Raw genomic sequence first — 53,419 nt, 5'->3', positions numbered from 1 at the left:
GGCAACTGGACGTGGACGCCGTCCGCGCTGGCGAAAGGCAGCTGGACCTTTGAGGTACAGAAGGCCGGCCAGAGCGGCTGGAGCAGCTTCTCGCTGACCATCGATCCGGACCTGGATCGCTACCCGATCATTGAAAGCGCCTGGGACAACGCCGGCACGGTGACCGGCAGCCTGGCGAGCGGCGCCAGCACCGACGACACCACGCCGACCCTGCGCGGCACCGGCCCGGCGAACAGCACGATTTCGCTGCGCTACAAGCTGGGCAGCGGCAACTACACCACCGTAGACCTGAACGTGGACAGCAGCGGCAACTGGACGTGGACGCCGTCCGCGCTGGCGAAAGGCAGCTGGACCTTTGAGGTACAGAAGGCCGGCCAGAGCGGCTGGAGCAGCTTCTCGCTGACCATCGATCCGGACCTGGATCGCTACCCGATCATTGAAAGCGCCTGGGACAACGCCGGCACGGTGACGGGCAGCCTGGCGAGCGGCGCCAGCACCGACGACACCACGCCGACCCTGCGCGGCACCGGCCCGGCGAACAGCACGATTTCGCTGCGCTACAAGCTGGGCAGCGGCAACTACACCACCGTAAACCTGAACGTGGACAGCAGCGGCAACTGGACGTGGACGCCGTCCGCGCTGGCGAAAGGCAGCTGGACCTTTGAGGTGCAGAATGCTGGTCAGAGCGACTGGAACAGCTTCACGCTGACCATTGGTGTAGCACCGGAGATCCCGGTACTGGTTGATTTTTACGATAACGTCGGTACACCGGGCGCAGTTATTCCGGACGGCGAAAAAGCCAAAACCGACGATACCACTCCGACCCTGCGCGGTACGGGAACACCAAACAGCATCGTGCATATCCAGTCAGCCAAAACGGGCGACAGCTGGGGCGATCTGGGTACTGCCCGCGTTGATAACAACGGCAACTGGGAATACACCCCCCCTTCAGCGCTGGATTATGCGACCTGGCAGTTCCGCGTAAAAGCCAGTAACGCATTAGGAGACACCGCCTGGGCGCAAAAGGTGTATTTGAATATTGTCAAAGGTGATGATTTCTCAGGTTTTGTGGATTTAGAAAATTTAAATATTGGATATATATATGGTATAGATATTGCGCTTAATAAGGATGTCTCTGTAACTGCTCATCACAAATATTCCCACTATGTAAAAAATTCAGGCATTCCCGAATTTGGATCCGCAATAAGGGTAGGTACATATGACCCACAAGGCAACTCGACAGTTTCAACATTGTTTTTGAAATTTTCAAAAAATAAAGGAACTGGTGAACCATATGAAAAACCAAGTGTAAACCATGCGCATTATGTTGACTTCCAGATAGCCAACCCAACTAACAGCGCCATGACTTCAGTCATGTCCCTTAGCACCTATTCAGACAACAACAGCCATCCACCGATGGAAATTACATTAAATGTACCACTAGGTCCCAATGAGATTAAGACAATATCCTCAGATGATTTTATAGGTTATATATCTGGCACATATTTCATTGGTGCTGTTCGTTTTTACAGCGATGTGTATTTTGACAACATCAATTATACGTTCAAAAATGCCAGTACGTCCTCCAGTACTCTGAGTGAAGTTAATAGTGATGCCATTCATTTATTAGAGGGTATCGAAGAGATTAATCAATCTCCAATCACTGGAAAAGAATCCCAGATCGACACGCTGCAACTGACAGGAAAAGATCAAATCCTCGATCTGAAAAAATTAAGCAGCAAGATTGAATCGATTGAAGTGTTTGATATTACTGGACGTGGTGACAATACGCTGAAACTGGATCTCACCACCCTGCTTCAGCACGGTGAAAAAGGTCTGTTTATCGAGGACGGTAAAACCCAGTTGATGGTGAAAGGTAACGAAGGTGATGTGGTTGAGCTCAAAGATATTCTGCCGGAAGGCAGCGATATCAGCGAATGGCAACATCAGGAAGGTACTGTTACCATTGCTGGCGTGAAATATAACGTCTACAGCCACGACGATGCAGAACTGCTGGTGCAGCAAGGAGTGAGAACGGAGCTGGTTTAACAGGAATTAGTCCATCGATAAAAACGGTTAAATAAAAGCCATCGCAGATATTGCGATGGCTTTTTATTGCCAAGAATAGATCCGAAGCGGCGCGATTTATCGCACATTGTTTATTTTAAAGACTGCCAATATCAAACCCCTTCTGTTCTCGATATTCTTCGATACCTTAACGCGACCCTTCGCGACCTAACCCGGATAATTTAGTTCCGCCGAACGGTGCGGCGTCGAATGAAATTTGTGTCGGTGTCTGTTTTGCGATGGGAAAAGAAATTTTATGCTGTGCGGGAAAAGGTCGCCATGAATAGCGACCGGAATAAACATTAAATCTGGAAGTCGATAGCCGGTTCGTTTTCTGTCTCTTCGGAAAGCGCCTGACGTTTGATCTCCTCCAGCGACAGATTGGCATTACAGCGTTCAAGGAACTGCCAGCCATAATTACGCTGTAGCTGACCACGCTTGAGACCGAGCCACACCGTATTCGCATCGAACAGATGATGCGTATCGATTTTTACCCGGTCTGCACCTTCTTGAATATCACACGCCTGATCGGCCGCATTCCCACACCAGGACCAGGTTCAACATAGGTTTTCACCACGTCAGAATCATGTGCGTTGGTTCGTTGTACTCGGGCGCCTGCAGCGGCTGATCCTGTTGGACGGCAACGGCCTGATAAACAGTGGTCGGATGTCTGGATATCCCCATCGCGCTCAATACTTCATCTGGTTGAGGAACGCAGCGATCTTGCTGCGGGATGGCGATTACATTGCGCATGTCAGATGACAGCGCCGTGACGGCTCAATGACGGGCGGATGAATTTGTTTTAGGGCAGCAGAATTGCAGCGAAACGGACGGCGTTTTTAATAAATTATTTTTAACTGTTCTGTTTGTGACAGCATTCAAAAAATTAACGCTAATTTACATCACGCTTTCAGTCCCCTTACAGAACACAGCCTGCGGATGTTCTGCTAGGTTAAAGGATGAACCCTTCTTGTCAGGCCAACTTTAAAATGATTAACGCAATAAAACTATCGGATGGTTTTCGCCGCAACTTTGTGCGTGAAGTTATTTTGCCGCTGCTGGCAATTTTGCTTCTTTCCTTTGTCGGCGCGGGCGTGGGTCTGTTCTGGGGCACAGCGTTAAGCAATAACGAAGCGCGCGATCAGCAACAGCGCATGATCCAGGCTTCGTTTACCCAGAGCCTGACGGAACATCTGCGCCAGCTGCGCAGCCTGACGCGCTGGTCTCCGCTGGCCGACCAGCTGGCGTCGTCGCATCCCGATCAACGCTGGCTGACGCAAAATGTCGGCGGCTGGCTGTATGACATGTTTGATCACCAGTTGGTGGTGCTGCTGGACCGCGACAACCAGCTGATTAACGTGTGGCGCAATGGCCAGCCGGTGCCGGACAAGCGCATCGGCCCTTATCTGCAGGACATGCTGAACAGTCCGCTGGTGCAAAACAGCGATGTGGTAGCGGGCCCCACCGATCACGCCGATTTCGTGCGCATCGGTCAACGCGCCGCCGCGCTGGCGGTGGGCGATATCAGCAGTACCAAACAGGCCGGGCGCTATCGTCTGGTGAGCATTAAGTTTCTCGACGATGGCTATCTGCGCAACCTCGCCGATCGCAGCCAGCTGCGTCAGTTGCATTTCAGCGACAGCGAGCCAGCGGGAAAAACCAAAGCGCGCTATCTGCTGAATTCACAACAGGGCGAACCGGTCGGTTATCTCAGCTGGAATCCCGATAAACCCGGCGCGCAGATGTTACGCACCCTCGGCCCGTCTACCTTGCTGTCGGTGATCCTGATTACCGTGCTGTGTCTGGTAATGGTGCGCCGCATCTGGACCTCGTCGCTCAAGCTGTCGCAGTCGCTGCTGAAACTCGGAGCCAGTGAAGCGCAGGCGCAGCATCTGGCCTTTCATGATGTGTTAACCGGTTTGCCCAATCGTTCCCTGGTGGAAGATCGCTTAACCCAGGCGCTGGCACTGGCCGGACGCCACGATCAGCGCGTGGCGCTGCTGCTGCTGGATCTTGATCGCTTCAAAAATATCAACGATACCTACGGCCATCACGCCGGCGATGAGTTGATTATTGAGGTGGCGCGCCGACTCAATGAGATTGTTCGCACCAGCGACACCGTGGGCCGCATCGGCGGCGACGAGTTCATCATCGTGATGCCGGATGTAGAGAATATTGGTCAGGTGCAATCGCTGGCGAAACGCATTATCAGCCGCCTGAGCGAACCTTATCAGCTGGTGGGCAGCGAGTTGTGGGTTGGCGTCAGCGTGGGTTTGGCGCTGGCACCGAAGGATGGCATCGATCGGATGGAGCTAATGCGCAAAGCGGATATCGCGCTTTATGATGCCAAAAACCATGGACGCGGCCAGTATCGCCAGTTCGAAAAAGTGATGGATGAATCGCTGCGCACCCGCCAGCAGATGGCATCTGACTTGCGTCAGGCGCTGGTGAAGTTTGAAGGATTAGCGGTGTGGTATCAGCCGTTAATGGATATCCGCGGCCAGCAGGTGGTGGGTCTGGAAGCGCTGCTGCGTTGGCATCACGCTATGCGCGGCGACGTTTCGCCGGGCGATTTTATCGCCATCGCCGAAGAGACCGGCATGATCATCCCGCTCGGCGAATGGGTGCTGCGCGAAGCCTGTAAAACCTCGCTGAAGCTGCCGGATATTGTGGTGGCGGTGAATGTCTCGCCGGTGCAGTTCCGCGCGGTGAATTTTGTTGAACGCATCATCCATATCGTGCAGGAAGAAGGTGCCGATCCGCAGCGTATGGAGCTGGAGATTACCGAAGGCGTGCTAATTGAAGATGAACACGAGGCGCGCAACAGCATCATTGCGCTGCGCGAAGCCGGTTTCCGTATTGCGTTAGATGATTTTGGTACTGGCTATTCAAGCCTTAATTACCTCAGCAGCTTCCCGGTGGACAAAATCAAAATCGACCGATCGTTTACTCAGTCGCTGGGCGTGGCGCAGAACTCTACCGCGATTATTGAATCGGTAGTGCGGTTGGGTCACGCGATGGGTTTAACGGTGACCGCTGAAGGCGTAGAAACCGAAGGCCAGAAAAACGCGCTGGCCGACGCAGGCTGCAATCAGCTGCAAGGCTATTTGTTTAGCCATGCGGTGCCGTTTAGTGAGATTGAGAAGATGATGTGAGTGGCATTTGACCAGGTCGCCATAAATGGCGACCCTACGGAAAATATTCTGAATACGCCCCTCAGGTTTTACATCCCGTCATCGCCCTCTCGCCGGATAATTTGCAAAATCATTCCGGCAAGGAGGCCATGATGAAAAACCGCAAATACCTGCGTTTGAAACACCATGATTATCGCGCCAATGGCGCGTATTTCATCACGCTGGTTTGCTATCGCCGCTCACCTTTATTTGGTCAATTTATCGCAGCGGAATTCTGCCTCACGCCGCTTGGGGACTACGTCATCAAAACCTGGCGGGCTTTACCTCAGCGCGATTCCTCGATCACTCTCGATGCCTTTGTCCTGATGCCGAATCACCTGCATGGCATTATTTGGCTGAATGAAAGCGCGCAGAGAACCCTGCTAAATATTGTTAATTGGTTCAAAGCCGAGATAACGCGTGAAACAGGAATAAAGGTGTGGCAACGCAGTTTTTATGATCGGGTGATTCGGGATGAGAAGGAGTTATTGGCGTTACGAAAATATATTGCAGACAACCCGCAGCAGTGGCAATGGGATCGGTTGTATGTGGATCGTTGAGGTTGTGCGGTTATCGGCAAGGTCGCCATGAATGGCGACCCTACGGAGCTTTTGTAGGGTCGCCATTCATGGCGACCTTGCAGAAACTTCACACCGAATAATGCTGTTTGAGATCCCCAAAAATAACATCGATCGCCGCACCGTGATCGAAATGCTGCGCCGCAACGGATGGCATTTCCGCCCGCTGCCGCGCGGTTTCCACCTCGTCAATATCACCGTTGCGCAGCACCACGCCGTAGCTATCGCGCGCCACTTGCTCAGAGACAAATCCACAACGCACATCCTGCAAGACCTGCTGTACATCGCGCTCCACCGGCAAACCGTAACCGCCCGCGCCGGGTCCGCGCACTTCGACGATATCGCCGGGCTGGCAGTGAATGACGTCGGTGTTGCCATGTTCAATCGCCGTGCCGTTACGCAGCGTGCGGAAGTGCGAAAGGCCGCCGGATTCGCCGCCCAGCACGCCCGCAGAGGCGAACACCGAACGGTTGCGGTTGCGAGCCGTCACCGTGGTATTCGGCGCAAAAACATCAAATGCCATTTCGGTGGCTAAACCGCCGCGATAACGCCCGGCTCCGGCGCTATCGGTGGTGCGGATGTTCATGATCGAGTTGCCGCCGGCGAATTGGCCGGTAAGCGATTGGGAATCGCCTGCGAAAATACGCCGAGCGTGGCAATTTGCGACAGCGCACAAGTCAGCGACCGCATGCCGACAGCCGCCGGGGCTTCGCAGTTCATCACCGTGCCCGGCGGCAAAATGGCGCGCGTCGGACGTAAGGTGCCAGCGTTGAGCTGCAGATTACGATCCAGCGTCGAGAGCACATACGTCACGCCAACCAATGCCAGCGGATGACGCTCGCGTCCGCCGGTTGGCATGTTCAGCGACGAAGCCCGCTGCGGATCGCTGCCGGTGTAATCGAGTTCCAGCGTGTCACCGCTGACGCGCAAGGTGATCGCCACGCGGCACGGGAAACCGCCTTCACCATCTTCATCGGCGAAATCGGCATAGAAGTATTCACCATCAGGAATGGTCTTGATGATGCTGCGCGCCTGCGCTTCGGCGTAATCGAGAATCCCTTCGATCCCTTGCAGAAAATCGGTAACGCCAAAACGCGCGATGATGTCGTGGATTTTGCGTTCGCCGACGTTGACCGAGGCAATCTGCGCTTTGAAGTCGCCCCAGTTCTGCTCCGGCGCGCGCACGTTGAGGCGCATGATGCGCGCCACCTCTTCATTCAGTTCACCGTTGCGCACAATTTTCAGCGGTGGAATGCGAATCCCTTCCTGCACGATATCGGTGAGCGAGCGCGATAGCGAAGTCGGCACCGCGCCGCCGACATCGGTGTTGTGAATGTGCCCCACCACAAAACAGACAATTTCGCCGCCATGAAACACCGGTTTCCAGATATGGATATCCGGCGAGTGCGTGGCGACGTTACCGGCGTAGGAATCGTTGGTGATGCAGATATCGCCTTCTTCGTAGCTGTCGGTCAGCCCCAAAACCGGGCCGTAATCAATGCCGCTGTACCAGGGCGCGCCGAAGCTGCGCGGTGAGGCGAACGCCAGGCCGTCGCGGCTGACGATCTGGCAGGAAAAATCTTCCGTCTCTTTGACGAAAGTAGAGTGAGCAGTGCGCATCAGCGTAAAGGCCATCGCATCGGCGGCGACATCCACCTGCACCGCGTTGTAGCCGAGATCGCCGTGACCAATCATGCCGCAGGCGGCAAAGGCATCGGTGGCGGTCGGTTGCGTGCTGCCGCGCTGGAAGCACACCGGACCCGGCAGCGATCCGGCGCTGTCCGGCCCCATTTGCAGCACGCCCTGATTATCAATCCACGCCAGCGATCCGCCGCCCTGCCCAACGGACGTCACCGCCACGTCGGCGCTGGTGCCGCCAATATCGACGCCAACGCGGTAACCCATGTGAAACTCCAGTGTCAGGAGGGAGGAAATTCCATCAGTTTGTTTGCATCCTGCACCACGCGCCAGCCGAGGCGCTGATAGAGCGGATGGGCATCATTGGTCGAGAGCATCCAGCGATGTACCGTTGCCAGCTCTGGATGCGCCCGCACGCACGTCGCCAGCCAGCTGCCTAATCCGTGACCGCGCCAGTTTTCATCAATCATCACATCGCACAGCCAGCCGAAACGGGTGTAATCCGTTACTAATCTTGCAAAGCCGATCTGCTGGTTTTGGTGATACAGGCCGAACGGCAACGAACCGGCAAAGGCGCGCTCGGTTTTGGCGCGCGACTGGTCTTTCGCCCAGTAGGACTTCTCCGTCAGCTGTTGATGGATGTAATCGAAATCCAGCCTGACGCGCTCGGTGGAGAGCGTGAAGGCATCGCGCTGCCAGATGTGATCGGGAATGGTAAGTGTGCTCATAACAACTCCTTGTATCGGTGGGAATCAGTGTAAGAGAGTTGGTTTAACCGTGAAAACCTAAGCACGGCCGCTAACGCGCAGGATGCAGCGATTTTGCCACCGGAATGAAATTTTATGCTGTGGTGCTGGCGCAATAACAAGCTGCATACACCGTTATTCCCATGACTCATTCCCGGCACTTTCTTTGCAGACCTTTCTTGAAAGCCCCTATTACCCGTTGCTTTAACATCCTTCAGCACTGTGTTGTGGAGGGCTACGTTACCGCACCGCCAGGACACAGACAGTACTGTTAAAAAAATATAATGGAATATTCTTATGATTGAGCTCTTTGCACGCACTGAAACCACCTATATCGAAAAAGCCAACGGCAATTTAGTCTTTGGCAACACTAAACCACTCGCCGAGAAAGGCACAATCGAGCTGGTTATCGGCACCGACCGCTTCCTGATCCCGATTGATGAAAATGGCTTCTGGCGCTGGGAGGCGACCACGCCGTATGCCGATGGCAACTACAGCCTCTCGCTGCGTCAGTACGACCAGGCCGGAAACCTTTCCGAACCCACACTCGCCACGATTGTTGTTGATTCCACGCCGCCTGAAGCACCGCTGCTGATCAAACTCTATGATGATTTCGGCGCAGAGAAGCACGGATTTGAACCGGGCGATACAACCGATGACAAACGCCCGACGCTGACCGGCGTTGCTCAGAAAGGCACCACGGTTTACCTGCTCAATGACAAAAATGAGAAAATCGGCAGCGCCGTTGCGGATAAAGACACCGGCGTGTGGAAGATGGAGCCATCGCAGGACCTTGCAGACGGTACGAATAATCTGCGACTGGTTGCTGAAGAGACGTTTGCTAACGTGCCCCGTACGGGCTCACCTTCTGCGCCGTTTACCATTGTGATTGGTGAAGACGCGTCCGTTCTGCCGCCAAACACCATCACCATTAAAGAAGCCATCGACGACGTTGGCACCTACATGGGCAAACTCAGCAGCGGTGCCCTGACCGACGACACCACGCCAACCCTGCGCGGTGACGTTTCTGCCGGCAACGCAGTCACCGTTTATTATCGTCTGGCGGGCAGCAGCACCTGGACCGGCCGCGCCACCGCGACGGTGAACGGCACTGAGTGGAGCTGGACGCCGGGCAGCGCGCTGGCTTACGGCGAATATGAGTTCCAGGCCAGCATCGGCGGCTTCAGCAGCAGCCTGTTCACGCTGGATATCGCCACCGCCGCTGACATTGCCAGCAAAACCCGTATCGAAATGGTGAAGGATGATTTTGGTGCCTGGCAGGGCGAGCTGAGCAGCGGTGCGATAACCGACGACGCCACGCCATCGTTCAGCGGTCGCGGCGAAGCCAACGGCAAAGTGGTGCTGCGATTCACACAGGTCGGGCAGTTGGCGAATACCGTTGTTGTGGATGTCGATAGCAGCGGTAAATGGACGTGGACGCCAGCCTCTGGCCTGCCAGCCGGCAACTGGAGCTTTGAGGTTCAGCCGCAGGGTCACAATGCCTGGTCGAACACCTTCTCGCTGAGCATCACCAGCAGCGACGGTTTTAACCCGGTTATCACCGACGGTTATGACGATATGGGCACGCCCAAGGCGCTGGCAAATGGTGATACCACCGACGACACCACGCCGACACTGAACGGCCAGGCCGAAGCTAACAGCATCGTTTATCTGCGTGCGACCAACGGCACAAACGCCACCGTTTACAGCGTCACCACCGATACAGCTGGCAACTGGACCTGGACGCCACCAGCAGTTCTGCCCCAGGGCAAGTGGGATTTTCAGGCAAGTAAGAGCTCAACAGGTGGCTGGGGTAATGCGTTCCATCTGAATATTAATGTTATATCTGCATCAAATGGCAATGAGCAATTTCATTATAACCCGCTTCATTTTGTAGAGGGCCAAACATACTATTTGGACTCCGGTGCAAAGATCGTAATGAATGAACTCGGCTGGACTGGGCAAGTAGGAAACTCATCTGGATTCTATTACGGTGAGAATTTAAGCATAAATAAAGACAGTAGAGTTACATTAGAAATCCCAGCACCTACCAATGTCGTTAATATAGCAGTTCGTCAGAAAGGAGAAGGATTTAGCATTTCTAAAATCAATTTCTACAGCTCAACTAAATCTATCATTGGTTCATTAACAGTACATAATAAAGAATCTAGCAATTACAATCACGTCTATAAGTTCATCTCGAAAAATGTGGACATCACGCAAATAGAAATAAAAACAACGTCAGGATTGTCCAATGCATTTGACTGGATTGAATGGGGCGATGGAAATTATCCAACAAGCAATGGAATTTTATCGCTGGAGGAATCGCAAGTTACCCCTCATTTTTGGGAATCTACTGACGACCCTTCATTCATTATCCCTAGTGAATATGTAGCCATTGGGGAAGAAATGACATTAGATGCCTCATACATTATATCCCAGCAATCAGATGTTAAAGTTTTCGATCTGACCGGCAGCGGCGATAATATTCTAAAGCTCGATCTCAACGCCCTGCTCCAGCACGGCGAGAAAGATCTGTTTATCGAAGACGGTAAAACGCAGTTGCTGGTTAAAGGCAATGAAGGTGATGTGGTTCAGCTCAAAGATATTCTGCCGGAAGGCAGCGATATCAGCGAATGGCAGCATCAGGATGGCACAGTTACGGTTGCGGGCGTTGAATATAACGTTTATAGCCACGGCGATGATGCTGAACTGCTGGTGCAGCAAGGAGTGAAAACTGAACTGGTTTGATGTTTAATCATTAATTCGTTCTGTGATTTAAATTCAAGCCACCGTGTTATTGCGGTGGCTTTTTTGGGTCCAATATTAAAAACCGCACATTTCGTAGCAGCGCGATTAATCGCGCTGCTTTTGAATTTCTGCAAAATTTACATCGCGCCCATCCTGGCATTGCGCAATAAATTGCGCCGTTACGGGATTTGCGGGGGAATAGTTCAGTGCTGCTCTTACGCCAGGTCGCCATAAATGGCGACCCTACAAAACGCGCAGATAACATTCGTAGGGTCGCCATTTATGGCGACCGCTTTCAAAATAAAAAGAAATTACTCAACCAAACTCCACCGAATTCTGTTTTGAAATTAACGATCTCAACGGCACGCTGCTTTTCATAATCGGTGATTTAATCACGATATAACTGAAATATTTATCGATGCCGATCTGCGCATCCAGCATCTTCTCAATCACTTCCTGGGAATGTTCAATGCTGCGGGTAATAAAGCGCAGCAATTAGGTTTAACCCCCCGAAGATACAACACGCTTTAAGGTAAATGTGCTATCTCGTTAACTGGTTATACCAGCGGAAGGTTTTCAAATTACTGCAATAATTTCAATGAGGAAGCGCTTTTTAACCCAGTCGACCGCTGGCACGCGCCAGCGCGATATCAAAGATATGCAGCGCTTCTTCCGGTTGCGAATCGGTGGTGACCAGCGGCGCGAGGAAGCGCACGGTGTTGCGATGAATGCCGCACTTAATCAGCAGCAAACCTTCCTGACAGGCGCAGTCGAGGATTTTCTGCGTCATCGCCGCATCCGGCTTTTTGGTCTCGAAATCAACGATCTCAACCGCCTGCATAAAGCCAATCCCGCGCACATCGCCGATGCAAGCATACTTCTCGGCCAGCTGTTGCAGGCGCGCGTTTAGCTGCTCGCCGAGTTGATTGGATCGCGCCAGCATCTACCGCTTCCGCGCCGCTGGTGAAGAACACGCTTATGAAATCTTCTCCGCCACCGACCAGTGCATTGAGGCGCTTAGCCAGCTCGATGTAGCCCGGATACGCCCCCACCTGGAAACAAGCGTGCGACACTAAACCGAGTTGTTTGGTGACCGCGTTGACCACCGCCGGATAATTGTGCCCGACGTTGAGCACGCCGATGCCACCGACGAAATCCAGATAGCGATTGCCCTCAACGTCCCATACTTCGCTGCCTTTCGCCCGCTCGATCACCAACTGATGCGCCGTGATGACGCCACGTGGCACATGCTGCTCACGCGCGTCCAATAACAAGCAGTTATCGGAATATGTTTGCTGCTCCGCCATGACATTCTGTATTCTAAAAACCCCTTTCCACGTAACGTTCGGATGGCTCAAGTATCGCAACCTGTTGGTTTCTCACGCTGCCGTAATCCGCTGGACAGCGGCATTTCCTGTCAAAATCCTCAGCGAATCAGCAGGGAAATTTGGCGTTCAGCGCAGTCAATATCCCCGCTTACGATCGATCAGCCCGACCATCGGTTCGCCGCGCTGATAGCGGCGCAGATTGTCGAGCAGCGCGGCGACGGCGCTGTCGGTTTGTGTTGCGCTGGCGATGTGCGGCGTCAACCAAATGGCCGGATGCTGCCAGAACGGATGCCCGACGGGCAGCGGCTCGGGATCGGTGACATCAATCACCGCCGCGCTGAGTTTGCCGCTCGCCAGCGCCGCCAGTAAATCCGTTTCATTGAGCTGTGGACCGCGTCCCACCTGTACCAGCGCGGCGCCGTCGGGCAACTGCGCAAACAGCTGCGCATTGAGCAACCCGCGCGTGCTGTCGGTGAGCGGCAGCAGGCACACCAGAATGTCGCTATGCGCGAGGAAATCCCCCAGCTGATCGCTGCCGTGCCAGCAACGCACGCCAGCAAACTCGCGGGGCGTGCGGCTCCAGCCAGCGCAATCAAAACCCAGCGACACAAGTTGTTTTAAACAAGCCTGGCCGAGTTCGCCGAGGCCCATCACGCCAATACGACGCTGGCTGGCGGTGCGAATCGGATGGGTTTGCCACTGCTCAGCGCGCTGCTGCTGAAAGTAGCGCGGCATATCGCGATGCAAACCGAGCACCGCGAAGGTGACGTATTCGACCATGCCTTGCGTCAGGCCGGGTTCGATCATGCGTACTACCGGCAAATCCGGCGGTAGCTGCGTGAGATCGAACTGATCCGCGCCCGCGCCCACCGATAACAGCGCTTTGAGATTGGGAAAGGTGCTCATCAGGTTTTCCGGCGGTTGCCACGCCACCAGCAGTTCAACCTGCCCGGCATCACCGATATCCGGCCAGATGTGCAGCTGAATATCCGGCGCATGTTGCGCCAGCCAGCGCTGCCAGTGCGCGCCGCGCGTGGCTTCTGATTTGTAGACGATATGCATCAGGCCATCGCCTGGGTCATCAACCCGAATGCCTGCATCTCACCTTGTTGCGGTGACCACGGCGTTCCCCGAATCATGGTAGTGGGCGCATCGACCTGCGCCAGGCCCAATGTTTCCAGCCAGGCCGCCAGCGGCAGCGCGCCATCGGTATCAATACGCACGAACTCGCCGCGCAGGCCTTGCATCAAGGCGGAAATCAGCGTTTGCGCGATGTCGAGATTCAGCGCGATCACCGGGCCAATCGCCCAGCCGTGACCGAAGCGGCGCAGGCTGGCAAAACCGTGCACGCGCTGTTTGGCATCCTGCAACAGCACGGTTTGAAAATCGGTGATCAGGCTGTTGATCAGAGCGGGACGCCACATGCCGTGCGCCTGGTGATCGCGTTCGATCAGCAGATCGGCGTCTGCGGCTTGCGCGTTACGCAGCGTTAAACCGGCTGGAATGTTGACGGCTGGCACCGACGCCAGCTCGCGCGTTTGATGCTGCTGAATGTGGCCGGTGACCTCAAAGCCGAACTTCTGGTACAGCCCTTTGCCCATTTCGGTGGCGTGCAGGCGAATGGTGTAATCGGGGAATTTTTCCAGCAGCGCCAGCATCAGCTGCTTGCCGGTGCCGCGGCCCTGAAACTGCGGATTCACCACTACCAAACCGATGGTTGCCGCCTGCTCGCCCCAGCGCCAGCCAAAGGCGCTGCCGACGAATTCGCCGTTTTCTTCAGCGACCACGCCTTCACCCAGCGCCAGCGCTTGCTGCCAGTCTTCCCGGCGGTGCGGCCATTTGAGCTGCTGGGTGATGGCGTAGCCGTGTTCGATGTCGCTCTGTGTCATTGCGCGTAGTGTGATCATGGTTTTCCTTGCTAGTGAGGTCGCCATAAATGGCGACCCTTAAGACCCGATCTTTCATCGTAGCTTCAAGCCCTCCGTTTCTCCTTTCACGCCAGCAACTACTCTGAACGGTAACCAGAAGCTCTGACTTCGTATGTACAAGGCTAGATGGCGTGATGGTTTATGTGAAAGGGAGTCCGCAGATAATTTATCTCGGTATTGATGTCAGCAAAAATAAAATAGACCTCTGCCTGTTGCCCGGCAACGGCAAAAAGAAAAGCAAAACCCTTAAAAATGACGATGTCGCAGAACGCAGTATCTGCGACTGGCTGTACAAACAAAAATGTCCCCCCGGGCAGGTGACGGCTGTCATGGAAGCGACCAGCGTCTATCACGAAAATGTGGCTTACGGGCTGCATGAAAACACGGCGGTGACGGTTTGCATCAGCAATCCTCAGCGCGTCCGGGAGTTCGCCCGGGGAATGGGTATTCTGACTAAAAACGACGCGGTTGATGCCTGGGTTCTGTCCCGATACGGCGAGCTGAAACAGCCCAACGCCCGGATACCGCCTTCGCCTGAAGTGCGGAAGCTGAAGGAGCTGCTGCGGCTGCGGGACGCCATACAGGCGGATATCGTGCGCGCGACGAACCGTCTGGAAAAGTCAGAGTCCACCCGAACGGCCAGCGAAATTATCGACTCGCTTAACAGAACAAAAAAAGCGCATGAGGATGGGCTGAAGCGCATTTAAGCGCTGATATCCAGCCACTTCGATGACTATGATGATCTGGATGAGGACAGGGAACTGCTGGAATCAATAAAAGGCATCGGCCGCGTGGTGGGCACGACGATGTTGTCAGTGCTGCGCTCATGCCGGTTCCGGAACGCCGGACAGGTGGCAGCGTGGCTGGGCGTGGTGCCGGTAGAAAAAACGTCGGGAAGCTCGGTAAGGGGGCTGTCCAGAATGTCAAAAACGGGCCCGGCCGCGGTGAGAGCGAAGCTGTATATGGCGGCGGTGGTTGCATCAAGATGGAACCCGCCGGTAAAAGCGATGTATGAGCGACTAATCGCCAGAGGAAAACCGAACAAAGTTGCGCTGGGCGCGGTGATGCGCAAGCTGGTGCATCTGTGCTTCGGAGTACTGAAAACACGAAAGCCGTGGAGTGAAAACTATGCAGCTACCGCTTGACGGGCAAGACGGTAGCTACGAAGGATGGTTTTGTAGGGTCGCCATTTATGGCGACCGATAACATTAAATCTGAAAGTCGATAGCCGGTTCGTTTTCTGTCTCGTAGGAAAGTGCCTGACGCTTAATTTCCTCCAACGAAAGATTCGCATTACAGAGTTCAAGGAACTGCCAAACGTAATTGCGCTGCAACTGACCGCGCTTGAGACCGAGCCACACGGTATTGGCATCGAACAGATGATGCGTGTCGATTTTTACCAGGTCTTCGCCTTCATAAATATCACATGCCTGATCGGCCAGAATGCCTACCCCAAGACCGAGTTCGACGTAGGTTTTCACCACGTCAGAATCCTGCGCGCTCAGCACGATATCCGGCCTCAGTCCTGCCGCCTGGAAAGCACGATCGACCCGCGAACGGCCGGTAATGCCCTGACGATAGGTGATCAACGGATAACGACTGAGGCTGGCGAGCGTTACCGGCTGATGCTGCAACAGCTCATGATCGTGCGGCACTAAAAGTGAGTGATGCCAGCTGAACCACGGAAATGCCGCGAGGCTACTGTTATTCACTAACTGCTCGGAGGCGATGCCGATGTCGGCTTCACCCGCCAGCAGCATGGCGACGATCTCCTGCGGCGATCCCTGATTCAGTTCAAGACGCACATTAGGATAGAGCTGACGAAACGCTTTAATCACGCGAGGCAGGCTGTAACGCGCCTGAGTGTGCGTGGTGGCGATAGTCAGCACGCCGCTGGTTTCATTGGTAAACACATCCGCTAAGCGGCGAACTTTGCCCGCTTCATCAAGGATGCGCTCAGCAATGGTCAACAGCGCCTTGCCCGGTTCGGTCATGCCTAAGAGTCGCTTGCCACGACGAATAAAAATTTCCACGCCCAGTTCATCTTCCAGATCGCGGATATGGCGGCTCACTCCTGATTGGGAGGTAAACAGCGTATTCGCTACTTCGGTCAGGTTGAACTCGCAACGGGCCGCTTCACGTATAATTTTAAGTTGCTGGAAATTCACACCCTTTTCTCCTGGTTCCTGCCCCTGTTTCGTCCATGTTATGAAGTTGGTGTCATTGCAACAAATAATAAAAAACGGTGTGTTATGCGGAATAGTAATAAGGGAGGTTTTGCGAGGAAGATAAAAAAATAAAGGTCACCATGAATGGCGACCCTACGGGATTACTGCGGGATTAACCCACCAACATCAATTCACGATCCTCTACCGCTGGCTTATTCAGTAGCGACAGCAGAATATTTTTCACAGCCTGCGCCGATGGCGACAGCGGCAGACGCGCAGAGATGTTCAGCGACAGCGGCAGATTCAGCGATGGGCTATTAATTCGCGCCATCCACGCATGGGTTGAACTCACCAGCGCACGCGCCGCAGATTCTGGCAGCACTGTGACGCCCATGCCGCTGGACACCGCCGCAGTCAGCGTGGAGATCGATTCGATTTCGCCGATGATGCGCGCGCTCAGACGACGCAGCGAGAACGCTTCATCAACACGTTTACGTACCGCGCTGTAGTCGCGTGGCAGGAAAAGACTCATCTGCGCCACTTCCGCCAGATCGACAGTCGCCCCCGGACACGCCGTTGCGCCCACCAGATAGAGCTCTTCTTTCATTAATGGAATGCTGTTGATGCCCGCTGTTGGCGCACGATCGTACAGCACCGCCATGTCCAGTTGGCCGTTCATCACTTTTTCGTTTAGCGAGGTGCCGCTGTTTTCATGCAGATACACCAGCACATCCGGGAACTGCTCACGCACCGTCTGCAGCAGCGGCATGGTGAGCGAGGATGCGGCGGTGCCCGGCGCTAGACCGATAGAAACCTGGCCGTTCAATGCCTGACCGGCGTTGATTACTGCCGTTTGCGCCTGTTCACACTGACGCAGAATGGTGCGAGCGTGGGCATACAGAATTTTACCGGCTTCAGTTGGCGTCACGCCGCGCTTGGTGCGGATCAGCAATTGCTGATCGAGTTCATTTTCCAGCGTAGCGACCTGCTGGCTAAGCGCAGGCTGCGCGATGTGCAGCACTTCTGCTGCCTGAGTCAGGCTGCCGATATCGACGATTTTTACAAAATACTTGAGTCGTCTTAAATTCATGTTGCCTCCGTCAATCCCCGAATACCCAGGTTGGGCGTCTCAGCCTGCTGGCTTGTGGAGATGAATTTGCAATATGCAGGCCAGGTTTGTTTGCGACGCAAAATTGCATCGCCAGATTTTTCCTAAAGGCACGGAAAATAAGCGTTTGTGATTACCTCGAAGGAGTTAATAAGCGCGGACGATGACGTGATTTGCGTAAGCGTTGAACAACATGCACCGCGATGGGGCAGAAAATGCGAGTCAGGCGTGCAAAAAAGTGATGACCGGATGAGCTGGTTTGGTGCAGAAAACACAGAAAGTGAACAGAAACGGCGGGAATGGAACAAAACGAGCGGGAAAGAAGGGGGTTAGCCAGTTGGAAAACTTATGTGGCGGGCGGTGCGCGTTGTCCCTCACCCTAACCCTCTCCCGCGCGCGGGAGAGGGAACCGACCGTGCACAATGTCACTACGCAAAATAATTCGCGCTGTAGCAAGGCGGCAAGAAAATTCAGCCCCGGGAGCATAGTTAACTATGTGACCGGGGGGAATTTTCGCAGCCAACGCCGCTACAGCGTGAAGTATGAAGCGTATTAGCGTTTTTTACGGTTGCGATGCATATCTATTGAAACCGCTGCGACGATGATGATGCCTTTGATGATGTCCTGCACGTAAGCATCGACACCGACAAAGGTGAAGCCGCTCTTGATCAGGCCAAGAATCACCGCACCAATCAGCGTACCGGTGATGCGCCCCACGCCGCCCATCAGGCTGCTGCCGCCGATAACCGCTGCGGCGATGGCATCCAGTTCGTACGCCATCCCCATACTGGACTGGCCACTACTGACGCGCGCCGCCAGCACCACACCCGCCAGGCCAGAGAGCGCACCGGCGATGGTGTAGACGATGATCAGGTACTTATTAACGTTGATACCGGACACTTTGGCGGAGGTCATGTTGCCGCCAATCGCGTAGACATATTTGCCGTAGCGGGTGTGTTTCAGTGCGATGTGGAACAGGAACGCCACCACCAGGAAGATAATGACCGGCATCGCGCCCTGGCCGATGGAGGTGAAGCCATCTGACAGGAAGCTAATCGGGTTACCCTGCGTGTAGTACTGCGCCAGACCGCGTGCCGACACCATCATGCCGAGCGTGGCGATGAACGGCGGAATACCGGTTTTGGTGATCAGCACGCCATTCATTACGCCGCACAGCAGCCCGACGCCAATCCCGGCGACGATGGGAATCACCGCAGGCAGGTTCACCAGCGAGGGATACATCGGCGACAGGCTGTCTGAGGTTTGCGCCAGACTGGCCGCCACCACCGCGGTGAGGGCAATAACCGAACCGGATGACAGGTCAATACCGGTGGTGATGATGACCTGGGTCACGCCCACCGCGATGATACCGATGATCGCCACCTGCAGAATAATCAGCACTAAGCGGTTGGTGTTCATCAGGAAAGATTGGTCACGTACGTACCAACCGGCAATTTCAAAAATCAGGGCAATGCCCACCATCACGACAAAAATACCGGTGTCTTTTGGCAGCTTGTGACGCAGGTTGCCAAAGAAAGAACTCTGTTCTGCGGCCTGCGGGGCCGTAATTTTTACGTTACTCATAGGTGTCTCACGCCTCACTCGGATGCCAACGACAAAATGGATTCCTGATTGGCCTCTTCTTTATCGAGGATGCCGGTTATACGTCCGCCGTGCATAACCATCACGCGGTCGCTCATGCCGAGAATTTCTGGCAGTTCGGACGACACCATAATGATGGCCACGCCGCGATTCGCCAGTTCACTGATCAAGCGATAAATCTCTGCTTTTGCCCCCACGTCGATACCGCGCGTGGGTTCGTCGAGAATCAGGATCTTCGGTTGCGCCAGCAGCCAGCGGGCAATCAGCACCTTCTGCTGGTTACCGCCGCTGAGGTTATTGATGATCTGATCCATAGTGGGAGTTTTGATGTTCAGCTTGCGAATCTGATCCATGCAGTCCTGCGCCATTTTGATGTGGCTGACAAAACCGCTTTTATGGGTGTAATCGGGCATGTTGACGATGCTCATGTTCTCCATCACCGACAACACCAGGAACAGCCCCGACTTTTTACGGTCTTCGGTCAGGAACGCCATGCCCTTCTCAATCGCCGTTGACGGCGAATCGATCTTGACCGGCACGCCATCAATCAGGATTTCACCGCTGTCGAAACTCTCCATGCCGAACAGGCTTTCCATCACTTCGCTGCGTCCGGCACCCACCAATCCCGCTACGCCGAGGATTTCGCCCTTGCGCACCGTGAAGTTGATGTCGGTGAAGCGATCTTTGCAGGTGAGATTGCGCACCGTCAGCACATCCCCACCGATTTCACCGTTGAATTTCGGGAACAGCTGGGTTAATTCACGGCCCACCATCTGTGTAATTAGCGACTGACGCGTGTATTCGCTGGTGCTGTTGCTGCCTACCCACGATCCGTCACGGAAAATACTGATCTCATCGGTAATGGTGAAAATCTCATCCATCTTATGGCTGATATAGATGATGGCTTTGCCCTGCTCACGCAGGTCGCGGATGATGGTGAACAGGTGCGCCACTTCGGTTTCCGTCAGTGCCGAGGTCGGTTCATCCATAATCACGATGTCCGAATTCCAGGAAACCGCTTTAGCGATTTCCACCATCTGCTGCGAGGCGATGCTGAGCTCGCCGACCATACGATCGGCTTTCAAGCGGATATTCAGTTTGTTCAGCAGTTCCTGTGTTTGTTTATTTAGCTTGCCGTGGTCAACAAAGCCGTACTTCATCGGTTCGCGACCGAGCCAGATGTTCTCGGCCACGGTCATGTAAGGCACCAGATTGAGTTCCTGGTGAATCATGGAGATGCCGGAACGTAGCGCATCCATGGTGTCCTGAAACTGCACCGGCTCCCCTTTAATGCGAATGGTGCCCTTATCGGGACGATACATCCCGATAAGGCATTTCATTAAAGTGGATTTGCCCGCGCCATTTTCACCCATCAGGGCATGTACCGACCCCGGTTTAATACGCAGTGAGACATTGTCGAGTGCCTTCACTCCGGGGAAGAACTTGCTGATGCCTTCGGCTTCAAGCGCAAAAGCGGTCATACATCACCTCCGTACGGCTGAGTCGGTTACGGTTTATTTCTGATTACGTGATTCGAACTGCGCCATGTTGTCTTTGGTGATCAGCTGGTAAGGAATGTTGATGACCTTTTCCACTTTCTCGCCGTTTGCCAGTTTCACTGCCGCCTGCACCGCACCTTCGCCCTGACCTTTCGCGTCCTGGAATACGGTGGCAACCATTTTGCCGTTCTTCAGCATCTGCAACGCATCTGGCGTTCCATCAACACCGGCAATCAGGATGTGGTTCGGGTTTTTACCCAGCGCCTGCAGCGCACCAATCGCCATTTCATCGTTGTTGGAGGCAATCGCCTGGATATCGTCACCGGCGGTCAGCCAGTTGCTCACCACGTCTACCGCATCGTTACGCATGAATTTAGCGGTCTGTTTCTGTACCACTTTGATGCCCGGATATTTTGCTACCACCGCTTCCACGCCTTTGGTGCGGTCACGGGTCGATTCGTTAGCGAGGTCGCCCATCAGAATGGCGACGTTGCCTTTACCGTTCAGCGCTTTCGCCAGGGCTTCCATCTGCAGACGGCCGGCCAGTTCGGAATCCGAACCGACGTAAGCCATTTTGTCTTTCAATTCGCCCGCCGGTTTACGGTTAACGAACACCAGCGGCACGCCGGCTTTCGCAGCGGCATCCACCAGCGGTTTCACCGCGTTGGTATCCACCGGGTTAACGATGATGGCGTCAACGCCCTGACCAATGAAGTTCTGTACCTGCTGCAGCTGCTGTGAAACGTCACCTTTGGCATCTTCGACCTGGCCTTTAACGCCATCTTTGGTCATCTCTTTTTGCATCGCGGTGCGCAGAATGGTGAGGAAGTTGTCATCAAACAGCGCCATAGAAACGCCCACCTGAAGATCTTTTGCCATGACAGCGGCAGGTAACATGCAAACTAACAGGGAAGTTAATAACGCTTTTTTGAATTTCATAGGTAACCCTTCTTATTCGTTAACATGCTCAGGTTGGCTGAGACCGCGAATGAAAAATATCTTTTACATTCACCCAACGTCGCTGGCGTTTTTTTTGTGGTTGTAGAGGTAAGGCTTCTGGTCTAACGCTATCGGTTTACTGCATCTTTTCGGTGTAACTTACTACTTATCAGCCAGTTATTTTCAAAATGCCGTTTCAGATGAGTGAAGTCGTTTCGCCGGTGATGATAAGCAGTTCATTTATTTCATCTTATTGACATTTGAAACTTTCATCATAAAAGCACTGAAATGATTGTTTTAAAATCGGCAAATAACAAAACTTTGACATGCCTCTAACATCTCAAAGGAATTGCGTTTAAAGTGAGATCTTGCTGGCAGTTTATAATCTGATCATTCAAGTCAGAAAAGCAGCATTCCGCTGCTTTTACGCGCACTTAAATCAAAAGTGTGCAGTCGGGCTTTGACAACGGGGATCGGCATCGCTAATATGCGCCTCGTTCACACGATTCCTCTGTAGTTCAGTCGGTAGAACGGCGGACTGTTAATCCGTATGTCACTGGTTCGAGTCCAGTCAGAGGAGCCAAATTCAAAAACCCCGCTCAGGGAAACCTGAGCGGGGTTTTGTGTTTTTGAGGATTTGCCAGGTTACCACGAGCAACTACGCCAGCGGAGCCAGCTCCAAACTGCTGCGGAAATCGTTGCCGACATAATCTGTATCGATCAGCTGGCGGCGACGCAGTTCTGGCAGCAGGCCGTTGAGCAGCAAATCCTGCTGATCGGGCTGGCCGAGTCCATGCAGCGAAATCACATCCAGCACGCCAGCGCGGTAGCGCTGTTCGATGGCATCGGCCAGGGTTGCTGGCGTTCCGGCGACAAACCAGTGGCCGGTCTCTTCAGCTTTAATGATCAGCTCGCGCAGGGTTAATCCTTCCAACGCATAGCCACGGAAAATGGCGGCGCGCCCCTGACGACGATGCACCTGCGCCAGTTCGGGAATCAACGCGGCGGGCAGCGGTTGGTCGAGCGGCAAATCGCGTAGATCCACCTCGCCGCCCAGCATGTCGGCCACGCGCAATCTGCCCTGTTCATAGTTGATGCGTTCATGCTTATCGCGCAAACGGCGCGCCACATCGGCGTCGCTGTCGCCAATGATGGCGTGGAACGAGTTCATGATCAGCGGCGGATTGTGTTCGCGGCCAAAACGTCGCGCCCGCTGCTGCACATCAGCCACGAAGGTTTGCGCGGCATCGAAGGTGGGCTGCGAGGTGTAAATCACTTCGGCATAACGTGCGCCGAGGGTTACGCCCGCTTCGGATTGTCCCGCCTGGAATTGTACCGGACGACGCTGTGGCGGCGGCGGTACGTTAAGCGGACCCGCCACCTGGAAATAGTCGCCGCGATAGTTAATCGGGTGCAGTTTGCTGTGATCGAGACGAATGCCGCCGCTGGCCGTGCGCTGCACTGCCGCGCGTTCGTTGGCGTCATACAGCGCGTTCATCACTTCGATAAACTCGGTGGCGCGCGCGTAGCGCTCCTGCGGTGGCGGCAGCTGGCTTTCACCAAAGTTCTCCTCGCCAACTGATGAAGTCACGGCGTTCCAACCCGCGCGGCCGCCGCTGATGTGATCGAGCGTGCCAACCTGACGTGCCAGATTATACGGATGCAGCCAGCTGGTGCTGACGGTGGCGATTAAACCGATGTGCGAAGTCACCTGGCTCAATGCCGCCAGCGCAATCAGCGGATCTTGCGTGCCGGTGGTGCCGGCTAATCCGGCCGGATCGGCCTGCAGCAAATCGGCGGTAAACAGCCCGGTGATCTTTTCGCGCTCGGCAATCTTCGCCAGTTCAATGGCGCGCGTGATGCCCACGCCTGGCTGGCTGTCATTGGCGGCGGAAATCACACTGCTGGCGCCGACCAGCGTTTTCAGTTTTCTGCGATACGTTTGCGACACAACACTCTCCTTTATGGTTGTCGCGCGAAATCCGCTTTGACGTTGTTTAAGGCGTCCGCATCGATCAGCAGACGTAAGCCGGTGCGGGCCAGCACGCGCGCGCCAATCAGCAGCGCCTGATAGCCGCGCTCAGAGTTGGCCGCTTCACGGAAGGGCACGGTGTGGAAAATCAGATCGTCGGAGCCGATTTTCAGCCACGGATGCGCCGTCGGCACCGCGTGGCTGATGTCGCCGGCATCGGTCGAGACTTTGTTCTTCTGCGGCGAGAGATCAACCTGCTCGCCAGCCGCGCTGAACTCCTCCAGCAGCAAGGCATCCAGCGCTGAGTTGAGTTTGAAATCGCGCGGGCCAATCTGATGGTCAATCTCGACGCGCGCGCCGGTCGCCAGCGCCACGCCTTCGGCAATGGCGCGCAGACGCGGCTCAAGGGATTCCACCACTTCGCGGCTGTCCGCGCGGATGTAGTAGTGCGCCGACGCGTATTCCGGGATCACGTTTGGGGCCTGGCCGCCGTTGGTGATAATGCCATGCACGCGCACGCCATCTGGCAACTGCTGACGCAGCACGCTGATGCCGTTGTAGAGCAGCACCAGCGCATCCAGCGCGTTAATCCCTTCATGCGGCGCGCTGGCAGCGTGTGACGGCTTGCCATAGAAGTGGAAATAGAGATGATTATTGGCGAGCGTGGATTCAGTCAGGCGGGTTTTGCCCGAAGGATGCACCATCAGCGCCACGTCGACATCTTTGAGGTAGCCGGCTTCGACAAAGCGCTTTTTCACGTTGCCTTTGGGTCCGCCCGGTCCGGCTAATCCGCCCTCTTCCGCGGGCGTGCCTAACACCACCACGCGTCCACCGGTTTGATCCAGCACCTGCGATAGCGTGATGGCCGCCGCCACGCTGGTGGTGCCAATCAGGTTATGACCGCAGGCGTGACCGATGCCGATCAGCGCGTCATATTCTGCGAGAAAAGCGATGGTGGGGCCCGGTTTGTCGCTGGCCTTGACCGCGTAGAACGCGGTTTCATGCCCCGCGACGTTAAGTGTGACGTCAAAACCCTGCGCCCTGAGTAACTGTGTTAGCTGCTCGCTGGCGAAATATTCGTTGTTGCCGGTTTCAGGATTTTGAAATATCGCCTGCGATACCTTGAGGTAAGCGGCGCTGTGTTGTTCGAGGCTGTTTTCGAGCGTGAGCTGAAGGGCGTTCAGCGACATGAGTATTTTCCTTGTTGCGTTTAGGTCGCCATAAATGGCGACTCTACAAAGGCCACCACCGTTTACATGGCCACGGTAGATCAATGACGCTTATCGATACGCTGCACCAACCGGTCGCCGACCCACTGAATGCCGCACACCAGCACAATCAGCACCGCGATCACCGCGATCATCACTGAGGTTTCAAAGCGCTGATAGCCGTAACGGATCGCCAGATCGCCCAGTCCGCCTGCGCCAATCGCGCCGGCCATGGCCGAAGCACCAATTAGCGCCACCAGCGTAACCACAAACCCCGACAAGATGCCGGGCAGCGCTTCCGGGATCAGCACGTCCCAGACGATACGCAGCTTGCTGGCGCCCATGGCGCGCACCGCATCAATCAGGCCGCGATCGACATCACGCAGCGACACTTCGGCCACGCGCGCGAAGTACGGCGTTGCGGTGATCGACAGCGGCACAATCGCGGCCCAGGTGCCGAGCGAGGTGCCGACCAGAAAACGGGTAAAGGGAATCAGCGCCACCAGCAGAATGATGAACGGCAGCGAGCGGAAGCTGTTGATGATCAGGCCCAGCACGCGATTAATGCCGCGATGTTCGGCAATGCCGCCGGGGCTGGTCATCACCAGAATCAGGCCGAGCGGCAAGCCGGCCACCAGCGAAAACAGACCGGAGATCACCGTCATTAAAACCGTTTCGCCTAACGCATTGAGTAAAAGATCAATCATGACTGGCGACATAACCCACCAACTCCACTTGAGCCTGCTGCGCGTGCAGCCAGCTGAGAATCTGTTGCTCGTCGGCCGCGTTCGCCGCCGGGAGCGCAATAAAGAAACGCACCACCGCGTAGTGCTGGATGTGATCGATGCCGCCCTGCAGCAGGCGGAATTTGCCCGGCAGCGCGCCGGCAAAGCGGGTTAGCAGATCGCCCTGCGCATCGTCACCGGCAAAATGCACGCTGTAGATGGCGTCGCCCTGTATCTCATCGCTGAGGCGCGCGGCAATATTTTCCGGCAGCTGCGGCAGCAAACCGCGCAGCAGCGTGCGCGTCAATTGCGAGTTGGGATGCGCAAACACCTGCCAAACCGGACCTTGTTCAATAATTTCACCGGAATCAATTACCGCCACGCGATGCGCCACAGATTTGATGACTTCCATCTCATGGGTAATCAGCAGAATGGTGATGCCGAGTTTTTGATTCAGGGATTTGAGCAGCGCCAGAATCGAGCGCGTAGTTTCCGGATCGAGCGCCGAGGTGGCTTCGTCGCACAGCAGCAGCGCCGGGCTGGCCGCCAGCGCACGGGCAATACCAACGCGCTGTTTTTGGCCGCCGGATAACGCCGCCGGATAGCTTTGCGCCTTGTCCGCCAGCCCTACCAGCTCCAGCAGTTCCGCCACGCGCTGCTGGCGTTGCGCTTTATCCATGCCGGCAATTTTCAGCGGCAGCGCAACGTTCTGCGCCACCGTTTTTGCTGATAACAGATTGAAGTGCTGGAACACCATGCCAACGCGGCTGCGCACCGTTTGCAGCTGTTTTTCCGACAGGCCGGTGATGTTCCGGCCTTCGATTTCAATGACGCCTTCATCAGGTTGTTCCAGCCCGTTGAGACAGCGGATCAGCGTGGATTTCCCCGCGCCGCTGCGTCCAATCAGGCCAAGAATTTCGCCTTTCTGCACCGTCAACGAGATATCGCGCAGCGCCTGGGTTTGTCCAAAGCGACGTGACACGCCTTGCAGGCGCACCACGCTGCCGCTGTCGCGAAACTTCACCTGCGCCTCGTCGTGGGCACTTTCCACCACGCCGCGTTTGACGGCGGTAAAGGGCGTTTCGGCTGCTGAGAATAACGTCATCTTATTCGTTCCTTACCAGGCCGTTTCGCCCGTGCCTTTGTAGACCTTGTCAAACACGGTCTTCACGGCATCGTTCTGATAAGAAGCCACCAGCGTTTTCACCCACGGCGCGCTGACGTTCTCTTTCTTCACCGCAATAAAGTTGTTGTACGGATTATCTTTTACCGGCTCCTGCGCAATGCGGTCTTCTGCGGTCAGGCCACTTTTCAGCGCCCAATCGGTGTTGACGACGGCGGCATCCAGATCAGGAACGGAGCGGCCGATGATGCCGGAATCCAGCTCTTTGATTTTCAGATGATGCGGATTCGAGGTGATATCGGCGGTGGTGGCCGCGATGCCGACGCCCGGCTTCAGCTTGATCAGGCCTTGTTGCTCAAGCAGCACCAGACCGCGCGCTTCGTTAGAGGGATCGTTTGGCACGCCAATCACCGCGCCCTCTTTCAGCGCTTTGGCGCTTTTCACTTTCTTCGAGTAGAGACCAATCGGCCACACGGCGGTATCGCCGACGCGCACGATGTCGTAGTGATTGACCTTGATTTGGTTATTAAGGAACGGCTGATGCTGGAAGGCGTTGGCATCCACTTCGCCGTTTTGCAGCGCTTCGTTCGGCTGGTTGTAATCGTTGAAGATCACGGTTTTCACCGTTAAGCCTTTTGCCGCCGCCTGTTTGATCACTTCGCGCCAGACATCTTCATCCTCGCCGCTCATAATGCCGACTTTTACCGAGGTTTTATCCGCCGCGTGGGCGATGGACAGCGGCGACAGCGCCGCGCTGGCCAGCAGTAAGGCGCCAGCCGTTAACAGGAATTTATTTTTTACTGATGACAGACGTGTGTGCATAAAATGCTTCCTAATCGTTATAATTGCGCGAGTCAAAATAAGCTGTCGTAACGACAGATGACCGCAGTATACGCAGTTGCTTATTCCTGCATTATGATTTATTCAGAAATGCTATTCCTGAAAAGCATAAAGCCGCAGCGCCGCTCGCATCGCCACAAGCGAGAAAATGGCTGTGTTATCCTCTCCCTTTTGATGGACTTGTTACTGAGCGCTATGTCGGACAACACACCTAAACGAAAAAATGACCCTGAAGGGCTGAAGAAACGCATCCTCGCCGGTGCGCTGAAAATGTTCGCCGAGTTTGGTATGCAGGGCGCAAGGCTGGAGCAGATCGCTGAGCACGCGCAAACCACTAAACGCATGGTGGTGTATCACTTTGGCAATAAAGAGCAGCTCTATATTGAGGTGCTGGAGCAGGTGTATCAGGCGATTCGCCAGCATGAAACCGGCCTTAATCTCGCCGAGATGGCACCGGAACTGGCGATGACAAAACTGGTGGAAGCCAGCTTTGATTACCACGTTTCGCACCCGGATTTTATGCGGCTGGTGTGTACCGAAAACCTGCTGCGCGGGCGCTACATCATGCAATCCGAACGCATCAAGGCGCTGAACAAAAGTGCACTCGATGTGCTGGATGACATTCTGACGCGCGGCCAGCAGCAAGGGCTGTTTATGGATGGGCTGGATACCGTGGATGTGCACCGCTTGCTCAGCAGCATTTGTGTGCATCACGTCTCCAATCGCTACACCTTTCACACGCTGTTCACGCCGAACGATAGCGAGGAAGACAGCATCCGTCGCAACCGCCAATTAGCCGTCACCGCCACGCTGCGTTATGTGCGCAAAGCCCCGTAGGCTGCGGCTGCGCGCTGATGGTCTACGCTTTTAAATTTGGGACCGTCACAGACCACAGACTAAGGAACGCCGTAGTGAACAAAGATCCCCACCTTTATCCCTTACGCCATACGCAGAATACCGATCAGGACAGCGCACTGTGGAACTGGGCGCAAAACACGGTGGTTGGTCAGCGTAGTCAGTTACATCAGCCGCAAACTGAAGCGGAGTTGCAACAACTGCTGCGCACCGCCAGCGGCAAAGTGCGCGTGCTGGGCAACCGCTTGTCGCCGGGCCGCATGCTCGGCGTTGATGAGCAGGATTTGCTGCTGGATCTCAGCGCGTTCAACGGCATGCTTGCGCAAGACGAAGACAGCGTCACCTTTGCCGCCGGCACGCCGCTGGAACAGGTTTACAGCACCTTAACCGAGATGGATCGCATGCTGGCCTCGTCGCCGGGCGTGATTGCGGTGCAGACGCTGGCGGGCGCAATGGCCACCGGCACGCACGGCCAGGGTTTAGCACAAAGCTCCATCGCCGATGAAGCGCTGCGCATCCGCATGGTGTTGGCTGACGGCAGCGTGCGTGAATTTGTACGCGGTGAGCCCGATTTCGCTGCCGCACAGGTTTCGCTCGGCACCCTGGGCATTGTGACGGCCGTAACGCTGCGCACCCGCCCTTTCCGCCTGTTCACCTGCCACAAATTCGCCGTCTCTGCCGATACGCTGGAGAACGATCTGATCGAATGGAATCAGCAGTATGAGATGAGCAAAGCCTGGTGGTTTGTCGATGACAACCTGATGCACGTGTGGAACGCGCATGAAGCCAGCGCTGAAGAGTCGCAAGCGTGGCACGCCAATCAGCGCGAGGTGATTGAGCATGGCGATGACACCGACAGCAGCCTGAATGACACCATCGACCAGACGCTGGCGCAGATGCATCGCGATACGCAGATTCACGGCAAAGGCGGCAAACAGTTCCGCACCGTGACGCGCTTCCGCGATTTCACCGACATCAGCGGCGATATCTATCAGCTGTTTTGTCGCGGCATTGCCGTGCCGCAGATCAATGTCGAGATCGGCGTGCCGCTGGAGAAAACGCCGCAGATTATCAGCAAGATCAAAGCCTGGTACGCCGAGAATCATCCGCATATGCACTATCCGATTATTCTGCGCTGTACCGGTGCGTCTGAAGCCTGGCTCAGCCCGGCATATCAGCACGCCACCTGCTTCTTTGGCTTTGTGGTCTATTACGCCGATGACGGTTCGCTGTCGCAGGATGGCCTGCATTTTCTCACCGAAGTCGAGAAGCTGCTGGCGGCCGAAGGCGGTCGTCCGCACTGGGGCAAATATTACGATCCGCAGCGCTATCAGTGGCGCGATATCTATCCGCAGTGGGACGCTTTCCGCGCGGTGCGCAACCAGCTCGATCCACAACGCCGTTTTAGCAATGACTATGTCACTGCTTTGTTTGATTAAGTTTGAAGGGGAGAAACCATGTTTGCATGGGTAACGCTGTTAACGCAGCCGGACTATTTTATTGGCGTGAAGGCGCTGCACCGCTCGCTGAAACGCAGTGAAACCCGCTGGCCGCTGATTGTGATGGTCACCGACGCCATCGATCTGGAGACGCGTGAAGCGTTGCAGGCGCTGGGCTGCGTGATCCATCCGGTGGAGCCGCTGATGCCGAATGCCGAACTGGAGCAGCATTACGCTTCGGCGCAGTTCGGTGAAGTGTGGAGCAAGCTGCGCGCGTGGGAGCTGGTTGATTGTGAGCGCGTGGTATTTCTCGATGCCGATATGCTGGTGCTGCGCAATATGGATGAGCTGTTTACGCTCGATCTGGGCGAGCATGCGCTGGCAGCATGCCACGCCTGCCGCTGCAACCCCAACAAGATCGCCAGTTATCCTGTCAGCTGGCAGCCAGAGAATTGCCACTATACCTGGCAGGATCGCGGCGAATCGGCACCGTCTACGCTCGATCGCTACCTGAACGGCGGCTTCCTGGTGTTGAAGCCGGATTTGGCGGTGTTTGCGTGGCTGCAGGAGAAAGTGGCGGGCATTACCGATCTGCGCCGCTATCCGTTCTCCGAGCAGGATTTGCTTAATGAAGTGTTCGAGGATCGCTGGCTGCCGCTTTCGTACAAATACAATGCGCTAAAAACCTTGCCGTTCCAGCACAGTAAAATGTGGCGCGAAGATGAAGTGAAGAATCTGCACTTTATTCTGGCGAAACCGTGGAAACGCGACTTGAATCAGCCCGAGTCCGAACGCGACCGCTACTACGCGCTGGATAAGCTGTGGTGGGAGTTGGCGGCGGAATAAAAAAACAGCGCGATTCGTCGCGCTGTTTCATATGGATTGCGCATTGCTGCGCGCCTGGTCGCCATTATTGGCGACCCTACGATTTAATGCGCTTTTGGCTCGCCCATCGCTTTCAACTTCTTCGACAGCTCGCGACGCTCTTTGGAGAGGTCAGCGTTTTTGATGATGTACTCATCAACGCGGTCTTCATAGTCCACACGCATGCTGGCGATAATTTCCTGCACCGCCTCGATGCTCATGCCGGGTTTGATGTATTCACTCAGGTTGTCCAGCAGCAGCACACGTTTCTGGTTATCACGGACTTTCTTCTCGTTATCCACGATTTCGCGCTGCAGTTTGTTTTTACGACGGAACATACGCACAAACTCCAGTACGTCCTGAAATGATTGCTTGGCATTTTCCATGTTGGCACCTTTCTTGAGGCCTGCGTCGGCAGGCGGAATAGTCATAACGTTTAGCTTAGCGGTTTGGCCGCCAGGGTTGCAATTCTCACCGCTAAATTCGGACTGGCGCTTATCTTAGCGCAAAGAAAGGGTGATTCACATTAAGTCCTTGCCTGAGAAAACTATTTACGCAGCGCCAGACGCACTAAATCGGTCATACGCTCCAGCTGACGCGCCTGTTCGAGGCTCAACCAGACGTAGCCGTAAATCGCCGTGGTTTCGGAACGTCCGCTGCGATTAGCAATCAGCTGCTCCAGTTCCTGGGTGATCTCTTCCAGCGCGTGGCTGTTGGCGGTGATCTGCTCGGTTTCGCCTTTCACCATCAGCGTTGCCAGCGCATTCAACGTGTCTTCCGTCATCTGCTGGGTGCGGCGCAGCGTGGGCGCGTTAAGCATAATCAAGTGGCTTTCACGCGACGACCACCATGCATCAATCTGCATCTGCATGGTGTTGACCAGATTGCGATTGATGGTTTGGATCGCCTCAAACACCGATTTCGGAATGCGCGTCTCTTTACTCGCCGGCTCCAGCAACGCGCGCATTTTGATCACGCTACTCAGCAATTTCTGAAAAGGTTTATTCAGCCGCGGTTTCTCCAGCAAATTGGCGGAGAAGCCGGTGTGATGCAGTTTGGCCATGGCGATAAACGCATCCGATAACTGGATGCGCCAATGCGTATAGGCTCGCTGCGCCCAGATGGCGCTAAACAGCAGCGCCATCAGTGAACCGAGAATCACATCGCCACCGCGCCACATGGCGATGGTGAAATCCCCGGCCGGTGCGCCAACCACCACGCCGAGCGTGATGCCAATCAGCAGCGCCATGTAGGGATGTTTTCCCAGCGTCAGATAGCCGCAGACCACCATCACTACGGCGCACCACACCAGCATCACCGGCAGTGAAAACAGCTCAAGCTTGAGCGCGATCAGACCAGAAATCAGTCCGGCAAAGGTGCCGCTTATACGCTGCACCACGCGCGGCAGCACGTTGCCCCAAGTGGAAATCGGCCCCATCACCACCACCAGCGTAATCAGCGGCCAGGTGCCTTCGGGAATGTCGGTGAGCCGCACAAACAGGAAACACAGCACAAAAGCGATAGCGATGCGCACGCCGTGCACGGCGCGATAGTGGCGGTAGAACCAGAACTCAATCTGCGAGATGGGCTTGTCAGCGCGTAACATGGTTGTCCGGGAACGCTAAAAATTTGCGCGCTATGTTACCCTGGCGACGACTGCATCATTAGGGTAGAACGCAATTTTTTTTCGTCTTTTGCTGAAATACAACATGGGCGCTACATCTGATTTTCCCAATGGAAACATTGATGTAACGCATACAGTTTTGTGCGGGCATTGAAAAAGGTCGCCATGAATGGCGACCCTACGGATGCGGAGCTGTATGTTCGTCATTCATGGTGAATCGACGGGTGCGGTTTTGTAGGGTCGCCATTTATGGTGACCGCGAAATTTATTCAGCCGCACGTACCGGGATATACATATCCACCAGCCAGTTACCGCTCTCGGATCCATCAGAAAGGTAATGCTCAAAGCACGGACGATTGTCGACTTGCCAGCCGCCCTGCGCGTTTAAGCTATCAAACAAACTGTGCCACGCGCCGAAGAAATCGTTGTTGAGCACTTCAACGCGCGCATGAAAATAGCGGCCGCCCGGCAATAACCCTTTTTCGATATCGTCGCCCGCCGCTGGAATCACATCCTCTGGCGCGGTAATCACCGTTTCCACGCGCAGCTCTTCAGGCGGCAGCTCCTGCGGATTGCCGTAATAGATCGCCAGCCATTCACCTCCAGCGTGGTGCTCGCTCACCCAGCGTTTCAGCTGGTTAAAGCCGCGCGGCACGGTTTCCTGCCACGGACCTTGCAAATGGTAACCGAGCCAGCTTTGCGGATTACGTTCAACAATCGATGCTTTCATACCTTGCCTCTTGTCAGTAGCAGAAACAGCGATTGTGCCATCACCGCCGCATAACGGCGACGATGATGACGCTGAAATACGCGGCGGATTACAGTTTCTGTTTTACGTAATCGCTGATGCGCGTAATGATGCCTGCCTCTTCCACCGCTTGCAGCGCGTAGAGCGGATAGCTGGCCAGCTGCTTATCTTTGTCCATCACCTGAATTTCGCCAATCTGCTCGCCCGCTTTCAGCGGCGCTTCCAGATCTTTGCGATCGATAACGTATTTCGCCATCACGTTGGCCACTTCGGTGCGCGGCAGCGACAGATAGATATCCTGCGTGGTGCCGACATCGACCTTATGCGGATTGCCGTACCAGACGTTTTCGCTACCGATTTTTTTGCCTGCGTGGAACAGTTGCACGGTATCAAAGCTGTTTTGGCCCCACACCAGCAGCTTGCGCGCCTGATCTTCACGCCCTTTCGGGCTCTTGCCGCCCATGATCACCGCAATCAAGCGATGACGTCCGACGACGTTAGAGGCGATGATGTTAAAACCGGCGCTTTCGGTGTGGCCGGTTTTCAGACCATCGACGTGCAGATTTTGATCCCACAGCAAGCCGTTGCGGTTGTTCTGGGTGATGCCATTCCACGTCAGGGTTTTCTCACCGTACATGGCGTAGAAATCGGGCTCGCCGCTGATGATGGCGCGCGACAGCACCGCCAGATCGCGTGCGGTGGTGTGCTGGCCCGGCGCGTCGAGGCCGTGCACGGTTTCAAAATGGGTGTGCGACAGGCCGAGTTTCTGCACGTAGCTGTTCATCATGGTGACGAAGCTGCTTTCGCTGCCGGCCACGTGATCCGCCAGCGCTACGCAGGCATCGTTACCGGAATCGATGATCACGCCGCGCATAAGGTCGCGCACCGTGACCTGATCGCCCGGCTTGAGGAACATCAGCGACGAGCCTTTGAACACCGGATTTCCCGCGCCCCACGCATCTTTGCCGATGGTGACTTTGTCATCGCGGCTGATTTTATTCTGATCGATAGCGCGATCAACAACATAGCCGGTCATCAGTTTGGTCAGGCTGGCCGGGTTACGCTCTTCATCCGGATTGCCGGCAGTGAGAATTTGTCCGGTGGTGGCGTCCATCAACACCCACGAAGCCGCATCAATCGGCGGGGGCGTCAGGGGAAACGGCATGCTGTCGTCAGCCTGCGCCAGCGATGCCCAAACAATCATTCCAGATACAGTTACCAGCAGACGCCTTTTCAACACTTTTCCTCAAAATCAAAAAATGAATTTACCGCCGCACGTTTTACGGCAAATAGCGCTTACAGATCTGAATAAATTGAAAAAAAGTATGAACTGCGCATAAATGCTGCGCGCCCGCTCGCAGTGAGGATGATCGAGGTTGTACTGCTACCAAGGGACGACTATCCTGTGCGTTGATTCTCCATTGCCAGGATAACGCCGTGCCCGCCTCTGAGTTCACCTTCTTATTCCACGATTATGAAACCTTCGGTAAAAGCCCGTCGCTGGACCGTCCGGCGCAGTTCGCGGGCCTGCGCACCGATAAAGAATTCAATGCAGTAGGTGAACCGCAGGTATTTTATTGCCAGCCAGCCGACGATTATCTGCCGCAGCCGGAAGCGGTGATGATCACCGGCATTACGCCGCAAACCGCCAAAGCGCGCGGCGTGACCGAGGCAGCGTTTGCCGAACGCATTCACGGCCTGTTTAGCGAGCCGCAAACCTGTGTGATTGGTTACAACAATGTGCGTTTTGATGATGAAGTGACGCGCAATATCTTCTATCGCAACTTCTTCGATCCGTATGGCTGGAGCTGGCAGAACGGCAATTCGCGCTGGGATTTACTCGATGTGATGCGCGCCTGCTACGCGCTGCGTCCGGAAGGCATTGAGTGGCCGGAGAATGACGATGGCTTCCCCAGCTTCAAGCTGGAGCATCTCACTAAGGCCAACGGCGTGGCGCACGAACAGGCGCACGATGCGATGTCCGACGTTTATGCCACGCTGGCGATGGCGAAACTGGTGCAAGAGAAGCAGCCGAAGCTGTTTGAGTTTCTGTTTACCCATCGCAACAAACAGAAACTGATGACGCTGATTGATATCCCGCAGATGAAACCGCTGGTGCACGTCTCCGGCATGTTCGGCGCGGCGCGCGGTAACACCAGCTGGATTGTGCCGCTGGCGTGGCATCCGGATAACCGTAACGCGCTGATTGTCGCCGATTTGGCCGGTGATATGTCGCCGCTGCTGACGCTGGAATCTGACGAACTGCGCGAGCGTTTATATACCCGCCACAGCGATTTGGGCGATCTGCCTGCGGTGCCGATCAAGCTGGTGCACATTAATAAGTGTCCCGTGCTGGCGCCCGCCAGCACGCTGCGTCCGGAAGATGCCGCGCGCCTAAACATCGATCGTCAGCAGTGCCTCGCTAATCTCAAGCTGCTGCGTGACCACGCGGAAGTGCGTGAGAAAGTGGTGGCGCTGTTTGCCGACGCCGAGCCGTTTACCCCGTCAGATGATGTTGACGCGCAGTTGTATGACGGTTTCTTTAGCGATGCCGATCGCGCTGGCATGAATATCATCCGCCAGACGCCGCCGCAAAATTTACCGGCGCTGGATTTGACCTTCGACGATAAGCGCATTGCTAAACTGCTGTTCCGCTACCGTGCGCGCAACTTCCCTGGCACCCTGGATGACGCCGAACAGCAGCGCTGGTTGCAGCATCGCCGCGAAGCGCTGAATGCCGAGCGCGTGCAGGCGTTCTTGCTGGAGCTGGAGTCGCTGGCGAGTTTGCATGAGGGGAATACGGAGAAGATGGCGCAGCTGAAGGCGCTGTATTTGTATGCGCAGGAGTTGGTGTCTTAGTCCTCTGCGGATGTTGATTGAGGTCGCCATGAATGGCGACCCTACGGATTGAGAGAGTTGGTTTTTGTAGGGTCGCCATTTATGGCGACCTGAAAACCTAAATCATCCCCCACACCAGCCACGTCAGTGCAAAACCACTCAGCCCCATCACCGTAGTCAACACCGTCCAGGTTTTCAGGCCATCGGCCACCGACAAGCCCAGATAGCGCGTCACTACCCAGAAGCCCGCATCATTGACGTGCGACAAACCTAACCCACCGAAACAGGCCGCCAGCGTCACCAGCACACGCTGCATATCCGTTACATCGCCCACCGCCTGGCTCAGCAAACCGCTGGTGGTCAGAATCGCCACCGTCGCCGATCCCTGCGAAGCGCGCAGCGCCAGCGACAGAATAAAGGCCGCCGGAACTAATGGCAGATGCAAGGTTTCCAGCGTCAACGCCAGCGCTTTGCCCACTCCCGATTCCACCAGCACCTTACCAAACGCGCCGCCCGCGCCCGCGACCAAAATCACGCTGGCGGAGCTGGGAATCGCGCGTCCGGTGAGATCTTCCAGTTTCTCTTTGCTCCAGCCGCGACGCACGCCGAGCAGCCACGCCGCCAGTCCCAGCGCAATCAGCAGCGCAATGGCTGGCGTACCGATCACCGTCATCACCGCACGCAGCGTGCTGCCTTCAGCCAGTGTGGTATGCGCAACGGTGCCCATGACGATCAACAGAATCGGCACAACAATCAGACCGGTAATAGTCAGCGCACCCGGCGCTGGCGCGTCGTTCTTCGGCTTGCCTTCCGGCTTCGCCAGCTGCAGCTGCTCCAGCACATCAACGGAAAGATGATATTGGCGCAGGTTCATCGCTTTCGCGACGTAATAACCGACGATACCCACCGGAATCGAGATCAGGATACCGAGCATCATCAGCCAGCCCATATCAGTGTGCAGAATGCCCGCTGCTGCCGCCGCACCGGGATGGGTTGGCAGCGCCACATGCACCGTCAGCATCACGCCCGCCATCGGCAAGCCAAACTTCAGCGGTGACACGCGCGCCACTTTGGTGAAGCCATAAATTAGCGGAATCACGATGATGAAGCCGACCTCGAAGAACACCGGAATGCCGAGGATAAACGCCGCCATGGTCAGCGCCGCCACGGTACGCTTGATGCCCAGCGATTTACTGAAGCGTTGCGCCAGCGACTCCGCACCGCCGGAAGCTTCAATCACTGCGCCGAGCATCGCCCCCAGCACGATGATGATGGTGATATGCCCCAGCAAGTTCCCCATCCCGCTAAAGATGGTTTCCATGATTTTGTCGGCTGGAATGCCGGTAGCAATCGCCACCAGCAAGCTGACAATCAGCAGCGCCACAAAGGGGTGTACTTTGGTTTTAATCACCAGCAACAGCAAAATCACGATGCTGGCGGTAGCGATAGCTAACAACAACGCGGTTGACATGATAATCCTCTATTTTATAAGTATTTTTAGGGTACAGCTTTCTCTGGTATTGGCAGATTCAGATATGACTAACCCAACACAGCGGACATGCCGCTGCGTTGGCGATAAATCAGTGGTTATTCAGCGTAAGGCGCGAACCAGCCGAGGCCCGCCTCAGTGCGGCCGCGCGGGATATATTCACATCCCACCCAACCGTCGTAACCCACTTCATCCAGCAGGTTGAACAGATAGGAATAGTTGATCTCGCCTTCATCCGGCTCGTGGCGATGCGGCGCAGAGGCGATCTGGATATGGCGATAACGACCAGCGTATTCACGAATCAGATGCGTCAGATTGCCGTCCACCAACTGCGCATGGAACAGATCGAGCTGGGTAAAGACGTTGGCACGATCGATACGCGCCATCATCGCCAGCGTCTGATACTGGCTGGCGTAGAGATAATTCGGCTTAGTGACTGGATTAAGTGCTTCCAGCAGCAGGCGAATACCGTGCGGCGCAAAACGCTCGGCGGCATAGTGCATGTTACGCACGAAAGTCTCTTCATAGGCTGCACGATCGGCACCGTTTGGCACCGTTGCCGCCATCACATGCACCTGCTGGCAGTTGAGCGCCAGCGCATACTCCAGCGCCCGATCGATATCGGCACGCGCTTCCTGTTCACGGCCCGGAATGGCGGAAACGCCCCACTCGCCCGCCTGCACGTTGCCTGCGGCGGTGTTGAACAGCACCAGTTCCAGCTGATGTTTTTCCAGCTCGGCTTTAATCACCTCGGCCGGAAAGTCATACGGGAACAGGAATTCAACGGCGCGAAAACCGGCATTGGCCGCGGCGGCAAAGCGTTCAATAAACGGCAGCTCACCGAACTGCGTAGATAAATTGGCTGCAAACTTAGGCATTAAATATTCCTCAATTCCGCGACTTCGCTATCGGTCAGATAACGAATCGAGCGGTCGCCGAGCGTAAACATCAGGCGCGCGGTCTCTTCCAGTTCTTCGGTGTTATTGGCGGCTTCGCGCAGGGATTTGCCCACCACCACCGGACCGTGATTGGCCAGCAGGAAGGCGTTATAGCGCGAGGCCAGATTGGCCAGATCGTCGGCCAGGCGCTGATCGCCGGGCTTGTAATACGGCACCACCGGCACATCACCGACGCGCATCACCACGTACGGCGTGAACGGACGGATACAGTTTTCGCTGTCGAGATCGTTCAGGCAGGAGAGCGCCGTCAAATAGTGGCTGTGCAGATGCACCACCGCTTTGCACTCGGGATTGTTCAGGTAGAGCGCGCGGTGAAAAGCCACCTCTTTCGACGGCTTGTCGCCGGAGATCCATTCACCCTGAATCGTCACTTTCGACAGGCGATCGGCCTGCAGTTCGCCAAGGCAGGAGCCGGTTGGCGTCGCCAGCAAGTTGCCGTCCTCCAGCAGCAGCGACAAATTGCCCGCTGAACCGGTGGCGTAACCGCGCTGAAAGAAGGACGCGCCGAGCTGCACCATTTCTTCCCGTGCTTGTTGTTCCGTCATGCTGAAAACTCCTGTTGTGCGCGGGCAAAGAACTGTTCGTCGCCAAAGTTGCCTGATTTCAGCGCCAGCGACAGCGGCTGATGGATATCGCGCACCCACGGCACGCCCGGCGAAATCATCGGGCCAATGTGGAATGCGGTAACGCCAAGGTTTTGTGCCACCACGCCCGAGGTTTCACCGCCGGCGACGATAAAGCGCTGCCAGCCGCGGGTTTTCAGCTCACGCGTTACGGCAGCAAACAGCTGCTCAACCGCTTCACTGCTGCGCGCCGCGCCGTATTGCTGCTGAATGGCTTGCAGCTGCTGGGCATCGGCGGTAGCAAACAGCAAAGGTGCCAGTTCGGACTGATGATTGGCTTCCACCCAGTCACAGAGCTCCTGTGCATAGCTTTCGACATTGTCGAGGCAGCGCTCCACCAACACTTCGTGCGATGGCGCTTGCTGACGATACGCCTGCACCTGACGGTTGGTCATTTGCGAGCAGGATCCCGAAATCACTACCGCGCGATCGCCTTGTGGACGTCCCGCTTGTTCAGCATCGCTGTTCTGCTGCTGCGTCGCCCAGGCGCGGGCGATACCGATCGCCAGGCCTGAACCGCCGGTCACCAGGCGCGTCTCTTTCAGCGCTTCGCCCTGCGTCAGCAGATGCTGCTCGTGCAGCGCATCCAGCACCACATAGTTGATGCCCTGTGCTTTCAGGGTATCCAGCTGCGCACGCACCGCATCAGCTCCTTGATCGAGCTGCGCGGCGTTGATCACCGCGGCCTGGCCTTTGGCCTGACGCGTCATCAAACGCACCAGATTGCTGTCGGTCATTGGCGTTACCGGATGATGACGCATGCCCGATTCGGACAGCAGCTGATCGGCGACAAACAGATAACCCTGATACACCGTGCGACCGTTAACCGGCAGCGACGGCGAGATCACCGTTTGCGTTTCGCCCAACGCTGCCAGCAGCGCATCGGTCACCGGACCGATGTTGCCCTGCTCGGTGCTGTCAAAGGTGGAGCAATATTTGAAATAGAAACGATCGCAGCCCTGCTGTTGCAGCCACTGCAGCGCCGCCAGCGACTGATCGATCGCCTGCTGCGCCGGGCATGATCGCGACTTCAGGCTGATAACAATCGCCTGCGCGCTCAGCGCGTCATGACTTTCCGGCACGCCGTTGAACTGGATGGTCGGCAAACCGTTCTGCACCAGAAAACTGGCGATGTCGGTTGCGCCGGTAAAATCGTCTGCAATAACGCCTAAACGCATGATTATTACTCCTTCGCCTGCGGCAGCGTGATGCCGCTGAAGATTTTGATCACTGCGCTGTCATCTTCACGACCGTGGCCGGCGTTGCTGGCTTCGGTAAACATATTGAGCGCAGTAGAAGCCAGCGGCAGCGGGAAGTGCAGCGACTTGGCGGTATCCGCCACCAGATTGAGATCTTTAACGAAGATATCGACCGCTGATTTCGGCGAGTAATCGCCATCCACCACGTGACGCATGCGGTTCTCGAACATCCATGAGTTACCGGCGGCGTTGGTGACCACGTCATACATGGTGTCGAGCGGGATTCCAGCGCGCGCGGCCAGCGCCATCGCTTCAGCGCCCACAGCAATGTGCACGCCCGCCAGCAACTGGTGAATGATTTTTACGGTTGAGCCGAGACCGATTTCGCTGCCCACGCGATAGACTTTCGCCGCCACCGCATCCAGCACAGGCTTGAGCAGGGCAAAAGCTTCATCGCTGCCGGACGCCATTACCGTCATCTCGCCAACTGCGGCTTTGGCTGCGCCGCCGGAAACCGGTGCATCCAGCATCAGCAACTGATGCTGCGCCAGCTGTTGTTCAATCGCCTGCGCATCCTGTGAAGAGATGGTAGAAGAGACCATGACCACGGTGCCGGGCTTGAGCTGCGCCGCCACGCCGTTTTCACCGAACAGGATTGCTTTAACCTGCGCGGCATTCACCACAAGCAGCAGCACCGCATCGAGTTCAGCGGCAAAGCGGGCAGCGGAGGTTTGCGCATCACGTGCACCGGCCTGACGCAGGGTTTCCAGCGCCTGCGGATTGAGATCAACACCCCAGGTATTTAATCCTGCACGGATGCAAGACTGCGCTGCACCCATGCCCATGGAACCTAAACCAATCACGCCGATGTTATTCACGGTTGCTGACATAGCAAACCTCCATTGTTAATTTAAGTGATAATTTGTTCATTGGTGTTAAGTCTGCCGCAGTCAGTGGCGAATAAACGTGCGTGATATCACAAAAATTAACTTATCCGCTCAATGATTAACATGGATTCACAGCCGGAGGTGAGCGCTTCGAAGTCAGTCCAGATGGGATTTCTGCTTAGATTACGGCAAGATAAATTGTGCTGCGGGCTGTGAATCGATGATCTACAATGTGAAAAAATGATAATTCAGGGAGAGCATTGTGATTCCGGTTGAACGTCATCAACAAATTTTAGCGCTGGTTGGCGAACGCGGCGTGGTTAGCATTGCCGAGCTTACTGAGCGCTTGGGTGTGTCGCATATGACGATTCGTCGCGATGTGCAGAAGCTGGAAGAGCAAGGCGCGGTGCTGTCTGTCTCGGGCGGCGTGCGCTCGGCGGATCGTCTGGCGGCGGAGCCGTCGCATCTGGCGAAAACCAATATGTACAGCGGCGAGAAGATGGCGATTGGGCAGTATGCCGCGCGTCATATTCCGCGTAATAGCTGCATTTATCTCGATGCCGGCACTACCACACTGGCGCTGGCGCGCGAGTTGCTTGAGCGTGATGACTTGCTGGTGGTGACCAACGATTTCGTGATTGCGCGCCTGCTGATGGAGAGCAGCGGCTGCAAGTTGATTCACACCGGCGGTACGGTATGTCGTGAGAACCGTTCCAGCGTCGGTGAAGCGGCAGCCAGAAGTTTGCGCCAGCTGGCGATCGATATCGCGTTTATCTCCGCGTCCTGCTGGGGCCCGCGCGGGCTGTTTACGCCGGATGAGGATAAGGTGCCGGTGAAGCTGGCGGCGAGCGATGTGAGTAGTAAGCGCGTGTTGTTAAGCGACAGTTCGAAGTACAACAAGATTGCGACGCATCTGGCGTTGCCGCTGGAGCGGTTTGATACCTTGATTACCGATGCGGGGTTGAGTAAAGCGGGACGCGAGGCGTTAGGTGCGGGGCGTTGGGAGTTGGTGTTGGCGGGATAGTGCGTGCTGTCCCTTCGGTCGGTGCTCGCTGTCCCCTATCCCGGCCTTCCCCCGCAAGCGGGGGAAGGAGACGCTGCAACATGCAGCTTCAGAACTCACATATGGCAGCATCTTCCTCCCCCATTTATGGGGGAGGAGCGAGGAGGGGGACAGCGACGTCGATCAAATCACACTTCTTCGCTGAACTGCGGAACCGGGTTGCGGAAGGTGCGGGTCACAAAGGCGAGGTAAATAATACCAATCGCTGCCCACACCAGGCCGAGCACCATGGAGGTCTCTTCCAGATTAATCCACAACGCACCCACCGTCAGGGCACCCATTACCGGCAGCACCAGATAGTTGATGTGATCTTTCAGCGTCTTGTTACGCTTCTCACGGATCCAGAACTGCGCAATCACCGACAGGTTCACAAAGGTGAACGCCACCAGCGCACCGAAGTTAATCAGCGCAGTTGCGGTTACCAGGTCGAAGTTGATCGCCATCAGCGCGACCGCACCCACCAGCAGCACGTTCAGTGACGGCGTGCGGTATTTCGGGTGCACGAAGCCAAAGAAACGCTGCGGGAACACGCCATCGCGGCCCATCACGTACATCAGACGTGAAACGCCTGCGTGCGCGGCCATACCGGATGCCAGCACCGTCACCACCGAGAAGATCAGGATGCCAATTTGCAGCGCTTTACCCGCCACGAACAGCATGATCTCTGGCTGTGAAGAGTCCGGATTCTGGAAACGCGAGATGTCCGGGAAGTACAGCTGCAGGAAGTAAGAAACACCGATAAAGATCACACCACCAATCAGCGCGGTGAGGAAAATCGCGCGCGGGATCGTGCGTTCAGCATCTTTGGTCTCTTCTGACAGCGAACTGATACCGTCAAAGCCAAGGAACGAGAAGCAGAGAATAGTCGCACCGGTAATCATCGGGACTACGTGCGCATTCTCGGACCAGAACGGTCTGCTGCTGGTCAATGTCCCCTCGCCAACACCGTGTGCCACACCGTAAACCACCATGCCGGTAATCACTACCATCACTACCACCTGCAGCACCACGATCACGCTGTTGAAGTTGGCAACGGTTTTGATTCCACGCAGGTTGGAGATGGTCATAAAGGCCACCAGCAGCACCACGAAAATCCACGACGGAATGCCCGGCACCAGCGTCTCAAAGTAGCTTTTCGCCAGCAGGATGTTGATCATCGGCATGAACAAGTAGTCCAGCAGTGATGACCAGCCAACCATAAAGCCGACGTGCGGACTGATTGCCTTCTGAGCATAGGTGTAAGCGGAGCCCGCAGATGGGAAGCGGCGTACCAGCTTGCCGTAGCTCACGGCAGTAAACAGAATCGCGATCAGGGCGAAAGCATAAGCGGTGGCGACGTGGCCGTCGGTCAATCCAGACACGATACCGAAAGTATCAAACAGGGTCATTGGCTGCATATACGCCAGGCCCATCATGACAACCGGGATCAGGGTCAGAGATTTTTTCAGGTGTGCACGCTGAGGTGCGGCAGAGGTGTTAAGCGACATTGTTCAGGCCCCCGCAGACGACAACCGCGATCGGTTGGGCTACAGGGCTACTGCGCAATTTGCTGCAGTGAGAAGTGATATTAGTGTTTACGATTGTCGCGGCGCCGTAGTCATCACGGAAGCGAGAACCAGCCTGCGCTGGTGCAATGTTAAACAGTCCCATCTTTGTTTTCCTCAAATCTCACGCACAAGCGTGTTTGTCAGTATCTATCTATCCGGATGCGTGTCCGGCCTCGTGTGAATGTCAGTGAGTACATCATGCAAAAAAATAACCGACGCGGTTAACGTCGGTTAGTTCTCATTTTGCAGGGCGCGTATTTTGCCCCAACTTATGCCATCGGCACAAGACGTTAGATCAATTCTTCCGGCACTCAGGCATTCTTGAGCATCCAGTCGATTTCCGTCGAGGTGATTAAGCGCTCAAACTGCATCAGTTCGTACTGTTTGCAGCTGTGCCACACCCCGCTAAAACGCTCGCCCAGCAGCTTTTGCAGCGGATAGCTATTCTCGAATTCATACAGCGCATCACTCTGCCGAATCGGTAATGCCAGCCCTTCGGCTTCATGTCCATTGCCCTGCACCGCATGCGGTAAAGGTAGCTGATTATCCAGACCGTGCAAAATACCGGCAAGAATTGTTGACACCACCAGATAGGGATTTGCATCCGCACCGGCCACGCGATACTCGATGCGATGGTTATCCGCATCGCCACAAGGCACACGCAGCGCAACCGTGCGGTTGTTATGTCCCCACGAGGCCTGCAATGGCACATAAGCTTCTGGCAGGAAGCGGCGATAGGCGTTTACGTTTGGCGCCAGCAGCGCCATCGAGGCCGGCATTAAATCGATCATGCCCGCCAGCGCGCGTTTCATCAGCGGTGAATCGCTGCCGTCATCAAGCGCGAAAGCGTTGTGGTCGGCGGCATCCAGCATGCTGATGTGCACATGCATGCCGCTGCCCGCGTACTCTTCGTAAGGCTTGGCCATGAAAGTGGCGGTCATGCCGTGATTTTCCGCCACCTGACGCACCAGCCGTTTCAGCTGGATAGCGTGATCGCAGGCTTTCAACACGTCACGTGTGTGATGCAGGTTGATTTCGAACTGGCCGGGCGAGGCTTCCGCCAGCGCGCCATCGGCGGGAATGCCTTGCAGCTTGGCCAGATGGTCGATGTCCCGCAGTACGTCGGCGAAGTGATCGAGATTATCCACCGAATACACCTGGCTCTGCATGTTGCGTTCGTCACTGCCCGGCGAGCACGGTGGCTGAATGAAGCCCTCGGCATCACGCTTTTTATCCACCAGATAGAACTCCATCTCTACCGCTACCACCGGGAACAATCCTCGATTGCGCAGCTGTTGCCACAGCCGATTGAGGACATTACGGGGTTCAACGTCAAAGGGAGTGCCATCTTGGTTACACATGGTCAGCAACAGCTGAGCGACGTGCTTGGGATCGGCGGCAGAAGGAATTAAGGTGCCGGGCACCGGCATGCAGAGGTGGTCGGGTTCGCCCAGTGACTGACCCAGTCCGGCGTCTTCGACGGTGTTACCAAGAATATCCATAGCGAAAACCGAGGCCGGGAAGTAACACCCTTTTTCCAGTTTTGCCAATGCGGAGATGGGAATGCGTTTACCGCGAAATACCCCATTTAAATCATTAAGAAGAATATCGACATACTGCGTTTCAGGATGGCGTTCCAGCCAGGTTTTGACCTCCAGCTGGAACGCGCTTGTTCGTTTCTCTTCACTGTGTCGCGTGAAGTCTTCTACTTCTACGAGGTTCGTCATGATCCCACCCGCCCTTTACCGTTTAATATTGGTGCGCGCAATGCTCAAAATAACAGCCACTCCACTAACATAGCTCTAACGCAAAAAGTGTGCAAATGTAACAATTCTGTTTGAGGAATGAACGATCGGTTGCTAGATTGACAAAATATTGCACACTTTTAAGGCCAGCCGCGCATTTCCGGCGAAAATATTGAACAGCAACGCGGAGACGTTATGGGCATTATTTTTGACAAGCCCTTGATTGGCGTAGTGATGTGCCAGAACTTTATCGGCAGCCACGCAGGGCAAACGGTTCACAACAAATATCTCGACGCTATCGTGCTTGCCGGTGGCGTGCCGCTGCCATTGCCGCATCAACTGATGCAGGCACCTCATCTATTAGAAAACAGTATGACCGTGCTGGATGGCATTTTGCTGACCGGCAGTCCCAGCAATATTGAACCCTGGCATTACGGCGCAGACGGTAAAGAGGCGCATGCCGATCCAGCGCGCGATCGCCTCGCCTTCGGGCTCATCACCCATGCGATCGGTAAAAAGATGCCGATGTTCGGCATCTGTCGCGGTTTGCAGGAGCTGGTGGTCGCTAATGGCGGCGCATTGTATCGCCAGCTGCATATGACACATCTGTTTCAGGAGCACCGCGAAAACGGCGCGCTGCCGCTGGATGAGCAATACGCGCCGGTGCATACCGTGCAGCCAACAGTGGATGGCATGCTGAGCCAACTGCTCGGCAGCGCCGAACCTTTTGCGGTCAATTCGCTGCATGGGCAAGGCATTCGCGAAACCGGTCCACAGCTGCGTGTCGAAGCGCGCGCGCCCGACGGGCTGGTTGAAGCCGTAAGCCTGCCAAAGCACCCTTTTGCCCTTGCGGTGCAATGGCATCCGGAATGGCACTCCGATCGCGATCCGGTCTCGCGCCGTTTATTTGAGGCTTTTATCCACGCCGCTGTCTGTTATCACAAGGAAAAACAGCCATGAATGATGCCACTCTGGCACCCGGACGTCGCTTATCGCAGATCCGGCAGGAGTTGGGATTGTCTCAGCGTCGCGTCGCTGAGTTATCAGGTTTAACGCACAGCGCCATCAGTACTATCGAACAGGACAAAGTCAGCCCGGCCGTCAGCACCTTACAGAAGCTGCTGAAAGTTTATGGGCTTTCGCTCTCAGAGTTTTTCTCCGAACCCAAAATCAATGCCACGCCGCGGGTGATTGTACGCCCGGAAGAGTGCGTGGAGATCGGCAGCCTTGGCGTATCGCTGATGCTGATCGATAACGGAGCTGCACGACGCGCGCTGGCGATGCTGCTGGAGCGTTATGAACCTGGTGCCAGCACCGGCGAGAAGTTACGCCATCCCGGCGAGGAAACCGGCACCGTGCTGGAAGGGGAAATCACGCTGGTGGTCAACGGCCAGAGTTACCATCTCTATCGCGGTGAAAGCTATGTGATTGATACCGGCTTGCCGCACAGTTTTACCAATACCTCAGATCAGCCGTGTCGCATTGTTAGCGCGCATACGCCCGCCAATTTCTAAGGTTTCGCGCTTAAGGAGGATGTCATGCAACATGTGGGAAGTTATTACGCCGCTACCGCCAACGCCCATGAGCCGTGGCCGGCGCTGCAAGAGTCAGTGCAATGCGATGTCTGCATCATTGGCGGCGGCTTTACCGGACTCTCATCCGCGCTGTTTCTCACCGAAGCCGGTTACGACGTGGTGCTGCTTGAAGCGGCGAAAATCGGCTTTGGCGCCAGCGGCCGCAATGGCGGCCAGGTCGTCAACTCCTACAGCCGCGACGTGGATGTGATTGAGCAGCGCTACGGCAAACAGACCGCACAAATGCTTGGCAGCATGATGTTTGAAGGCGCGGAGATCATTCGCGACCGCATCGACCGTTACGCTATCGCCTGCGACTATCGTCCCGGCGGCATTTTCGCCGCACTGAATCAGCGGCAAATGGGCCATCTGCGCAGCCAAAAAGCCCTTTGGGCACGCTACGGCAATCACGATTTGGAGCTGCTCGACGAACGCGGCATTCGGCGCGAAGTGGCGACCGATCGCTACGTCGGTGGCTTACTTGATAAGCGCGGCGGGCATCTGCATCCGCTCAATCTGGCGCTGGGTGAAGCGGAAGCGATTCGCCGTCACGGCGGGCGCATTTATGAGCAGTCAGCGGCGATTGAAGTGAAATATGGTGCACCGCATCGAATAAAAACCGCTAAGGGCGAAGTCAGCGCCACCTTCGTGATTTTTGCAGGTAACGCTTATTTGCCGTCACAGCTTGAACCGCGCCTGACGGGCAAAAGCATGCCGTGCGGTTCGCAGATCGTCACCAGCGAACCTTTAACGCGCGATCAGGCGCTGGGTTTGCTGCCGAACAATTACTGCGTTGAAGATTGTAACTATCTGCTCGACTACTTCCGCCTCACCGCCGATAACCGCCTGCTCTACGGCGGCGGCGTAGTGTATGGCGCACGCGAGCTGGATGACATCGAAGCGCTGATTCGCCCTAAGCTGCTGCGCACCTTTCCGCAGCTGCGTGACATCAAAATCAGCCACCGCTGGAGCGGCAATTTCCTGCTCACGCTATCGCGCATGCCGCAGTTTGGGCAGGTGGAGAAGAATGCGTTCTTTATGCAGGGTGATAGCGGACACGGCGTGACCTGTACCCATCTTTCAGGAAAGTTGATTGCTGAAGTGCTGCGTGGGCATGCGGAGAGATTTGATGCGTTTGCGAAATTGCCGCATCTGCCGTTTCCAGGTGGGAGACGGTTTAAGGTGCCGCTTACCGCGATGGGGGCGGCGTGGTATGCGTTAAGGGATCGGTTTGGGGTTTGAGGTTTAGACCAGGTCGCCATGAATGGCGACCCTACATTGTCATTCCAACGGCATTTTCATCGGGTCGTCATAGGTATACTCAAAACCCAACTCATTGACGATTTTCGAGCCATCAATCACCTTGCCCGCTGAGCGTTCAGCTTCATTAGCAAAAGTCGGCGGTTCCAAGCCCAATTGCTTTGACACACTGGGATAGAAGCTATCCCGCGAAGGATGTTTTGAAGCACACAGATTGTAAACGTGCCCGCCTTTCGGGGTTTGCAACAACAACACAATCGCATCCACTACATCATCGAGATGCACCAGATTGACCGCGTGACCGCCGTTTTCCAGCCCGGTTTTACCTGCGAGGAAACGACCTGGATGACGATTCGGCCCCACTAATCCCGCCAGACGCACAATGTCCACGCTGGTGCCGGGCAAATCGTGCAGCCAATTTTCCAGCTCCACCAACGTCTTGCCGGCGACGGTTTCCGGCTGCAGCGGACTGCTCTCTTTCATTACACCCTCACCGCTGCCGTACACTGAGGTTGAGCTGGTGAAAATAATGCGCGGCACTTTCTTCGCCAGCGCGGTATCCACCACGTTCTGCACCGCCTGCATGTAATCTTCACCGCCTTTCACCGTGCGGCTGGCAGGCAAAGTCACCACCAGCGCATCGACTGCCATCAGCGTATCTAACTCTTCGGCTTCACACTCCAGTTCGGGGGTTAGCACCAGCTGGAAGGCTTCAATGCCACAGCGGCGTGCGGCGTCCACGCCATCCGGCGAGGTTTTACTGCCGGTGACCTGCCAGCCGCGTGCCGTTAGCGCCATCGCCAGCGGCATACCCAGCCATCCCAGACCTACAATCGCGACCTTTTTCATATCGACTCCTGCTATGGGCTCACACTTCATCTTAGTGCGGGTAGATGTGCCAAACCAGCGCAAACTGTTTCGGGAGATTCCGGAAATTGACGGTTAAAAAAGGGTTGCCAATTGTCACCATCTTCGTTAGGTTATTCAGCACGCAAATGAATACTCATTCAGCAACGGAATTTACTATGACACGCGTTCAGTTCAACCACCATCATCACCATCACCCTGACTAGTCTTTCAGGCGATGTGTGCTGGGAGACGATTAGGATCTTCCAGTGGTGCGAACGCAAAGAGAGCCCCCGGAAGATCATCTTCCGGGGGTTTTTTTATGGGCGAACGCCAACCAATACGTTCAGACAGGATTGAATAAGAGGACAGGAACCATGTTAGATAACACCCGTATTCGCATAGCTATGCAGAAATCTGGCCGTTTAAGTGATGAATCACGCGAACTGCTCGCACGCTGCGGTATCAAAATTAACCTTCAGCAGCAGCGTCTGATTGCGTTTGCGGAGAACATGCCGATCGACATCCTGCGTGTGCGCGATGACGATATCCCTGGCCTGGTAATGGATGGCGTGGTCGATCTCGGTATCGTCGGTGAAAACGTGCTGGAAGAGGAGCTGCTGAACCGTCGTGCTCAGGGCGAAGATCCGCGTTACTTCACGCTGCGTCGTCTGGATTTCGGCGGTTGTCGCCTGTCGCTAGCGATGCCGGTTGATGAAGAGTACACCGGCCCGCAATGCCTGAATAACGCCCGCATCGCCACCTCTTATCCACACCTGCTGAAGAAATACCTTGATAAACAAGGCGTCGCCTTTAAATCTTGCCTGCTGAACGGATCGGTTGAAGTCGCACCACGCGCTGGTTTGGCCGATGCGATTTGTGACCTGGTTTCAACCGGCGCCACGCTGGAAGCCAACGGCCTGCGCGAAGTGGAAGTGATCTACCGCTCTAAAGCGGTGCTGATTCAGCGCGATGGCGAACTGCCGGCCGCCAAGCAAGAGCTGGTCGACAAAATGATGACGCGTATTCAGGGCGTAATTAAAGCGCGTGAATCCAAGTACATCATGCTGCACGCGCCAAGCGAGCGCCTGGATGAAGTGATTGCGTTGCTGCCGGGCGCTGAGCGTCCAACCGTGCTGCCGCTGGCTGGGGATGTGAGCCGCGTGGCGATGCACATGGTGAGCAGCGAAACGCTGTTCTGGGAAACCATGGAAAAGCTGAAGTCGCTGGGTGCCAGCTCGATCCTAGTGCTGCCAATTGAAAAAATGTTGGAGTAATACGATGAGCACGCTGATGACACCCATTGATTGGCAGCAATGCAGCGCAGAGCAACAGCAAGCGCTGCTGATGCGTCCGGCGATTTCGGCTTCAGAAACTATCAGCCAGATCGTGCGCGACGTATTAGTGCAAGTGAAAGAGAGCGGCGATGCGGCGCTACGTGAATTTAGCGCGCGCTTCGATAAAGCGCAGGTGGATAACCTGCGCGTCAGCGCCGAAGAGATGCAAGCGGCCAGCGATCGTCTGAGTGACACGCTGAAGCAGGCGATGGCCGTGGCCGTGAGTAATATCGAGACCTTCCACAACGCGCAGGTTCTGGCGGAAGTAGATGTGGAAACTCAGCCTGGCGTGCGCTGCCAGCAGATTACCCGTCCGGTGAAATCGGTGGGTTTGTACATTCCGGGCGGTTCCGCCCCGCTGTTCTCAACTGTATTGATGCTGGCGACACCAGCACGCATCGCCGGTTGCGGTCGCGTGGTGCTGTGCTCGCCGCCGCCGATTGCCGATGAAATTCTTTACGCGGCACAGCTGTGTGGCTTGAAAGAGGTGTTTCAGGTGGGCGGTTCACAAGCCATCGCCGCCCTCGCCTTCGGCACCGAAACCGTGCCGAAAGTGGACAAGATTTTTGGCCCAGGCAACGCGTATGTCACCGAAGCCAAACGTCAGGTCAGCCAGCGTTTAGATGGCGCGGCAATTGATATGCCAGCCGGTCCATCGGAAGTGCTGGTGATTGCCGATGAAGGCGCCACGCCCGCGTTCGTGGCATCCGATTTGCTGTCGCAGGCGGAACACGGCCCGGATTCGCAGGTGATTCTGCTGACGCCATCGCTGCAACTGGCCGAAGGCGTGGCGCAAGCGGTTGAAGAGCAACTGGCGCAGCTGCCGCGTGCGGCTACCGCGCGTCAGGCGTTAGCGAGCAGCCGCCTGATTGTGCTGCGCGATTTGGAGCAGTGCATCGAGATCTCCAACCTGTACGGCCCGGAGCACCTGATCATTCAGACGCGTCAGCCGCGCGACCTGGTCGAAAGCATAACCAGCGCCGGTTCGGTATTCCTTGGCGACTGGTCCCCGGAATCGGCGGGCGATTACGCGTCCGGCACTAATCACGTGCTGCCGACCTACGGCTACACCGCGACCTGTTCCAGCCTTGGCCTGGCCGATTTCCAGAAACGTATGACGGTGCAAGAGCTGACGCCGCAAGGCTTCCTCAATCTTGCCGCGACGATTGAAACGCTGGCCGCCGCCGAGCAGCTGGAAGCCCACAAAAATGCCGTTACCCTGCGTGTTGCCGCGCTGAAGGAGCAAGCATGAGCCTGAATATTGAAGAGTTGGCGCGCGCCAACGTGCGAGCGCTGACGCCGTATCAATCGGCGCGTCGTCTGGGTGGTAACGGTGATGTGTGGCTGAATGCCAACGAATTCCCGTTGCCGGTGCCGTTTGAGCTGTCGCAGCAGACGCTGAACCGCTATCCGGAATGCCAGCCAAAGATTGTCATTGAGCGCTACGCCGCTTACGCCGGTTTGACGCCGGAGCAGGTTCTGGTCAGCCGCGGTGCGGATGAAGGTATCGAACTGCTGATGCGCGCGTTTTGCGAGCCGGGCAAAGATGCGATTCTGTTCTGCCCGCCAACCTACGGCATGTACAGCGTCAGCGCCGAAACCATCGGCATTGAATACCGCACCGTGGCGGCACTCGATGACTGGCAGCTGAACTTGCCAGCGATTGCTGACCAGCTCGACGGCGTGAAAGTCGTCTATATGTGCAGCCCGAATAATCCGACCGGCAACCTGATCAATCAGGATGATATCCGCGAACTGCTGGCGATGACCGCCGGTAAAGCGCTGGTGGTGGCCGATGAAGCCTATATCGAGTTCTGCCCGGACGCGACGCTGGCGGGCTGGCTGCAGGAATATCCGCACTTAGTGATTCTGCGCACGCTGTCGAAAGCCTTTGCGCTGGCCGGTTTGCGCTGCGGCTTTACCCTGGCGAACCCGCCGGTGATCGATCTGCTGATGAAGGTGATTGCGCCCTATCCGCTGGCGACGCCGGTGGCGGATGTGGCTGGACAAGCGCTGAGCGAGCAAGGCATTGCGCTGATGCGTCAACACGTTGCCGAGTTGAACGCCAATCGTGCCTGGCTGTTTGAACAGCTGCCGCAGATAAGCGTGGTGCAGCAGGTGTTCCCGAGTGAAACCAATTACATTCTGGCGCGCTTCACTGATTCGCCAAAAGTGTTTAAAACGCTGTGGGATCAAGGCATTATTCTGCGCGACCAAAACAAAAACCCCGGCCTTGCGGGATGCCTGCGCATCTCCATCGGCACCCGTGAAGAGTGCGAGCGCCTGATCGCCGCGCTGCAAGCCTTATCAGTGGAGCAAGCATGAGTCAGAAGATCCTTTTTATCGACCGCGACGGCACCATCATTTCTGAGCCACCGACTGATTATCAGGTGGATCGCATGGAGAAGCTGGCGTTTGAGAAGAACGCCATTCCGGCGCTGCTGGCGTTGCAGGCAGCGGGCTATCAGCTAGTGATGATCACTAATCAGGATGGCCTCGGCACCGACAGCTTCCCGCAGGCGGATTTTGACGGCCCGCACAACCTGATGATGCAGATTCTCCGCTCACAAGGCGTGAATTTCAGCGACATCCTGATCTGCCCGCACATGCCGGAAGATAACTGCGATTGCCGCAAGCCAAAGACCAAAATGGTGGAAGCCTGGCTGGCCGCCGGTGCGCTCGATACCGCCAACAGCTACGTGATTGGCGATCGTCTCACCGATATCCAGCTGGCGCAGAACATGGGCATTCAGGGCCTGCGTTACGGCGCGGAAGGCGAAGATTGGGATGCGATTCAGGCGCGCCTGACCCAGCGCGATCGTTACGCGCTGGTGCAACGCAACACCAAAGAGACGCAGATCAAAGTCGAAGTGTGGCTGGATCGTGAAGGCGGCAGCAAAATTAACACCGGCGTCGGCTTCTTTGATCACATGCTGGACCAGATTGCGGTGCACGGTGGCTTCCGCATGAACATTGATGTGAAAGGCGATCTCTACATCGACGATCACCACACCGTGGAAGATACCGGTCTGGCGCTCGGCGAAGCGCTGCTGAAAGCGCTGGGCGACAAACGTGGCATCGGCCGCTTCGGCTTTGTGCTGCCCATGGATGAGTGCCTGGCGCGCTGCG

General features: G+C 55.8%; 45 protein-coding genes, 1 tRNA gene, 4 pseudogenes and 1 other annotated feature (1 of these 51 running past the window's edge). Of the genes and pseudogenes, 20 read left to right on the top strand and 30 right to left on the bottom strand.

Going from position 1 to position 53,419, the window contains the following annotated elements:
• Nucleotides 1–2,049, top strand: a 2,049-nt coding sequence (locus K5Y30_RS16240; RefSeq protein WP_222212164.1) for an Ig-like domain-containing protein, incomplete at its 5' end; no start/stop codon positions are given.
• Between the two features lie 320 nt (nt 2,050–2,369).
• Here K5Y30_RS16240 and cbl (K5Y30_RS16235) read toward each other — a convergent pair.
• Both cbl (K5Y30_RS16235) and K5Y30_RS16230 read right to left on the bottom strand, forming a co-directional pair.
• Nucleotides 2,370–2,662: pseudogene (gene cbl / locus K5Y30_RS16235) on the bottom strand (HTH-type transcriptional regulator Cbl); the annotation flags it as partial.
• Complete coding sequence (locus tag K5Y30_RS16230; RefSeq protein ID WP_222212162.1) at nt 2,638–2,820, bottom strand: hypothetical protein; 183 nt, start codon at nt 2,818–2,820, stop codon at nt 2,638–2,640. The gene K5Y30_RS16230 and the pseudogene cbl (K5Y30_RS16235), both read right to left, overlap by 25 nt.
• A 236-nt stretch (nt 2,821–3,056) precedes the next feature.
• On the opposite strand from K5Y30_RS16230, the gene K5Y30_RS16225 reads away from it, so the two are divergent.
• Entirely contained in the window at nt 3,057–5,222 is a 2,166-nt protein-coding gene (locus K5Y30_RS16225) for a bifunctional diguanylate cyclase/phosphodiesterase (protein ID WP_222212160.1), read from the top strand.
• Between the two features lie 128 nt (nt 5,223–5,350).
• Complete coding sequence (locus tag K5Y30_RS16220; RefSeq protein ID WP_222212158.1) at nt 5,351–5,800, top strand: transposase; 450 nt, start codon at nt 5,351–5,353, stop codon at nt 5,798–5,800.
• 133 nt (nt 5,801–5,933) lie between these two features.
• Here K5Y30_RS16220 and K5Y30_RS16210 read toward each other — a convergent pair.
• Nucleotides 5,934–7,711 (bottom strand): annotated as a pseudogene (locus K5Y30_RS16210) (hydantoinase B/oxoprolinase family protein); the annotation flags it as partial.
• Between the two features lie 26 nt (nt 7,712–7,737).
• Nucleotides 7,738–8,184: a GNAT family N-acetyltransferase gene (locus K5Y30_RS16205; protein WP_222212152.1), complete on the bottom strand. Its 447-nt coding sequence runs from the start codon at nt 8,182–8,184 to the stop codon at nt 7,738–7,740.
• A 315-nt stretch (nt 8,185–8,499) separates the two neighbouring features.
• On the opposite strand from K5Y30_RS16205, the gene K5Y30_RS16200 reads away from it, so the two are divergent.
• Nucleotides 8,500–10,953 (top strand): Ig-like domain-containing protein, encoded by a 2,454-nt coding sequence (locus K5Y30_RS16200; RefSeq protein ID WP_222212150.1) that lies wholly within the window; start codon nt 8,500–8,502, stop codon nt 10,951–10,953.
• 315 nt (nt 10,954–11,268) lie between these two features.
• On the opposite strand, the pseudogene K5Y30_RS16195 reads toward K5Y30_RS16200, so the two are convergent.
• The 4 genes and pseudogenes from K5Y30_RS16195 to K5Y30_RS16180 form a co-directional block, all read right to left on the bottom strand.
• A pseudogene (locus K5Y30_RS16195) lies at nt 11,269–11,448 on the bottom strand (Lrp/AsnC family transcriptional regulator); the annotation flags it as partial.
• 118 nt (nt 11,449–11,566) lie between these two features.
• Nucleotides 11,567–12,272 (bottom strand): annotated as a pseudogene (locus K5Y30_RS16190) (aminotransferase class III-fold pyridoxal phosphate-dependent enzyme).
• Between the two features lie 144 nt (nt 12,273–12,416).
• A complete protein-coding gene (locus K5Y30_RS16185) occupies nt 12,417–13,343 on the bottom strand; it encodes a glyoxylate/hydroxypyruvate reductase A (protein WP_222212149.1) in 927 nt (308 codons plus the stop codon).
• On the bottom strand, nt 13,343–14,188 hold the full coding sequence (locus tag K5Y30_RS16180; protein WP_222184862.1) for a GNAT family N-acetyltransferase: 846 nt from the start codon (nt 14,186–14,188) through the stop codon (nt 13,343–13,345). Before K5Y30_RS16180 ends, K5Y30_RS16185 begins: the two co-directional genes overlap by 1 nt.
• Nucleotides 14,189–14,343: 155 nt before the next feature.
• Here K5Y30_RS16180 and K5Y30_RS24965 point away from each other — a divergent pair, with 155 nt between their 5' ends.
• Together K5Y30_RS24965 and K5Y30_RS24960 are read left to right on the top strand one after the other, a co-directional pair.
• Nucleotides 14,344–14,916 carry a transposase gene (locus K5Y30_RS24965; RefSeq protein ID WP_370634207.1) on the top strand — a complete coding sequence of 191 codons (573 nt, stop codon included), beginning with the start codon at nt 14,344–14,346 and terminating at the stop codon, nt 14,914–14,916.
• 3 nt (nt 14,917–14,919) lie between these two features.
• Nucleotides 14,920–15,354 (top strand): transposase, encoded by a 435-nt coding sequence (locus K5Y30_RS24960; RefSeq protein ID WP_370634206.1) that lies wholly within the window; start codon nt 14,920–14,922, stop codon nt 15,352–15,354.
• A gap of 63 nt (nt 15,355–15,417) precedes the next feature.
• On the opposite strand, the gene cbl (K5Y30_RS16170) is transcribed toward K5Y30_RS24960, so the two are convergent.
• The 5 genes from cbl (K5Y30_RS16170) to K5Y30_RS16150 all read right to left on the bottom strand — a co-directional run bounded on the left by cbl (K5Y30_RS16170) (nt 15,418) and on the right by K5Y30_RS16150 (nt 21,525).
• Complete coding sequence (cbl, locus tag K5Y30_RS16170) at nt 15,418–16,377, bottom strand: HTH-type transcriptional regulator Cbl (protein ID WP_008109354.1); 960 nt, start codon at nt 16,375–16,377, stop codon at nt 15,418–15,420.
• 172 nt (nt 16,378–16,549) lie between these two features.
• Complete coding sequence (gene nac, locus K5Y30_RS16165) at nt 16,550–17,467, bottom strand: nitrogen assimilation transcriptional regulator NAC (protein ID WP_008109351.1); 918 nt, start codon at nt 17,465–17,467, stop codon at nt 16,550–16,552.
• Between the two features lie 570 nt (nt 17,468–18,037).
• Nucleotides 18,038–19,069 (bottom strand): ABC transporter permease, encoded by a 1,032-nt coding sequence (locus K5Y30_RS16160; RefSeq protein WP_101763421.1) that lies wholly within the window; start codon nt 19,067–19,069, stop codon nt 18,038–18,040.
• A 14-nt stretch (nt 19,070–19,083) separates the two neighbouring features.
• Nucleotides 19,084–20,568, bottom strand: coding sequence for a sugar ABC transporter ATP-binding protein (locus K5Y30_RS16155; protein ID WP_222184858.1), 1,485 nt, complete (start codon nt 20,566–20,568; stop codon nt 19,084–19,086).
• Between the two features lie 33 nt (nt 20,569–20,601).
• Nucleotides 20,602–21,525 (bottom strand): sugar ABC transporter substrate-binding protein, encoded by a 924-nt coding sequence (locus tag K5Y30_RS16150; RefSeq protein ID WP_061717661.1) that lies wholly within the window; start codon nt 21,523–21,525, stop codon nt 20,602–20,604.
• A gap of 507 nt (nt 21,526–22,032) precedes the next feature.
• Between K5Y30_RS16150 and K5Y30_RS16145 the strand changes: the two genes are divergently transcribed.
• Nucleotides 22,033–22,108, top strand: a tRNA-Asn gene (locus K5Y30_RS16145).
• Nucleotides 22,109–22,183: 75 nt separating this feature from the next.
• On the opposite strand, the gene K5Y30_RS16140 is transcribed toward K5Y30_RS16145, so the two are convergent.
• The 5 genes from K5Y30_RS16140 to K5Y30_RS16120 form a co-directional block, all read right to left on the bottom strand.
• Nucleotides 22,184–23,476, bottom strand: a complete 1,293-nt coding sequence (locus K5Y30_RS16140; protein ID WP_222184856.1) for an NtaA/DmoA family FMN-dependent monooxygenase — start codon at nt 23,474–23,476, stop codon at nt 22,184–22,186.
• 11 nt (nt 23,477–23,487) lie between these two features.
• Nucleotides 23,488–24,687 (bottom strand): M20 family metallopeptidase, encoded by a 1,200-nt coding sequence (locus K5Y30_RS16135; RefSeq protein ID WP_222212147.1) that lies wholly within the window; start codon nt 24,685–24,687, stop codon nt 23,488–23,490.
• 80 nt (nt 24,688–24,767) lie between these two features.
• A complete protein-coding gene (locus tag K5Y30_RS16130; RefSeq protein ID WP_222212137.1) occupies nt 24,768–25,424 on the bottom strand; it encodes a methionine ABC transporter permease in 657 nt (218 codons plus the stop codon).
• Nucleotides 25,405–26,535 (bottom strand): methionine ABC transporter ATP-binding protein, encoded by a 1,131-nt coding sequence (locus tag K5Y30_RS16125; RefSeq protein ID WP_222212135.1) that lies wholly within the window; start codon nt 26,533–26,535, stop codon nt 25,405–25,407. The genes K5Y30_RS16130 and K5Y30_RS16125 overlap by 20 nt, the downstream gene beginning before the upstream one ends.
• A gap of 12 nt (nt 26,536–26,547) precedes the next feature.
• Nucleotides 26,548–27,375 (bottom strand): MetQ/NlpA family ABC transporter substrate-binding protein, encoded by an 828-nt coding sequence (locus K5Y30_RS16120; protein ID WP_222184850.1) that lies wholly within the window; start codon nt 27,373–27,375, stop codon nt 26,548–26,550.
• Nucleotides 27,376–27,588: 213 nt separating this feature from the next.
• Here K5Y30_RS16120 and K5Y30_RS16115 point away from each other — a divergent pair, with 213 nt between their 5' ends.
• From K5Y30_RS16115 to K5Y30_RS16105, 3 genes are all read left to right on the top strand, one after another.
• The gene (locus K5Y30_RS16115) at nt 27,589–28,230 is read left to right on the top strand and encodes a TetR family transcriptional regulator (protein WP_222184848.1); all 642 of its coding nucleotides are present in this window, start codon (nt 27,589–27,591) and stop codon (nt 28,228–28,230) included.
• 74 nt (nt 28,231–28,304) lie between these two features.
• Nucleotides 28,305–29,687: a D-arabinono-1,4-lactone oxidase gene (locus K5Y30_RS16110; RefSeq protein ID WP_222212133.1), complete on the top strand. Its 1,383-nt coding sequence runs from the start codon at nt 28,305–28,307 to the stop codon at nt 29,685–29,687.
• Nucleotides 29,688–29,705: 18 nt separating this feature from the next.
• The gene (locus K5Y30_RS16105) at nt 29,706–30,533 is read left to right on the top strand and encodes a glycosyltransferase family 8 protein (RefSeq protein ID WP_222212131.1); all 828 of its coding nucleotides are present in this window, start codon (nt 29,706–29,708) and stop codon (nt 30,531–30,533) included.
• An 83-nt stretch (nt 30,534–30,616) separates the two neighbouring features.
• Here K5Y30_RS16105 and tmaR read toward each other — a convergent pair whose 3' ends face one another.
• The 4 genes from tmaR to dacD form a co-directional block, all read right to left on the bottom strand.
• On the bottom strand, nt 30,617–30,937 hold the full coding sequence (tmaR, locus tag K5Y30_RS16100) for a PTS system regulator TmaR (RefSeq protein WP_222184843.1): 321 nt from the start codon (nt 30,935–30,937) through the stop codon (nt 30,617–30,619).
• Nucleotides 30,938–31,098: 161 nt separating this feature from the next.
• Entirely contained in the window at nt 31,099–32,157 is a 1,059-nt protein-coding gene (locus tag K5Y30_RS16095) for an FUSC family protein (RefSeq protein ID WP_222184841.1), read from the bottom strand.
• A 283-nt stretch (nt 32,158–32,440) separates the two neighbouring features.
• A complete protein-coding gene (locus K5Y30_RS16090) occupies nt 32,441–32,905 on the bottom strand; it encodes a GyrI-like domain-containing protein (RefSeq protein WP_222184839.1) in 465 nt (154 codons plus the stop codon).
• A gap of 88 nt (nt 32,906–32,993) precedes the next feature.
• Complete coding sequence (gene dacD / locus K5Y30_RS16085; protein WP_222212129.1) at nt 32,994–34,160, bottom strand: serine-type D-Ala-D-Ala carboxypeptidase DacD; 1,167 nt, start codon at nt 34,158–34,160, stop codon at nt 32,994–32,996.
• A gap of 200 nt (nt 34,161–34,360) precedes the next feature.
• Between dacD and sbcB the strand changes: the two genes are divergently transcribed.
• Nucleotides 34,361–35,782, top strand: coding sequence for an exodeoxyribonuclease I (sbcB, locus tag K5Y30_RS16080; RefSeq protein WP_110866679.1), 1,422 nt, complete (start codon nt 34,361–34,363; stop codon nt 35,780–35,782).
• A gap of 97 nt (nt 35,783–35,879) precedes the next feature.
• Here sbcB and K5Y30_RS16075 read toward each other — a convergent pair whose 3' ends face one another.
• From K5Y30_RS16075 to ltnD, 5 genes are all read right to left on the bottom strand, one after another.
• Nucleotides 35,880–37,232, bottom strand: coding sequence for a GntP family transporter (locus K5Y30_RS16075; protein ID WP_137386087.1), 1,353 nt, complete (start codon nt 37,230–37,232; stop codon nt 35,880–35,882).
• A 116-nt stretch (nt 37,233–37,348) separates the two neighbouring features.
• Nucleotides 37,349–38,128, bottom strand: coding sequence for an HPr family phosphocarrier protein (locus K5Y30_RS16070; RefSeq protein WP_222212127.1), 780 nt, complete (start codon nt 38,126–38,128; stop codon nt 37,349–37,351).
• Nucleotides 38,128–38,754 (bottom strand): aldolase, encoded by a 627-nt coding sequence (locus K5Y30_RS16065; RefSeq protein WP_222212125.1) that lies wholly within the window; start codon nt 38,752–38,754, stop codon nt 38,128–38,130. The genes K5Y30_RS16070 and K5Y30_RS16065 overlap by 1 nt, the downstream gene beginning before the upstream one ends.
• Complete coding sequence (gene otnK, locus K5Y30_RS16060; protein ID WP_255606674.1) at nt 38,751–40,010, bottom strand: 3-oxo-tetronate kinase; 1,260 nt, start codon at nt 40,008–40,010, stop codon at nt 38,751–38,753. Before otnK ends, K5Y30_RS16065 begins: the two co-directional genes overlap by 4 nt.
• A gap of 5 nt (nt 40,011–40,015) precedes the next feature.
• On the bottom strand, nt 40,016–40,921 hold the full coding sequence (gene ltnD / locus K5Y30_RS16055; protein WP_222212123.1) for an L-threonate dehydrogenase: 906 nt from the start codon (nt 40,919–40,921) through the stop codon (nt 40,016–40,018).
• Nucleotides 40,922–41,180: 259 nt separating this feature from the next.
• Here ltnD and ygbI point away from each other — a divergent pair, with 259 nt between their 5' ends.
• The gene (gene ygbI, locus K5Y30_RS16050) at nt 41,181–41,942 is read left to right on the top strand and encodes a DNA-binding transcriptional repressor YgbI (protein WP_222212121.1); all 762 of its coding nucleotides are present in this window, start codon (nt 41,181–41,183) and stop codon (nt 41,940–41,942) included.
• Between the two features lie 167 nt (nt 41,943–42,109).
• Here ygbI and K5Y30_RS16045 read toward each other — a convergent pair whose 3' ends face one another.
• Both K5Y30_RS16045 and K5Y30_RS16040 read right to left on the bottom strand, forming a co-directional pair.
• Nucleotides 42,110–43,468 carry an APC family permease gene (locus tag K5Y30_RS16045; RefSeq protein ID WP_101763400.1) on the bottom strand — a complete coding sequence of 453 codons (1,359 nt, stop codon included), beginning with the start codon at nt 43,466–43,468 and terminating at the stop codon, nt 42,110–42,112.
• A 371-nt stretch (nt 43,469–43,839) separates the two neighbouring features.
• A complete protein-coding gene (locus tag K5Y30_RS16040) occupies nt 43,840–45,255 on the bottom strand; it encodes a glutamine synthetase family protein (protein ID WP_255606673.1) in 1,416 nt (471 codons plus the stop codon).
• Between the two features lie 213 nt (nt 45,256–45,468).
• Here K5Y30_RS16040 and puuD point away from each other — a divergent pair, with 213 nt between their 5' ends.
• Genes puuD through K5Y30_RS16025 form a run of 3 tightly spaced genes read left to right on the top strand, consistent with a single transcriptional unit; the run spans nt 45,469 to nt 48,089 of the window.
• Nucleotides 45,469–46,233, top strand: coding sequence for a gamma-glutamyl-gamma-aminobutyrate hydrolase (puuD, locus tag K5Y30_RS16035; protein ID WP_222212119.1), 765 nt, complete (start codon nt 45,469–45,471; stop codon nt 46,231–46,233).
• Nucleotides 46,230–46,787, top strand: coding sequence for an HTH-type transcriptional regulator PuuR (gene puuR / locus K5Y30_RS16030; protein WP_008104818.1), 558 nt, complete (start codon nt 46,230–46,232; stop codon nt 46,785–46,787). Before puuD ends, puuR begins: the two co-directional genes overlap by 4 nt.
• 24 nt (nt 46,788–46,811) lie before the next feature.
• A complete protein-coding gene (locus K5Y30_RS16025; RefSeq protein ID WP_222212117.1) occupies nt 46,812–48,089 on the top strand; it encodes an FAD-binding oxidoreductase in 1,278 nt (425 codons plus the stop codon).
• Nucleotides 48,090–48,128: 39 nt separating this feature from the next.
• Here the strand turns inward: K5Y30_RS16025 and K5Y30_RS16020 are convergent, their stop codons facing one another.
• The gene (locus tag K5Y30_RS16020) at nt 48,129–48,956 is read right to left on the bottom strand and encodes an SDR family oxidoreductase (protein ID WP_222212115.1); all 828 of its coding nucleotides are present in this window, start codon (nt 48,954–48,956) and stop codon (nt 48,129–48,131) included.
• 176 nt (nt 48,957–49,132) lie between these two features.
• Between K5Y30_RS16020 and hisL the strand changes: the two genes are divergently transcribed.
• From hisL to hisB, 5 genes are all read left to right on the top strand, one after another.
• Nucleotides 49,133–49,180 (top strand): his operon leader peptide, encoded by a 48-nt coding sequence (gene hisL / locus K5Y30_RS16015; protein ID WP_100396937.1) that lies wholly within the window; start codon nt 49,133–49,135, stop codon nt 49,178–49,180.
• Nucleotides 49,156–49,277 (top strand) — a sequence feature (His leader region). (Overlaps the previous gene by 25 nt.)
• A 53-nt stretch (nt 49,278–49,330) precedes the next feature.
• Nucleotides 49,331–50,230, top strand: coding sequence for an ATP phosphoribosyltransferase (gene hisG / locus K5Y30_RS16010; protein WP_008104821.1), 900 nt, complete (start codon nt 49,331–49,333; stop codon nt 50,228–50,230).
• A gap of 4 nt (nt 50,231–50,234) precedes the next feature.
• A complete protein-coding gene (gene hisD / locus K5Y30_RS16005) occupies nt 50,235–51,542 on the top strand; it encodes a histidinol dehydrogenase (RefSeq protein WP_222212113.1) in 1,308 nt (435 codons plus the stop codon).
• Nucleotides 51,539–52,615 (top strand): histidinol-phosphate transaminase, encoded by a 1,077-nt coding sequence (hisC, locus tag K5Y30_RS16000; protein ID WP_222212111.1) that lies wholly within the window; start codon nt 51,539–51,541, stop codon nt 52,613–52,615. Before hisD ends, hisC begins: the two co-directional genes overlap by 4 nt.
• A protein-coding gene (hisB, locus tag K5Y30_RS15995; RefSeq protein WP_192233424.1) for a bifunctional histidinol-phosphatase/imidazoleglycerol-phosphate dehydratase HisB crosses the window boundary here: on the top strand, nt 52,612–53,419 show its 5' portion. It continues 260 nt past the right edge of the window; the window shows 808 of its 1,068 coding nt (coding positions 1–808); its start codon is at nt 52,612–52,614; its stop codon lies off the right edge, out of view. The genes hisC and hisB overlap by 4 nt, the downstream gene beginning before the upstream one ends.

The sequence above is a fragment of the Pantoea sp. DY-5 genome, from assembly GCF_019795955.1.
GTDB lineage: Bacteria > Pseudomonadota > Gammaproteobacteria > Enterobacterales > Enterobacteriaceae > Pantoea > Pantoea leporis.
This window is presented reverse-complemented; position numbering and strand designations above follow the sequence as displayed.

Excerpts from the sequence above, each read along its gene's own strand:
- K5Y30_RS16230 (WP_222212162.1), bottom strand. The coding sequence starts at position 2,820 with ATGCGCAATGTAATCGCCATCCCGCAGCAAGATCGCTGCGTTCCTCAA.
- K5Y30_RS16225 (WP_222212160.1), top strand. The coding sequence starts at position 3,057 with ATGATTAACGCAATAAAACTATCGGATGGTTTTCGCCGCAACTTTGTG.
- K5Y30_RS16220 (WP_222212158.1), top strand. The coding sequence starts at position 5,351 with ATGATGAAAAACCGCAAATACCTGCGTTTGAAACACCATGATTATCGC.
- K5Y30_RS16205 (WP_222212152.1), bottom strand. The coding sequence starts at position 8,184 with ATGAGCACACTTACCATTCCCGATCACATCTGGCAGCGCGATGCCTTC.
- K5Y30_RS16200 (WP_222212150.1), top strand. The coding sequence starts at position 8,500 with ATGATTGAGCTCTTTGCACGCACTGAAACCACCTATATCGAAAAAGCC.
- K5Y30_RS16185 (WP_222212149.1), bottom strand. The coding sequence starts at position 13,343 with ATGCATATCGTCTACAAATCAGAAGCCACGCGCGGCGCGCACTGGCAG.
- K5Y30_RS16180 (WP_222184862.1), bottom strand. The coding sequence starts at position 14,188 with ATGATCACACTACGCGCAATGACACAGAGCGACATCGAACACGGCTAC.
- K5Y30_RS24965 (WP_370634207.1), top strand. The coding sequence starts at position 14,344 with ATGGTTTATGTGAAAGGGAGTCCGCAGATAATTTATCTCGGTATTGAT.
- nac (WP_008109351.1), bottom strand. The coding sequence starts at position 17,467 with ATGAATTTAAGACGACTCAAGTATTTTGTAAAAATCGTCGATATCGGC.
- K5Y30_RS16160 (WP_101763421.1), bottom strand. The coding sequence starts at position 19,069 with ATGAGTAACGTAAAAATTACGGCCCCGCAGGCCGCAGAACAGAGTTCT.
- K5Y30_RS16155 (WP_222184858.1), bottom strand. The coding sequence starts at position 20,568 with ATGACCGCTTTTGCGCTTGAAGCCGAAGGCATCAGCAAGTTCTTCCCC.
- K5Y30_RS16150 (WP_061717661.1), bottom strand. The coding sequence starts at position 21,525 with ATGAAATTCAAAAAAGCGTTATTAACTTCCCTGTTAGTTTGCATGTTA.
- K5Y30_RS16135 (WP_222212147.1), bottom strand. The coding sequence starts at position 24,687 with ATGTCGCTGAACGCCCTTCAGCTCACGCTCGAAAACAGCCTCGAACAA.
- K5Y30_RS16130 (WP_222212137.1), bottom strand. The coding sequence starts at position 25,424 with ATGTCGCCAGTCATGATTGATCTTTTACTCAATGCGTTAGGCGAAACG.
- K5Y30_RS16125 (WP_222212135.1), bottom strand. The coding sequence starts at position 26,535 with ATGACGTTATTCTCAGCAGCCGAAACGCCCTTTACCGCCGTCAAACGC.
- K5Y30_RS16120 (WP_222184850.1), bottom strand. The coding sequence starts at position 27,375 with ATGCACACACGTCTGTCATCAGTAAAAAATAAATTCCTGTTAACGGCT.
- K5Y30_RS16115 (WP_222184848.1), top strand. The coding sequence starts at position 27,589 with ATGTCGGACAACACACCTAAACGAAAAAATGACCCTGAAGGGCTGAAG.
- K5Y30_RS16105 (WP_222212131.1), top strand. The coding sequence starts at position 29,706 with ATGTTTGCATGGGTAACGCTGTTAACGCAGCCGGACTATTTTATTGGC.
- tmaR (WP_222184843.1), bottom strand. The coding sequence starts at position 30,937 with ATGGAAAATGCCAAGCAATCATTTCAGGACGTACTGGAGTTTGTGCGT.
- K5Y30_RS16095 (WP_222184841.1), bottom strand. The coding sequence starts at position 32,157 with ATGTTACGCGCTGACAAGCCCATCTCGCAGATTGAGTTCTGGTTCTAC.
- K5Y30_RS16090 (WP_222184839.1), bottom strand. The coding sequence starts at position 32,905 with ATGAAAGCATCGATTGTTGAACGTAATCCGCAAAGCTGGCTCGGTTAC.
- K5Y30_RS16075 (WP_137386087.1), bottom strand. The coding sequence starts at position 37,232 with ATGTCAACCGCGTTGTTGTTAGCTATCGCTACCGCCAGCATCGTGATT.
- K5Y30_RS16070 (WP_222212127.1), bottom strand. The coding sequence starts at position 38,128 with ATGCCTAAGTTTGCAGCCAATTTATCTACGCAGTTCGGTGAGCTGCCG.
- K5Y30_RS16065 (WP_222212125.1), bottom strand. The coding sequence starts at position 38,754 with ATGACGGAACAACAAGCACGGGAAGAAATGGTGCAGCTCGGCGCGTCC.
- otnK (WP_255606674.1), bottom strand. The coding sequence starts at position 40,010 with ATGCGTTTAGGCGTTATTGCAGACGATTTTACCGGCGCAACCGACATC.
- ltnD (WP_222212123.1), bottom strand. The coding sequence starts at position 40,921 with ATGTCAGCAACCGTGAATAACATCGGCGTGATTGGTTTAGGTTCCATG.
- K5Y30_RS16045 (WP_101763400.1), bottom strand. The coding sequence starts at position 43,468 with ATGTCGCTTAACACCTCTGCCGCACCTCAGCGTGCACACCTGAAAAAA.
- K5Y30_RS16040 (WP_255606673.1), bottom strand. The coding sequence starts at position 45,255 with ATGACGAACCTCGTAGAAGTAGAAGACTTCACGCGACACAGTGAAGAG.
- puuD (WP_222212119.1), top strand. The coding sequence starts at position 45,469 with ATGGGCATTATTTTTGACAAGCCCTTGATTGGCGTAGTGATGTGCCAG.
- puuR (WP_008104818.1), top strand. The coding sequence starts at position 46,230 with ATGAATGATGCCACTCTGGCACCCGGACGTCGCTTATCGCAGATCCGG.
- K5Y30_RS16025 (WP_222212117.1), top strand. The coding sequence starts at position 46,812 with ATGCAACATGTGGGAAGTTATTACGCCGCTACCGCCAACGCCCATGAG.
- K5Y30_RS16020 (WP_222212115.1), bottom strand. The coding sequence starts at position 48,956 with ATGAAAAAGGTCGCGATTGTAGGTCTGGGATGGCTGGGTATGCCGCTG.
- hisG (WP_008104821.1), top strand. The coding sequence starts at position 49,331 with ATGTTAGATAACACCCGTATTCGCATAGCTATGCAGAAATCTGGCCGT.
- hisD (WP_222212113.1), top strand. The coding sequence starts at position 50,235 with ATGAGCACGCTGATGACACCCATTGATTGGCAGCAATGCAGCGCAGAG.
- hisC (WP_222212111.1), top strand. The coding sequence starts at position 51,539 with ATGAGCCTGAATATTGAAGAGTTGGCGCGCGCCAACGTGCGAGCGCTG.